The organism is Ferrovibrio terrae (assembly GCF_943372915.1).
Classification (GTDB): Bacteria; Pseudomonadota; Alphaproteobacteria; order Ferrovibrionales; family Ferrovibrionaceae; genus Ferrovibrio; species Ferrovibrio terrae_A.
Genome location: NZ_CALSAN010000027.1, coordinates 1 through 57671, shown reverse-complemented (window position 1 = coordinate 57671; position 57671 = coordinate 1). Strand labels below are relative to the sequence as shown.

Genomic DNA, 57671 nt, shown 5'->3' with positions numbered 1-57671 from the left:
GGTTGGCAACGACCTGTGCGCTCGATGGCAGCATGGCGCTGCGCAGATAAATGCCAAGCATCCCAATCGAGATTGCCGTGGCGCCGGCAGCCCAGAGGGAAAGGCCTCGCATGCCGCGGTGAATCAGCCACAACGCGACAAGGATGCCGGTTTCAAGGCACGTTACGAGAACCGTTATGAAGCTGACTGTTGGTGTATCGAGATGCATGAAATCGGCAACGCTTGGACAGCCGATTTTGCACCGGGTGGTTGCGAAAAAGCAACTCCGAGCGACCCATGCAGTGGTATTTGGCGCAACGGCGCTATATCTTCCAAATTTGACCAACCCAGATGCTGCATATGCTGCTGTCCGCCAAAGAATCCCTGCTGCTGGTTATTGATATTCAGGATCGCCTGCTGCCGGTGATGCATGAGGGCGAGCGCGTTGTGCGGCAGACCGGAATTCTGCTGCAGGCTGCAGCAAGATTGCAGATTCCCGTTCTGCTGACAGAGCAGTATCCGAAGGGCCTGGGGGCAACGGTACCGGAGATCCGCGCGGCAGCGGGCGACAGCGCGGCACTGGAAAAACTGCACTTTTCCGCCTGGAGTGAGCCGTCCGTGCGCGAGCACATTGCCCGTGTCGACTGTCCTCAGGTGGTGATTGCCGGTATCGAGGCGCATGTCTGCGTGCTGCAGACAGCGCTTGAGTTGGCCGGTGCTGGCCACAAGGTTATGGTGGTCACCGATGCCATTTCATCGCGGCATCCGGACAGTGCCGCCGTGGCCAAGGATCGCATGATGGCGGCGGGGATCGGGCTGGCCACCACCGAAATGTGCCTGTTCGAATGGCTTGGCAGTGCCGCGCATCCTGAGTTCAAGACCCTGTCACGCTTGATCAAGTGAGTTGAAAGGATTTTCCATGCGCGAGCCGCTGGTGCTCATTCCCGGCCTGCTGCTGACCGACGATTTCTGGCGCGAGCAGATCGCTCGCCTGTCTGACGTGGCGCAATGCATCTCGCCACGCTGCCATTACGACCAGGATAACTTCGGCGATATGGCCCGGTTGATCCTGGCCGAGGTGCCGGATCGGTTCGCGCTCTGTGGCCTGTCCATGGGCGGCTATGTTGCCCAGGAGATCATGCGCCAGGCACCGCAGCGGGTGACCCGCATCGCGCTGATGGATACGTCGTCGCGGGCCGATACGCCGGAACAGACCGAGCGCCGCAGCGCGCTGATCCGCCTCAGTCAGATCGGACGCTTCAAGGGCGTGACACCTCAGTTGCTGCCCTTGCTGCTGCATCCGGACAACCAGACCAACAAGGCATTGGTCGATCGTATCATGGCGATGGCAGAGGCCATCGGCCGCGACGGTTTCATCAAGCAGCAGACCGCAATCATCAACCGGCCCGATGGCCGCCCCGACCTGAAGCACTACAAAGTCCCGGCCCTGGTGATGTGCGGCCGTCAGGACGCGCTCACGCCGCTGGAACTGCATGACGAGATGGCATCCCTGATTCCCAACGCAGTGCAGGTGGTGCTGGAACATTGCGGCCACCTGCCGCCGATGGAACTGCCCAATGAAACCGCCACAGCGCTGCGGCAGTGGCTCGCCGCCTGACGGCGGAAATCAGAGGCTCGCAGCTTAGACCGTTAATTCCGGTGACAGCTCGCTGTAGGCCGCAATCTCGATGCGGTTGCGGCCATCGGCCTTGGCGCGATAGAGCGCCACCTGTGCCTGCTGTGTGATCTCGTTCCAGTCGTCGCTATGCAGGCCCAATGCGGCCAGGCCAAAGCTGGCGGTCAGCGAGACAACGCCCTTGCCGACATCAATGGCAGCCGCGGCAATTTCAAGCCGCAACCGCTCCGCCAGCTGTTGTGCGCCACCCAGTCGTGTGCTCGGCAGCAGCAGACAGAAGGTGGTGCCATCGAGGCGGGCGAGATAATCCTCGCGCCGCATGTTGCGCGTCACGATCTCGGCGATACGGCGCAGCACGATATCGCCGGCACTGAAACCATATTCGCTGTTCACCGTGTCGAAATGGTCGAGATCGAACACCACCACGGACAGGCCATAACCGTGCCGCTTGGCGCGTGAGATTTCCTTGGCGCCGAGATCGTCGATCAGGCCGCGGTTGATCAGGCCGGTGAGGGGGTCGGTCTGGGCGCTGACCTGCAGGCGCTGCTGCAGGCGCTGGTTCAGCATCAGGATGCAGGCAGCGGTGACCAGGAGCGATGCGATGGAGGGGAGCAGGAAAATACCCGCCCCCAGCGGGCCGCCGCCGAAATCGCTCTGTTGCAATGCTCCAGTCAGCGCGGCAATCGCACGTAGCAGATAGAGCACGCCCAGCGCACCGGCCAGCATGCCGATGAAGGCCTGGGTCTGCACCAGGGCCGCCTCGATACGGAACAGCATGGTCCAGGCAATCAGGCTGCAGGCGATACATGCCATGGCGGCAATGAGGGCAGCGCGCATGACCAGATTGGGATCAACCAGCAGGAACCAGGAGAAGGCTGCGAGATAGACGACAAACAGGATGGCGGTGCTGCGATAGGGCGCCGGGCGGTATTTGAACCGCATGAAACCGATCCACTGCAGCAGATAGCCAAGCGCGAACATGGCATTGCCGAACAAGGCCACATAGGGCTCATTCTGCGGCGTGCGCAGCATCAGCACCGCGACGCCGACGGCAAACAGCACATTGCTGAGTGCCCAGTGGGCCGGGCCTTCCTCGCGCGGATGCACCACGCTGACGCCGACCATGACGAGGACATTGACGCCCATAAGCGCCAACGTCACCAGGGCGATAATCGGCAGGTTGGTAACCCCGATTACGCCCTGCATGGCATTACACGTCGATATCGGTGGCGAAGGCGGCGCGCTCCTGGATGAACTGGAAGCGCATTTCCGGTTTGCGGCCCATCAGGCGCTCGACCAGATCTTCCGACTCTTTCACCTCTTCCACAGGCACCTGAACCCGCAGCAGCACGCGGTTGGCGCGCGTCATCGTGGTTTCCTTCAGCTGGCTGGGCGGCATTTCGCCCAGGCCCTTGAAGCGGCTGATTTCGACCTTCCGGGTACCGAAATGCTCCTTGATCAGCCTGTCCTTGTCGGCATCGTCCATGGCGTAGAAGGTCTTGCCGCCGGCACTCAGGCGATAGAGCGGCGGCTGCGCCAGATACAGATGGCCGTGTTCGATCAGCTTCGGCATCTCGCGGAAGAAGAAGGTCATCAGCAGTGATGCGATATGCGCGCCGTCGACATCGGCATCGGTCATGATGATGACCTTGTCGTAGCGCAGATCCTCGTCGCGATACTTGCTGCCGATCCCGCAGCCGAGCGCCTGGATCAAATCGGCCAGCTCCTGGTTGGCGGCCAGCTTGCCCGAACCGGCAGAGGCCACGTTCAGGATCTTGCCGCGCAGCGGCAGCACGGCCTGGGTGCGGCGATCGCGTGCCTGCTTGGCCGAGCCACCTGCCGAGTCACCCTCGACGATAAAGATTTCCGAGCCGTTCGCGGCTTCATCGGCGCAGTCGGCCAGTTTGCCGGGCAGGCGCAGCTTGCGCGTCGCCGACTTGCGGCTGACATCTTTTTCCGCACGACGGCGCAGGCGGTCTTCGGCGCGCTCGATCAGGCGGGCCAGCAGCGCATTGGCATGCTGCGGCGCGCCGGAGAGCCAGTGGTCGAAGTGATCCTTGATCGCGGTCTCGACCAGCTTCTGCGCTTCCACGGTGACCAGCTTGTCCTTGGTCTGGCCCTGGAATTGCGGATCCTTGATGAACAGCGACAGCATCGCCGCGCCGGCACCCAAGATGTCGTCGGCGGTGATCTGCGCCGCCTTCTTGTTGTTGGTCAGCTCGGCGTAATCTTTCAGGCCGCGCAGCAGGGCCGAGCGGAAGCCGGCTTCATGGGTGCCGCCTTCCGGTGTCGTCACCGTGTTGCAGTAGGACTGCAGCCAGCCTTCGTCGATATCCTGCGGCCAGTGGATCGCCCATTCCACCTTGCCACGCTCGCCCGCCAGCTCGGCGCGGCCGGCGAATGGCGTCGGCGTCACGGTCTGCTGGCCTTCCAGCTGCTCGCTCAGATAATCCTGCAGGCCGCCGGGGAAATGCAGCACCGCTTCGGCCGGCGTCACTTCCTCGCTGCCCTTCAGCAGCTCGGGCGCGCAGGCCCAGATGATCTTTACGCCCGGATAGAGATAGGCCTTGGACCGCGCCATCTTGAAGATGCGTGATGGGCGGAAATGCGCGCCCTTGCCGAAAATCTGCTCATCGGGATGGAAAATGACGGCGGTGCCACGACGGTTCGGCGCCGCACCAACTTTCACCAGCTTGCCCTGCGGCGCGCCGCGCGAATATTCCTGCCGCCACAGTTCCTTGTCGCGCGCCACCTCGACCGTCAGGCGGTCCGACAACGCATTCACAACGGAAATGCCGACGCCATGCAGGCCGCCGGCGGTGGAATAGACCTTGGACGAGAACTTGCCGCCCGAATGCAGCGTGGTGAGGATCACCTCCAGCGCCGACTTGTCCTTGAACTTGGGGTGCCGGTCGATCGGGATGCCGCGGCCGTTATCGGTCACCTTCAGGCTGCCATCGGCCTGCAGGGTCACCTCGATGCGATCGGCATGACCGGCGACGGCCTCGTCCATCGAGTTGTCGAGCACCTCGGCGAACAGGTGGTGCAGCGCCCGCTCGTCGGTGCCGCCGATATACATGCCGGGACGACGGCGCACCGGCTCCAGGCCTTCGAGAACCTCGATGTCCTTGGCGGTGTAATCGCTGCCGCCCTTGCTTCCCTGCTGGAACAAGTCGTTCATTCTATTCACAGATTCGGATTAAGGGGTGACTCGTATTTGCGCCGCAGTATAGTAGGCCGCTGCTGGGAAACAACCAACATCTGGTAGGAATATAGAGGCTCGAATGGCAGGCGACTCGACAGAGACCACGGTAGACCGCGGAGAACCGGTGATTCGCTCGGCGCCGATGCCGGCCGATATGAACGGCAACGGCGATATCTTTGGCGGCTGGGTGCTCAGCCAGATGGACATCGCCGGCGGGATTATCGCGGCCCGCCGCGCGCAAGGCCGTGTCGTCACCGTGGCGGTGGATGCGATGACCTTCCACCAGCCGATCAAGGTGGGCGACATCGTCTCGATCTATGGCCGCGTCATCCGGGTCGGCCGCAGCTCGATGGCGGTGAAGATGGAAACCATCGTCGCCCGCCGGCTCGATCCCACCGAGATCAAGGTGACCGAAGGGGTCTACACCTATGTCGCCATCGACGAGCATGGTCGGCCGCGCCCGGTGCCCGTCCCGTGACCCCGTTTGCATCATGACCAAAGGTGACAAAAGGCATTATGCCGCCGACGAGATCGTCGCCCCGGCTCTGATCGCGCTGAAAGCCTGGTATGACGACGCCAGAGGTCGGCGCCCGATGGCGGGCTTTGCCGATCTGCCGCAAGGGCCAGCGCTGGGCGCAGCCCTGCCGGGACCGACGGACCTCGCCATCGTCGAGGTGTCTGGCGATGGCCGCTATCCCTATCTGGCGATGGGCGAGAATTACCGCCGCACGGCCGCGCTCACAGCCGGGCCCGATGGCGTGACCATCGAGACACGCCCGGTGGTGCGTCAGCATTTCGATCTCGCGATGGCCCAGCGCGGTGCTTTTCATGTCAGCGTCACGCGCTGGGACGGGCCGAAAATCCTGCAATACGACCGCCTGGTGCTGCCGCTCGATGACGGCGCGGCAAGCCATAGCGATGGTGGCGGTATGGTGACCCATCTCCTGGTCGGCGAGGTATTCCTGCGCATTGCCAAGCCTGGCTGAGTTCACGCCGTCGCGCCTCGCTATCGATTCCAAGATGGCGTTGGCTTGATCCATCGCAAAGTATGGCAGTGCCATAAGCGTAGTCTCCAAGTTGCCCAAACGGGCAAAGGAGACAGCGATGTCGACAGCCACGCAGACCGGCGGCCTGGTCGGATGGTTCAGGCAATACGGGAACCGGGTTGCGGCCGAGCGCGAAAGGCAGGCGCAGGATGGCCCGGAGCGCGGCCGCTTCGCCCAGGAACTGACGATGAGCGGCGGTTGTGCCGAATTCGACTGCCTGTTGGCCCGCGCCAGTCTCGACAGCCTGCTCGCGCGCGCTATCAACCTGAACGGCCCGCCGGGGCGCGATCGATAGCGCGTCTTCGGCCTGAGCAGTCGTCGACATCGCGCCGAATTTCTGCCCTCACTGCCCGCGGATCACCCCGCGTTGTGCGATGGCGGCCGAAACGGTCACCCCCACATGCATGCCGATATAGTCGTTGCTGGCGCCGGTGAAGCTGCCTTCCACCGGCGGCAATTCGGCAATGCCACGCGCCACCGCCACCGGAATCAGATTGGCGCCGCCATAGCTGCGATGGGTGGGATCAAACGCCACCCAGCCGGCGCCGGGCAGATAGATATCCACCCAGGCATGGGTGGCACCGGGCGCCGGGCCGGCGGCTTCCGACTTGGTGGCGTCATGTGGCGACGATGGCAAGCTCAGGCCGGGATCGAGATCGGGCAGGTAGATGTAGCCCGAGACCAGCCGTGCACCGAAGCCGAGCCAGCGGGCGGCTTCCGCCAGCAGCATGGCGAAGTCGCGACACGAGCCCCAGCCGCGCTGCAGGGTTTCCAGCGGCGTCTGCGTGCCGTGATCGGTGCGGCTCTGATAGGACATCGTATTGCCGATGCCGGCATTCAGATCGCGCAGCAGCGCCAGCGTGCCGGTGGGCTTGCTGGCGATGAAGCCCTGTATCCAGGCCTGCAGGCGGCCCTGCGGATCGGCATATTGCGGCAGCGCCAGATGGCCCAGGTTGTTCCACTCGGCATCGTCGTAGCGGAAGGGGTAGTCCATGGCATGGGCGGCAATATTCAGGATCGGTGCGGCAAAGGCCTGGTTGTCGACGCGGATGTCACTGTCGATCACCAGGCTGTCGGCCGGCCACAGCGGCAGGGCGCGGGCGACGCTGTTGCCATAGACATCCTGGCTCCAGCTGAACAGGCTGGGCGGCGTGGTCGACATCGTAAAGGACAGCAATCTCAGGTCCGGGCTTTCGCGCGGACGCAGCATCAGGCGATGCGGCCCGAGATCGACCGGCCGGTTGTAGAGATAGATGGTGCGGTGGCGGATCTGCAGCAGCATGTCATGCCTTGCTGCCGGCCGGCCTGACACCGGGGCGCTCGACACCCGGCCGCTCGATGTCAGGCAGTGCAGCGCCTGAACGGTCGATTGGCATGCGGCCATCGGCGATCAGCGCCAGCGTGAGGTCTTCGGGATCGATGGTGACGGCCTGGCGCGTGGCCGATGCCGTGGCGATGGCGGGCAGATGCAGCTGCGTGCCGGTGCGATGCCAGGCGGGGAAGGAGAGACTGTCCAGCCGCTCTTCCTCGGTCACCACCAGATAGGTGCCCGGCGGCAGCCGCTCGTCCAAGCCTTTGATCTGAAAGGCATGGTTGAAGGTGACGGTGGTTTCCGTGCTGCGGGCAGACATGGGCGTGGCTTTCAAGAGCGCAGAGGCTTTCAAGGGCGCAAACGACACCACAGCATGGCGGCGCTGCGCCATGGCGGGCGTGGTCTGGTTGTCAGGAGTCGTCGAACTCCAGTGTCTGCCTTGCACCGGGGCACCGCAAGACTATTCGGCAGGCCGGATTATTGCCGGTATTTGGGCATCCTTTGATCCAGAACAAAGCATCAGCCGGCCGCTGGCCTAGGCTGGAATCGACATTCAGCCGGCAAAGGAGGCTGCGCCATGACCGCCCAGAGCCAGATTTCCGACCATAATCTGCATGACCGCGACCTGATCGGCCGTATGGCCGCGTGGTTCCGCGACTGTTTCCACCGCCTGGCGGAGGAGCGTGAATGGCAGGGCCTGGACCGCCCGGAGCGCGGCCGCATCGCGCAGGATCTTGGCATGGGCAGCGCCGATCTGGGCGCCGTGATTGCCAGCAGCGGCGGCAGCGCCGAACTGGACGAACTGCTGGCACGGACCGGCCTGCGCAACACCGCGGCGATGCGCGGCGGGCTGCATGACATGCAGCGGCTTTGCGGCCAGTGCCACGCGCGCAGCGACTGCCGCGACTGGCTCAGCGTTCCGGCCGAGGCACGCGACGATGCGGTGCTGCCGTATTTCTGCCCCAACCGCGACGAGCTGAACATGCTGCGCGAAATGCAAACGGGCTGCTGCGCGCAGAAATAATGTTTAAGGCATGTGCGCCGCTGCTGGCGGTGTGCGTCAGGACAAGTAGCCGCCCTGATTAAGCGGTCGGCCCGTTCTGCGCACTGCTGCCCGGCGGGAGTCCGCCGACTGGCAACAGCACGGTTACTGTGGTGCCCACGCCGGGTTGGCTTTCCAGGGTCAGGCTGCCGCCCTGCAGTTCGGCGAATTTGCGCGAAATCGGCAAGCCGAGACCAGTACCTTCGAAACGCCGTGCTAGGGTATTGCTGATCTGTCGGAAGGGCTCAAAGGCAATGGCGATCTCGGCGGGGGTCATGCCGATGCCGGTATCGCTCACGCGGATTTTCAGCAAGTCAGGTTCGGTGCGGGCGACGTGCAGCGTCACGCTGCCGCCACGCGGGGTGAACTTGACGGCATTGGATAGCAGGTTGAGTGCGATCTGCTTCGTGCGGGTAGGGTCGACTGTGCCCATCTCCTCGCCTGGCGGCAGGTCGAGATTGGCGACAAGAGCAACCCCCTGCTTCTGCGCGCGCAGTTCGGTCAGGCGCAGGCAGGTTTCAAAAATCTCGGTGAGGTCGCAGTATTCGCCGGCCACCGTGGCTTGACCAGCCTCGACCTTCGCAAGATCGAGGATGTCGTTGATGACACTGAGCAGGTGCCGGCCGCTGGTGTTGATATCGGCGGCATAGGAAGCGTAGACCTCGGATAGCGGCCCCATCAGCTGCTGCTGCATCAGATCAGAAAATCCGATCACAGCATTGAGCGGCGTACGCAGTTCGTGGCTCATATTGGCGAGGAATTCGGATTTGCTGCGATTAGCGCTCTCGGCGCTGCGGCGCTGAAATTCCGCCGCCTGACGTGCCGCATCGGTTTCGGCATACTGTCGGTTCAGTTCATCGGCCGCACGGCGCAACGCCGTTGTGGCGAGGTGAATGCTACCGAAGGCCGACAGGCCAAGCACTAACCCCAGCAGTCCAAGCATAAGGGTGCGCTGCAGCAGCGGGTGCATGCTGCTTTCGACCGCCACGCTGCCCACTATTTCTGCGCCGGCGATCGCCGGTACCACAGTCCGTATAAGAGGTCTGGACTGTTCAGGCCCGATCGTAACGACCGGCATGCCGCTATTATCATAAACATAGCGGCGTGCCGCTGCTTCATCGTCGGCGAACACTTCGACGATCTCGCCGACGCGATGGTTGCTGTAGCGCCAAGTCTCGCCTTGAACATAGGCGTAGCGCGCAATCTGCCTCGCGGTGAACTCTGCGGCGAGGCTCTGCAGCTTGACCTGATCGAAATAGGCGATGGTGCCGTAACCGGCGGGAATAGCCACAGCGACGAGAATTCCGATCCAAACAGCGATGCGCCGCAGGATGTGTTCGATTCTGTCATCGGCCATTGGCATGACAGTTCAGGGCGCGACTTCGGCACCAAAGGCGCGGACCAATCTACGTCCGGCAGGCGTGGCTATATAGGTGGCTGTGCGACGCACAGCCGGTGTGGCATCGCGCGCGACCAGCAGGCAGACCTTGAGGGGCATTGGATAGCTGCCATCAGCAATTGTTTGGGGCGCCGGCATCACGCCATCGAGCGAGAGTGGTGTCAGGTTGAGCTTTTCGGCGCGCACCTGCAGCAAGGTGGTGATCGCGAATGAGTCGGCGGTACGCTGGGCCAGAACGGCATTCTCCTGGTCGGTCGAGCCGACTGGTATGCCGGTGCGGCGATAGGCGGCGACAAAGGCCTCCTCCAGCGCAGGGAAGCGTTTTATCAGGTAGGGTACTTCGGAACCGGTGCGCGACCGCAGGATCACCTTCAGCGGGCGGCCATCGGGAAATTTCGGATTCGCCTCGCGGTAAAGTGCTGGCAGGTCTATCGTTTTGATGTCGAAGCTTTCGCTGCGCGAGGTAGCGAAGATCAGCGCGGTGTTGAGGCAGGCAGCGGTTTCGATACCGCCACTGGTCTCGTCCGGGCTGGCCGGACGGGTGGCGATTGCGACATCGATTGCTTTCGCTGCCAGCGCATTGATGCCGCCGGCGGTGCCAAGGCTTGGCAAGATCTGCACCTGAATTTCCGGCGCGGTTCTCTCAATCTGGTCACCGACCGCGCGCATCAGGGCCAGACCCATACCGGTGCCCCCGACGCGCACCGGCATTGTCTGTGCTGCCTCGGCGCGACGTGCATCAGCCGCATGCGACGGCATAGCGGCGGCCAGAAGCAATATCGCGGTGAGGGTAATCTGAAGACGGTTAAAGTTCAGAATGAACATGGCCGTAGTCGCCTGCATCTATCTGGCTGTTTGCTTAGCAGTGCAGATGTAGTGTTGCTGCTTATTTTTCGATTATCCGCCCTGATTGTTGCGAGCTTCAGGACGGCAACCGGCACAACCCTGCCAGCCCACGCCCTGTCAGCGTATATCCTGGCGTGTGCCACACCGTCGGGCGATGCGGACGGGCAATTGCGGGGGGTTGGCCCGTAGCCCTTAGCCCGTGGCCCGGCAGGCGCAAGGCCGTCCGGCGGCCCGCCTGGCGTCTGAGACGATGTAAGTCGCGGAACCGGCTGCCTTTGCCGGCTCGCAGTTGACGGATGCGGCATTGCGGCCTATACCCCGCCCCAGCAGGGCCGGCGCAGGATGATCGCCATTCCCTGATCGGCCCTGTGTCTGCCCCGCCATGGTTTGCGTGGGCGACTGCTGGGTGGGCCGCTGCGATCCTCGCCGTTCCCTATCTCCTGGAAAGTTCCAGTTCCCATGTCTGATTCTGTTGGCGTCCCCTTCGCGGGCGCTGTCGCACCGTTGGCGGATGCGCTCACCGCGCGCGGCTATACCACGCTCACCCCCGTGCAGAGCGCCGTTCTGGCGCCTGAGCTCACCGAGGCAGACCTGCTGGTCTCGGCGCAGACCGGTTCGGGTAAGACGGTCGCTTTCGGCCTCTCGATCGCCCCCACGCTGCTGCAGGGCTCCGAAGGCTTCGAGCCGTTCCGGGCCGGCGGCTGGGCGCCGCCATTGGCGCTGGTCGTGGCCCCGACGCGTGAACTGGCATTGCAGGTCTGCCGCGAGCTGGACTGGCTGTATGAAAAGACCAATGCCCGCGTAGTTTCCTGTGTCGGCGGCATGGACATGCGGTCCGAGCGTCAGGCGCTGAATGCCGGTGCCCATATCGTGGTCGGAACGCCGGGCCGGTTGCGCGATCATATCGAGCGCGGTGCATTGGATATCGGTGCGCTGCGCGCCGTGGTGCTGGACGAGGCGGACGAGATGCTCGATCTCGGTTTCCGCGAAGACCTTGAATTCATCCTCGATGCTGCCCCGGCCGAACGCCGCACGCTGCTGTTCTCTGCCACCGTGGCCAAGCCGATTGCCCAACTGGCCAAGCGTTTCCAGCGCGATGCGGTGCGCATCTCGACTGCGGCCGAAAAGTCGCAGCATGTCGATATCGAATATCGCGCGCTGATGGTTGCGCCGAACGAGCGCGAGAATGCCATCATCAACGTGCTGCGTTTTCACGATGCGAAAAGTGCGATCGTGTTCTGCGGTACCCGCATGGCGGTGACGCATCTGACCGCACGCCTGTCCAATCGCGGTTTTACTGTTGTGGCCCTGTCGGGCGAGCTGAGCCAGAACGAACGCACCCATGCGCTGCAGGCGATGCGCGACGGCCGCGCCCAAATTTGTGTCGCCACCGACGTGGCGGCGCGCGGCATCGATCTGCCGGGCCTGGAACTGGTGGTGCATGCCGACCTGCCGACCAACGGCGAAGCGCTGTTGCACCGTTCGGGCCGTACCGGCCGTGCCGGTAACAAGGGCATCTGCGTGCTGTTGGTGCCGCATAACCGCCGCCGCGGCATCCAGCGCCTGCTGGGCGATGCGAATATCGATGCCAAATGGGGCCAGCCGCCCTCGGCCGCCGAGATCATCGCCGCCGACCGCAAACGCATCCTCAATGACGAAAGCCTGCAGGGCGTGCTGACCGCCGAGGAGAAGGCCTTCGCTGCCAAGCTGCTGGAAACCCACAGTGCCGAACAGGTGGCTGCAGCCTTCCTGCGCCTGCAGCAGAAAAACCGCCCGGCGCCGGAAGAGATGCTGGATGTGGCGGCTGAACACGAAGCCCCGGCCTATGGCAAGCGGGCGCCACGCGAGGGCTTCGCCGGCGACGGTCCGGCCCGGGGCAGCCTGGGCGGCAGCTGGTTCAAGATTTCGGCCGGTCACAAGCAGAATGCCGAGCCGCGCTGGCTGCTGCCGCTGATCTGCCGCGTCGGCCATGTCACCCGCAAGGATGTCGGCGCCATCAAGATCTTCCACACCGAAAGCCAGTTCGAGATCGCTGCCGGTGTGGCCGAGCGCTTCATGCAGACCATTGAACGCGAAGGTACCGGCGAGAAGCAGATCACCATCACGCGTGTCGACGGCCCGCCGCCGGAAACCGCCGCGCCACCGCGCGAGAAGAAGGCCTGGATTCCCGAGGCCGAATTCCGCAAGGGCGACTTCAAGAAGCGCGATTTCGGCAAGCCGGGCGAGCATAAGGCCGGCGGCTTCAAAGCCGGCGGCGGCAAGCCGCCGTGGAAGAAGAAAGAGCGCGCCGAAGGCCAGGGCGGCGAGGCAGGAGCGTTCCAGCCGGATCGTGCACCTGCTACAACCAAGGCCGGCTGGTCGAAGCCGAAAAAGAAGTTCTCCTGACCGGAGCGGACTGCACCGGTTGTCCTGATCCGCGGATGCCATGCTGCTGACGCTGTTCGATTTTGCCGGCACCTTTGTTTTCGCGCTGTCGGGCGCCACTGCCGGCGTGCGGCGGCGGCTCGACCTGTTTGGCGTGCTGGTACTCAGCTTTGCCGCGGCGGCCGCGGGCGGCATCCTGCGCGACGTGCTGATTGGTGCGCTGCCGCCGGTGGCGATCCGCGACTGGGCCTATCCCGTGATTGCCGGCTTAGCCGCGCTGATCGTGTTTTTCCAGTCTGCGCTGATCGAGCGGCTGAAACAGCCGGTGCAGCTGTTCGATGCTGCCGGGCTGGCGCTGTTTGCCGTGCTGGGCACGCAGAAGGCGCTGATGTATGGCCTCAACCCGCTGGCAGCCGCCATGCTGGGGGTGCTCAGCGGCATCGGCGGCGGCATGGCGCGTGACATCATGCTGGCCGAAATCCCCACAGTGCTGCGCGCCGAGGTTTATGCCGTGGCCGCACTCGCCGGGGCCGCCGTGGTGGTGGCGGGCGAGGCGTTAGGCCTGCCGCCACATTTGGGCATGATTGCCGGCGGGCTGCTGTGTTTCATCGTGCGGGTGCTGGCGATGCGCCGCAATTGGCAGATCGCCGTCGCCCGTCCGCCGGAAGGGTCGGCGCCGAAGGACGGCGCTTAGAACTCCTCCCACTCGCTGCCGTGGGCTGGCGCGGCTCGTGTTTCGACGACCTTCAGAGCAGGACGCTGCGCCGGATGCTGGTGCTGGCGCGGGGCGGGGCGTGCTTCAGGGCTGCCGCTGCGGTGCGAAACGACGATCTGTGACGCGCCAAGGGCCGGCTTCTGCACGCTGGCCTGCTGGCCGTCGATGCGATAGCGCTGCACCAGCTTAGCCAGGTCCTGTGCCTGGCTCGACAGCGACTGGGCCGAGGCGGAGGTTTCCTCCACCAACGCGCCATTGCGCTGGGTCATCTCGTCCATACTCGCAATCGCGGTATTGATCTGCTCCAGTCCGGTCGACTGCTCGCGCGAGGCGGCGGCGATCTCGGCGACGATATCCGACACCTTCTTGATGGCGCCGACGATCTCGGTCAGTGAACCGCCGGCCTGGTTGACCAGCGCGGCACCGGTCTTGACCTGGGTATTCGAGGACTGAATCAGCGCCTTGATGTCTTTCGAGGCATTGGCAGACCTTTGCGCCAGGGCGCGGACTTCCTGGGCGACGACGGCAAATCCTTTGCCGGCCTCGCCGGCGCGGGCGGCTTCCACCGAGGCGTTGAGGGCGAGCAGGTTGGTCTGGAAGGCGATCTCGTCGATCAGGCCGATGATATCGGAAATCTTCTGGGCGCTTTCCTCGATCTGGGTTACGGCCGTCACGGCATCGCGCACCACGCTGCCGCCCTTTTCGGCGGTGTCGCGCGCGGCTGTGGCCAACTGGCTGGCGGCCTGGGCGTTGTCGGCATTCTGCTTCACCGTGGCGGTCACCTCATGCATCGAGGCAGCGGTTTCCTCGATGGAGGCAGCCTGCGATTCCGTGCGGCTGGCGAGGTCCTGGCTGCCGGTCGAGATTTCGCTCGACGCCGCCGCGATGGTGCCGGAGGCCTCGCGGATATTGCCGATGATGGCGGTCATGGTGTCGACCAGGGCATTGACACCGGCACACAGGGCTTCGATTTCTCCGCTTTTGCCGCCGAGATCGATGCGCTGGGTCAGATCATTGGCCTTGGTCGCTTCCACCACGGTCTGCACCTGCTGCACGGCCTGCTGCATGGCCTGCGCTGCCCTGGTCTGCGCCGTGATGTCAGTGGCGTATTTCACCACCTTGTTAGGTCGCCCGGCGGCATCCATGATCGGGTTGTAACTGGCCTGGATCCAGACCTCCTTGCCGCCCTTGCCAATGCGCCTGTACTGGCCGGCGTCATATTCGCCGCGGCCCAGCTTGTCCCAGAAAGCCTTGTATGTGGCGCTCTCGCGCTCGGCCGGATCGACGAACAGACGGTGATGCTTGCCCTTCACTTCTTCCAGCGTGTAGCCCAGCGTGGTGAGGAAGTTGGGATTGGCGGTGAGGATGGTGCCGTCCAGGGTGAATTCGATCACTGCCTGCGACTTGCCGATGGCGGCAAGCTGGCCTTCGTAATTGGCCATCGTCAGCTTCTGCTCGGTGATATCTGTGGCGAACTTGACGACCTTGTAAGGTCGCCCGCGCTTGTCGAAGATCGGGTTGTAGCTGGCCTGGATCCAGATTTCCCGGCCGCCCTTGGCCAGGCGCATATACTGTCCGGCGTCGTATTCGCCGCGACCCAACTTGGTCCAGAAGGCCTTGTATTCGGCGCTGGCGCGATAATCTGCCGGCACAAACATGCCGTGATGCTGGCCCTTGATCTCCGCCAGCGTGTAGCCGATGGCATTGAGGAAGTTTTCATTGGCATCCAGGATTTTGCCATCGAGGGTGAACTCGATAATCGCCTGGGTGCGGTTGATCGCGGTGTACTGCGCCTGCTGGTCGCGGGCGGAGCGGGATAAAGTCAGCATTGACGTGAGAACCTTTGGTCGCGCCCGGTAACGTCCGGCTGCAGAAGTTGGAGTGCATTTTTGTCTGGGGGTAACGTCGGTGTACGTGCTTTCCTGGCCCCCTGGATCAGGTTTATACAAAATTTATATCCGGGTGCGGTTTAAAAATTGCTGGAAATCCAAGCTAAACCAGCCTGAAATGTCGTGCATTGACCGCAGGTGGAGGCGCTGTGCAGACGCGCACTCAAAGAGACGTGTAGCTGCGGTCGGGAGACCCGCGGAGCGACAGATCAATCCGGGTCAAGACAACCGCATGCGGATTATGGCTTGCGAGAACTAGGTGCTGGCGCGCTCGACCAGCGTGAAGCCGACATCGACCACTTTGTGTTTCGGCGGGCGGCCGGTGGCGCGGGCTATCAGCATCTCGGCAGCGATACGCCCGATGGCGGCACCATCGATCCGCACGCTGGTCAGCGGCGGATCGGCATCCTTGCCATAGCTCTGGTCGCCATAGCCGATGATCCTGAGCTGCCGCGGCACCATGATGCCACGCGCTTTCGCCTCGATCAGCGCGCCGAGCGCCAGGTTGTCGGAGCCGCAGAAGACGCCGTCGATATCGGGGTGAGTCTTGAGCAAAGCCGTCAGGCCACTGCGGCCATCGCCCATTGGTGTCGGCGCCGGCGCCTCGACAACAGGCACGGCATATTTCTTTGCAGCGAACACCGCGCTGAAGGCTTCCGCACGCAGACGGGCGCGGCGGTCATCGGGCGAGATGATCGCCGGACGCCGGCAGCCGCGTTTCCACAGATACTCCGCCGCCGCCTTGCCGATGGCGGGATGCGAAAACCCAACCAGCATGTCGATCGGCTTGGGTGTCAGATCCCAGGTCTCGACCACCGGAATGCGCGCGGCGCGCAGCTTCTGGCGTGCCTGGGCCGAATGCACGATGCCGGTGAGGATGATGCCGTCGGGCCGCCGGCCGATCACCGCTTCCAGCAGTGCATCCTCGCGCGCATCGTCATAACCGGCCTGGCCAATGAGAAGCTGGTAGCCATGCTCCTGCAGATGTTCCGCGACCTTTTGCATGGTGGCGGTGAACATCGCACCGGCAATGCTGGGCACCAGGGCGACGATCAGCCTGGAGCGATTGGACGACAGCGAACCGGCCAGCAGATTGGGGGTGTAGCCACTGCGCTTGATCGCCGCGCGCACCTTTTCCAGGGTGGCGGGCGAGAGCTGTTCCGGCGCATTCAAAGCCCGGGAAACCGTGATTTTGGTGACGCCGACCTCGGCCGCGATATCGGCAAGCGTGGGCGTCTTCGCAACTGCGGAACGGCGCTCGGCCGGTTTCTTGCTGGGCTTCTTCACCATTCCACTATAGCCAGCGCGGCAATTCCGGGGTAGGCTCGGCTTCGAAATGTTACCGGTAACATTTCCCGGCCAGCAGCCGGCGCCGTTCTCTCCAGTCGAGTTTTGCCCCGATGTCCATGATCGACCTGCATGCCAAACGCCTGATCGGCCCCGTGATCCGCCTGCATCCCGATGACAACACCGTGGTTGCCCGCATCGATGTGGTGCCGGGCATGCCGGTGGAGGGCGACAACCGCAATCCGGGCTTCCTGATCCGCGACAAGGTGCTGGCGGGCTACAAGATCGCCGCCCGCGACCTGAAGAAGGGCGAGGCGATCCTGAAATACAACGTCACGGTCGGCTTTGCGGCCGATGACATCCGCGCCGGGACCATGCTGCATGGCCACAACACGGAATTCCGTGAATTCGATCGCGACTATGCCTATGGCCAGGGCTACAAGCCGGTCGACATGATCCCTGAAGCCGAGCGCGCCACCTTCCAGGGCATCGTGCGCCCCGATGGCCGTGTCGGCACGCGCAATTTCATTGGTATCGTTTCGACCGTGAACTGCTCGGCCACCGTGGTGCATGCGGTGGCGCGGCATTTCACCGAGGAACGCCTGGCCGATTTCCCGAATGTCGACGGCGTCGTGGCTTTCAGCCATGCGCTGGGCTGCGGTATGGAAATGACTGGCGAGGCGATGGCCCTGCTGCGTCGCACGCTGGGCGGTTATATCCGCCATGCCAACCTTGCCGCCGTTGTTGTTATCGGCCTGGGCTGCGAACGTAACCAGTTGGGCGGCATGATGGAGGAGCAGGGGCTGGAGCGCAGCGCCAACCTCGTCACCTTCGTAATGCAGGAAACCGGCGGCACGCGTAAGACCATTGAGGCCGGCATCGAGGCGGTGAAGAAGATTCTGCCATCGGCCAATGATGTGAAGCGGACGACCGTGCCGGCGAGCCATATCACCGTCGGCCTGCAATGCGGCGGCTCAGACGGCTTTTCCTCCATCACCGCCAATCCAGCACTCGGTGCCGCGATGGATATTCTGGTGCGCCATGGCGGCACGGCGATCCTGAGCGAGACACCGGAGCTGTATGGCGTAGAACACACGCTGACGCGGCGCGCGGTGACGCAAGCGGTTGGCGAGAAGCTGATCGAACGGATCCGCTGGTGGAAGGATGTCTATGCCGTTGGCCGCGATGTGCAGATCAACGGCGTGGTCAGCCCGGGCAATCAGGCCGGCGGCCTGGCGAATATCTTCGAGAAGTCGCTGGGCTCGTCGATGAAGGGCGGCACCGGACCTCTCATGGATGTCTATAAATATGCCGAGCCGGTGAAGACCAAGGGCCTAGTGATTATGGACACACCCGGCTACGACCCGTGCTCGGCCACCGGGCAGATCGCCGGCGGCGCTAATATCATTGCCTTCACCACCGGTCGCGGATCGGCCTTCGGCGCCAAGCCGGTGCCGTCGCTGAAGCTGGCCACCAATTCGCCAATGTATCGTCGGCTGGAAGAGGACATGGACATCAACTGTGGCCAGATTCTGGACGGCACCAAGTCGATGCAGGAAATGGGGCAGGAGATTTTCGAGCATATCCTGCGCACGGCATCGGGCGAGAAGAGCAAGAGTGAATTGCTCGGCGTCGGTGACCACGAATTCGTCCCCTGGCAGATCGGTATTGTTGGATAGGTGACGAAGACGAGTCTCTGAAAAATCAAAAAACCGGAGGAAACGTAATGAAAAAAATGCTGCAGGGACCTGACCGTCGTCAGGTCCTGACGGGAACGCTTGCGTCCATCGCAACCCTGAGCTTTGCCAAACCGTCGCTCGCGCAAGCCTATCCGTCGCGACCGATCCGCTTCATCTGCCCCTGGCCGGCCGGCGGCACGGCCGATACCACCATGCGGGCGCTGTGCCGTGTGGCGGCAACCGAGCTTGGGCAGCCGATTGCGGTTGAGAACCGTGCCGGCGCGGCTGGCATGATCGGGGCCGCCGCCATCGCCACGGCACAGCCCGATGGCTATACCATCGGCCAGATTCCGCTCAGCGTGACGCGCTTCTCGCAGCTCGGCAGCTTTGCCCATGATCCGCGCAGCGATTTCACCTTCATCGCACGGACAGCGGGCCAGACCTTCGGCATCGCCGTGCGCGCGGACTCGCCGTTCCAGTCCATTCAGGATCTGGTGATGGCGGCGAAAGCCAAACCCGATACCATCACCTATGCCACCTCCGGCATTGCCGGGCAGACGCATATCGGCATGGAGGAATTCTCCTATGCCGCAAAGATCCAGCTGAGCCATGTGCCCTTCAAGGGCGGCGCCGATGCGCTGCAGGCGGTGCTGGGCGGCCATGTGCAGGTGCTGGCCGATTCCAGCTCCTGGGCACCGCTGGTGCGCGACGGGCGCTTCCGTCTGCTGGCGACCTGGAGCGAGCAGCGGCTGGCTGGCTTCCCCGCTGTGCCGACGCTGAAGGAGAGCGGCTACCATGTGGTGATGCAGGCGCCCAACGGCGTCGGCGCGCCCAAGGGCCTCGATCCGGTGATCACATCGCGGCTGCGCGAGGTATTTCGCAATGCGGCGCTGAGTGCAGAACACACAGACACCTGTAACCGCCTCGACATGGTCGTGATGTATCTGGACGGTGTCGATTACCAGAAATTCGTCGCGCAGAATTACGAGGAAGAGAGGGTCATCATCGAGCGGCTCAAGCTGAAGGAACTGATCGGCAAGAGCTGAGCATTCAGGGGCCGGCGCGGCTGGTTCTGGCTGTGCCGGATCCTCAGAAAGCAGAGGAAACCCTGCGGATTTCTACCTTCGGCTGAAGGTCTGCCGGGATCCTGCCCTGTTATGTGCAGGTTGCTGTTTTTCAACTGCAATTACCGGCGGGACAACTTCTAATATTGGCTATGCCCGGTCCTGCCAATGTGCAACCCCGCCTGCTGCGACAGCTGAATGCCGCCAATCACTGGCTCGGGCGTCGCCACCCGGCATTTGCAACCGCCCTTCTGGTGACGGCCTGCACGGCCGTCACACAGGTTCTGCTGGTGATCTGTGGCGCGCTCTTCGATCAGCCGCTGACCGGCAAGATGTTCACGATCTGCGGTGTCATCACGATTCTGGTCGCCACGCCGGTGATCCTGCATGCCCAGTTGCTGCTGCGTGCCCAGCGTGCCGCCGGCCAGCGCCTGAAGCTGATGACGCGCGAACTGGCCATCGCGCTGCATAATGCCAAGGACGTCAACACGTCGCGCACCAAGCAGTTTGCCAATATGAGCCATGAATTGCGCACCCCGATGAATGCCATTGTCGGCTTCTCGGATATCCTGCGCCACCAACGTTTCGGCCCGATGCAGAATGCGCGCTATCTGGAATTCGCCGCCGATATCAACGACAGCGCCCAGCATCTGCTCGATCTGATCAACAACCTGCTCGATCTGGCCAAGCTGGAGGCGGGCGGGTTCGATACGCGTGAGGCCGAGCCGGTCGAAGTCGAAGACGCCGTCGATATGGCAGTGCGCCTGTTGCAGCCGCTGGCGACGCAACAGCAGGTGGCGGTCTCGGTCGATATAACCATGTCCGGACTGCATGTCCTGGTGGTGCAGCGAATGTTGCGGCAAGCGCTGATCAACCTGCTGTCGAATGCCATCAAGTTTACACCGCCGCAGGGCAGGGTACAGGTTGGGGTCGACCGTGATGCTGATGGTTCCGTTGCCATCCGTGTCAGCGACAGCGGCATCGGCATGACGCCGGCGGATATCCGCACGGCCTTTGTGCCATTCGGCCAGGTCGACAGCATGCTGAGCCGCAAGCATGCCGGCACCGGCCTTGGCCTGCCACTGGCCAAGGCGATGGTTGAGCTGAACCATGGCCTGCTCGATCTCAGCAGCATGCCTGGCAAGGGCACCGTCGTGACGCTGCGTTTCCCGGCCTTCAATCCGGATCAGCCGGTGTCTCTGATGACGCAGGCGCAGCTCGAGGATATTGCGGCCAAGGTGGATGAGACGCTTTAATCAGCGGCGATAATCCGGCTCTTCGCGATCCAGAAGTCGCTTCATGCTCTCCAGATGCAGGCGGGCGGATTCGCCATCGCCCTCGCGCATCTGCTTGTATGTTGTCTCAGCGATAGACTTCGGCACCGGCATCAGTTTGCGCCCGGTGCTCTCGGCGATCACCTGCACCTGGCAGGCGCGTTCGAGATAGTAGAGATCATCCCAGGCTTCGGCGATGGTTCTGCCCAGCACCATCACGCCATGATGTTGCATGAAGATGATATCGGCATCGCCCACGGATGCGGCGATGCGGTCGCCTTCGCTGGTATCCAGCGCCAGGCCGTTATAATCGCGGTCGACCTTGGTGCGGCCATAGAATTTCAGTGACGACTGGCCGGCGAAGACCAGCGGATCGCCCTCGACCATGCACAGTGCAGTGGCATGAGGCATATGTGTGTGCAGGGCGACACGGGCGCGCGGCACGTTCTTGTGCATGCGGCCGTGAATGAAGAAGGCGGTGGCTTCCGGCACGCCGTCACCGGTCACCACATGGCCGTGGAAATCGCAGACCACCAGATTCGAGGCGGTCACTTCACTGAAGGCATAGCCATAGGGATTGACCAGGAAGAGGTCATCATAGCCCGGCAGCATGGCGGAGAAATGGTTGCATATCCCCTCATGCAGGCCGAGCCGGGCCGCCATGCGGAAACAGGCGGCCAGATCGATGCGGGCCTGGCGGATCTCATCGGTGTCGAGATCGGGGCGGTTATGGCCGCTGATGACGGCGGGTGCAGAGGGTGTGAGGGCATGGGCCATGGCGGACTCCGACGGGGGTCTGTCCATACTGCGCAATCATGGCGTGCCTGTCTATTCCGGGATATGCGGTCCCGGCACATCGATACGCAACAGCAGGCGTCGCTCGCCGTTCTGCCGGATCGGTGGCGAGCGATGGACAATGGCTCGATCGGGGGCGGCCGCTTCGCCACGGAAGAGGCCGGCCCAGCCGGTTTCCAGCCGATGCACACGGCGCGGATCACGGATGACCGCGGCATTGTTGCCGGTGCCCAGGGCGGTGCGGTTGACATTATCCTCGCTCAGCCATTCGGTTCCTGGGCCGACATAGCTGCAGAGCAGACGCAAACCGACGTGATCGACATGGAAGTAACGGCAGGCATCGTGGTGCAGGACTTCCAGCTCGACATGGGCGCGCGGGCTGCCGCTGATCCGCAGGAACTGCTCGGCCAGATATGCGATATCCGCCGCAAGCGCCGCCGATGGCAACAGATCGGGCAGGCGGCCTGCCGCTTCCCCGGGTTCGACATACAGGCAGAGCGGGGTGGCGCCACCGTGAATCCGCTGGGTCGCCGCAAGCTGCAGGCAGGGTGAGAGGCTGCGCGTCCAGACCGCGAGGTTGACACCAGGATGATGAATGCCCTCCAGGACCGCAGGAGCCGGACCGAGCAGGGCCTGTAGAGTGGCCTGATGCTGTGTCATGCCGCCTCCGGCTGCGACGGCCGTTCCCAGCGCGGGAAGGGGTCGCTGAGCGTTTGCCAGGCTTCGACCCCGCCGGCCATTTCCTTGTCCGTCAGCAGACAGGCATCAAAGCCGCGGCGCAGGCTTGCCTCATCCATATTTGCGCCGATCAGGACGATTTCCTGGCGGCGATCACCGTAGTCTGGATGCCAGATGCCATCCAGGCTGCTCTGCCACTCGTCGTCGTCAGGCCAATGTTCTTGCGGAATGGCGGCCCACCAGGCACCGGCGCGTTCATGGCGTGTCACCGCGCCAGCCTGCGACCAGGATCCAACATGCTGCATGCGTGTGGCAAGCCAGAAGAATCCTTTCGACCGCCATACGTTATTCCATTCGCTGTTGAACCAGCGATACAGGCGCCAGGGATGGAACGGTCGCCGTGACCGGTAGACGAAGCTGCGAATGCCGTATTCCTCGGTTTCCGGCAGATGATGCCCGAGCAACGCCTGCTGCCACCCAGGCAGGCTTTGTGTGTGCAGGGGGTCGTAGCGTCCGGTATCGAGAATCTGATCGAGTGCGACTTTGCCGAAGCTGGCAGGTACGATATGGGCACGCGGGTTGAAGCTGCGGATCAGCCCCTCCAGGAAACCCAGTTGATCCGATGTGACCAGATCGGACTTGTTGAGGAGGATCGTGTCGGCGCATTCGATCTGCTCCATCAGCAGGTCGACGACGGTACGCTCGTCTTCCGGCCCCATGCTTTCGCCGCGCTGGCGCAGGAAATCGGTCGAAGCGTAATCGCGGATGAAGTTATAGGCATCGACCACGGTGACGAGTGTGTCGAGGCGAGCCACGTCGGCGAGACTGAAACCGGCTTCATCGCGGAAGTCGAAAGTGGCCGCGACCGGCATCGGTTCGGCGATGCCGGTGGATTCGATCAGGAGATAGTCAAAGCGCCCGTCCTGCGCCAGCCGCGTCACTTCCTGCAACAGATCGTCGCGCAGGGTGCAGCAGATGCAGCCATTCGACATTTCAACCAGCTTCTCGTCCGTGCGGCTGAGTTTTGCACCGCCTTCGCGCACCAGCGCGGCGTCGATGTTCACTTCACTCATGTCGTTGACGATGACAGCGACACGGCGTCCCTCGCGGTTGGTGAGCACATGGTTGAGCAATGTGGTTTTACCGGCGCCGAGAAAACCGGACAGGACGGTGACGGGCAGGCGGGGGCTGGGGGCGGCCTCGGTCATGCTGATGCCTTAAATGTTATATTATAACATACGGTATCGTGAGCGAGACCGCTTGTCCAGCCCGTGCAAGCCTTTGCCATAGAATGGATTTTCCGACTTGCTGTGGCCCGGACGGGTCGCCAAACTGCGGCTGTTGTTTCACCATCATCCCGGATGCCCTATGGCCCTGCAGATCGGTTTCCTGCTGTTTCCCAACCTGACCCAGCTCGACCTCACCGGGCCCTGGGAGGTGTTTTCAAAACTGCCGAATACCACCTGCCACCTGCTGGCGCATGACCTGCAGCCGGTCCGCAGTTCCAGTGCCGGCCTGGCCATCCTGCCGACCACCACCTATGCCGACTGCCCGCAGCTGGATGTGGTCTGCGTGCCCGGTGGACCGGGGCATCTGCAGGCGATGGAAGATGCGGTGGTTTTGGAGTTCCTGAAACGCCAGGCGCCGGGCTGCCGGTATGTGACGGCGGTCTGCACAGGAGCGCTGGTGCTGGCGGCCGCCGGATTGCTGCGGGGCTATCGGGCCACCACGCACTGGATGTCACTGGAGCGGCTGAGCGCTTTCGGTGTTACACCGGTGGCCGAGCGCGTGGTGACCGACCGCAACCGAGTCACCGGCGGCGGCGTCACGGCCGGCATCGATTTCGGCCTGGCGCTGGTGACGGCAATTGCTGGCGAGCCGGTGGCACGCGAAATTCAGCTGCAAATCGAATACGAGCCGCAGCCGCCTTACGGAGGGTCCCCCGCCACCGCCGATCCGGCCACCGTCGCCAGCCTGCGCGGCCGGCTCGGCGCCTATGCGACAGCGATGGCAGAGACCGATACGCGGGCGCTGGCGCGGTTGAAGGAGTGAGAGAAGACATGGAAACCATAGTCCGCAATCCGACCCAGGGCGTTTATGCCGCCACGCCCGATTACATCCACGCTCTGGAAGTTCGCAACCCGACGCGATTTCTCTATGTGGCCGGCACTATGGGCCTGGATCAGGCCGGCGTGGCGGGCAAGACGCTGGACGAGCAATTGGCGCTGATCTGGTCGAACCTACGCACCATCCTGGCCAGTGCCGACATGACCGTGGACAATATCGTGCGCATCACCAGCTACCTGCGCGACACAGATTACGTCGAGGCGAACCAGAATGCGCGGGTCGCCGCGTTGAATGGGCGGGCGGTGCCGACGACGGCAATCGTGGTGCAGACCCTGCTGCCGGATTGGCTGGTGGAGCTGGAGGTTATCGCCGCGGCCTGACGTCAGGTCTTCCCGGTCGCTGCCGCTTCCTGGGCGGCGATATCCTTGTCGGTGAACAGGTATTCCTTCAGCTGCGCGGCGAAGGTATCGTCGTTGCGGCGCAACCATTCCAGCACCATGGCGGCATGCTCGATTTCCTCGCGCATGTTGTGCAGCAGGATCTTCTTGAGTGCTGCATCCTCGCAATCGTCGGCACGCTGGCGATACCAGTCGGCCGCTTCCAGCTCTTCCATCAGCGAGACGATGGCGTGGTGCATCGACAGGGTTTTCGCGGACAGGCGTTCGCGCGGGGCATGCAGGGCTTCGCTGGACATCGGGGCTCCTCGGGACTGGTCGAAGATAAATGGTGCAGCCCCGCCAAAGTTCCCGGCTAGAAGGCGCGGGTCTCGCCAATCGGCATGACATCGGCCTCGCCGGGCGCATAGCCCACGGCGGCGGCACCGGCGCGCAGGCGTTCGGGTGCCTCAAACGGTGGCTCGTTGCTCAGCACCACGGTGCCCCAGTGCATGCCGATCATTCGCTGCGCGCCGACATCCTTGGCGAGTTGGGCCGCCTGTTCCGGTGTGGTGTGGGAACTGCTCATGATGATGCGGGGCTCGTAGGCCCCTATGCCCACGAAAGCCATATCGAAGGGGCCGAGTTTTGCACCGATCTCACGGAAGACCGGGCCATAGGTGGTGTCGCCCGAGAAGAACAGGTTGCGCGATGCCGATTTGAAAGCGAAGCCGCCCCAGAGACTGCGATTGGCATCGAAGGCGGTGCGGCGCGAGAAATGCACAGCCGGTGTGTAGGTGATCGTAACGCCCTTGCGTTCGACGCTCTGATACCAGTCGAGCTCGGTGACGTCGGTATAGCCACGGTCGCGGAAGTAGCCGGCCAGACCCAGCGGCACGACGACGGCAATACGTTCCTTGTTCGGCAGGGCGCCGATCGCACCAAGATCGAGATGGTCGTAGTGGTTGTGGCTGACCGCGAGGATGTCGATAGGGGGCAGCGTGGTCGGCGTCAGTGCTGCCGGCACATAGCGTTTCGGACCGAGCAGGTTGAACGGGCCGGCGCGCTCGGACAGATACGGGTCGGTCAGGATCGCGGTGCCGCCGAGCCGGATCAGGAAAGCGGCATGCCCGATCCAGGTGTAGCTGTCGCTGTTGTGGTGGCGTTGCAGCGCGGTCGTCACCTCGGATTGCGCAAGGACATGACCGGGTGGAATATCGATCCGGCGGAACCCGCTCCAGGCCATGCTCCAGAAAAACGGCAGGCGATCGAGCAGCAGGCTGTCTTCAGGCACCGGACTGCCGGCCGGGTTGCGGAAGCGGCCGCCGTTTTGCGCATCGTACCGCTCAAGATGATGGGCAGGCAGATCGGGCATGTTTGGTGTATCCGTGGCGGCGCAGGCCATGAGAGGGAGCAGCAGCGCGAGACATGGGAAACGGGTGAGCATGTCCGAAGACGATAGACGGCCGCCGTCGCGCAGCAAGGGAGTGGGGTGGCGCCGGCGTGACGGCGATCACGCCCGAGCGCGTCAGTTGCGCCAGAAAGACCGGCTGAACGGGATCAGCAGGATGAGGATTTCCAGTCGCCCGGCCAGCATGCCGAACGACATCAGCCATTTCACCCCGGCCGGAACCTCCTTGAAGGTGCAACAGGGGCCGCTGTCAGGGCCGAGTCCGGGGCCGACATTGCCCAACGCGGTGGCGGCGGAGCCGAGGCTCTCGCGGAAATCGAGGCCGAAGGCGGCAATCGCCAGGGTCAGCCCGGTCAGCAGCAGCAGATAGGCGAAAATATAGGTAGCGACTCCGCGCAGCACGGCATCGGGCACGGTTTCGCCATTGAAGGTGACGCGGAAGGCACCATGCGGGAAAATCTGCCGCCGCACCTGGGTGCGCAGGCTTTTGAGCATCAGCAGGATGCGGAACACCTTGATGCCGCCGACGGTGGATCCGGTGCAGCCGCCAATCAGCATCAGCAGCAACGCGATATTCTCGGCGAAGCCACCCCATTGCGCATAATCATGGCTGGTATAGCCGGTGGTGGTTATGGTGGCGACGACGACGAAGGCGGCTTCACGCACGGCATCAATCAGGGCGACATCATGATTGAGCATGCGCCACAGTGCGAGCAGCGCGGTGGCACCGGCAATGATACCCAGAAACAGCCGCACCTGTTCGTCGCGCCACAACATCCCGGGCCGGCCATAGGTGGCGACGATGTAGAGACCGAAGGGCATGGCGCCCAGTGTCATGAACAGGATGGCTATCCATTCAATCGACGCACTCTGGAAAAAGCCGATGCTGGCATCGTGGGTGGAATAGCCCCCGGTGGCCAGGGCGGTCATTGCATGATTAAGGGCGTCGAACAGCGTCATGCCGGCGAGCCAGAAACAGATCATGCAGATGAAGGTCAGCACGGCATAGATGATGCCGATCTGCGACACCACCTCGGTGATACGCGGCAGGAACTTGGCCGAATTGGGCGACAGGTCGAGGCTGAACAGCTGCAGGCCGCCGATGCGCAGGAAGGGCAGCGCCAGCACGGCAATGGTCACCACGCCGAAGCCGCCGATCCACATCAGCAGCGAGCGCCAGAGCAGCAGGCCGCTGGGCAGTCCATCCAGGCCGACAATGACGGTGGAACCGGTATTGGTCAGGCCGGATACCGCTTCGAATACCGCATCGGCCAGCGGCAGTTTCAGGTCTGACAGCATGAAAGGTGCGGCCGAGACCAGGCTGATGGTGAGCCAGGTGGCTGGCAGCAGCAGCAGGGTTTCGTTCAGGTTGATCTGCTGGGTACGGTCGTAGGTGGCAAAGGCCAGCCCGGCGCCAAGAAACAGGGTGCCCGCCGAGCAGATCAGGAAAACCGTATAGTCCTCATGGCCGTCGACGATATCGGCCAGCATCGGCAGCAGCATGGCAATGCCAAAACAGCAGCTGACCACGCCGACGAAAAAGAGGATTGGCCCGGGACGAACGGTGATGTCTTTGCGGGGGCTGACGACGGCGGTGCTCATTGGCGCGGAGTGTGGTCGGGCGGCCGCGGGGAATCAAGGGCTGGCACTGCCGGGGGATGTCGGAGGATCAGGCGCGGCCGACCTGTACCAGGGTCGTGCTGCGGCAGATCGCGGTGTAGCGGACGATCAGGTATTGCGGCCGGGCGTCGGAATGCTGGATGCGCCGGCTGCTGGCCTCGGCGGCAAGGGGTTCGGCGGTTTGCAGGTCGCCGGTCTGGCGCAGGCTGGTGACGTATTCCTGCAAGGCATCGGTGAAGGCGAGCGGGTCTTCGTTTTCCAGCTTCAGCCGCCGCACCATCGGAATGGCCTGGGCATAATAGGGCAGGGCTTCGGCATACTGCTTGCGGTCATAGAACAGGCGCGCCAGCTCGAACAGGCGGCGCGAGATCTGCGAGCTGGCCGGGCCGGAGGTGGCTTCCTCCAGGGCCAGCGAGGTGAGCAGCAGTTCGCGCGCCTCCTCGAATTTGCAGCCATGGCCCTTCATACGGCCGAGGTTGTAGAGGGTGAGCGACAGCATGGCCGGCGGCACCTTCTCGGTGCCGGCCCAGACCAGGGCACGCTCGTAATTCTCCTCGGCACTCTGATAGTCGCGGCTGCTTTCGGCGCGCGTGCCGGCATCGTAATAGCGCGCCATGTTGGTGGTGTTGAAATCCCTCGAGCAACCGCCCAGCAGGGCAGCCGGCAGCAGTACCAGTATCAGGACTGCGATTCCCGCCCGCATCATCACTCCCCCGTCGCCCGGTCTGACTTGCGGGGCGATGTACCGATTTTACGGATCGGGCCGTGCCGGGGGAAGCCTAAAAAAGAAAGCCCCGCCGGCAGGAACCGGCGGGGCTTGTTGGACACCCGGCTGTTAAGCCGCGGCCCAGGGAAGGTCGTTTAGACCGAGTAGTACATCGAGAACTCGATCGGATGCGGGGTGTGCTCGAAGGCGTACACTTCTTCCCACTTCAGATCCATGTAGCTGTCGATGAAGTCGTCGGAGAAGACGCCACCGGCCTTCAGGAAGGCGCGGTCCTTGTCGAGGCTCTCCAGGGCTTCACGCAGCGAGCCGCAAACCTGCGGAACCTTCTTCAGTTCCTCGGCCGGCAGGTCGTACAGGTTCTTGTCCATGGCCGGGCCGGGATGGATCTTGTTCTTGATGCCATCGAGGCCGGCCATCAGCATGGCGGCATAAGCGAGGTAGGGGTTCGCGCCCGGATCGGGGAAGCGGACCTCAACGCGCTTGGCCTTCTCGCCGGCGCCGAACGGGATGCGGCAGGAGGCCGAACGGTTGCGCGCCGAGTAGGCGAGCAGCACCGGAGCTTCGAAGCCGGGGATCAGGCGCTTGTAGCTGTTGGTCAGCGGGTTGGTGAAGGCGTTCAGCGCCTTGGCATGCTTGATGATGCCGCCGATGTAGAACAGCGCCATCTCGCTGAGGCCGGCATACTTGTTGCCGGCGAACAGCGGCTTGCCGCCCTTCCAGATCGACTGGTGAACGTGCATGCCCGAGCCGTTGTCGCCCTTGATCGGCTTCGGCATGAAGGTCGCGGTCTTGCCCCAGGCATGGGCAACGTTGTGCACGCAGTACTTGTAGATCTGCATGCCGTCGGCGCACTTCAGCAGGGTGCCGAACTTGATGCCCAGCTCATGCTGGCTGTTCGCCACTTCGTGGTGATGCTTCTCGACCGTCACGCCCATGGCGGCGATGGTGGAGAGCATTTCCGAACGCAGATCGCCGCCCTGATCGAGCGGAGCCACCGGGAAGTAGCCGCCCTTGATCGGGGCGCGGTGGCCCATGTTGCCGCCTTCGTAGACCTTACCGGAATTGTAGTCGCCTTCGATGTCGTCCATGTAGACGAAGGTTTCGTTCATCGAGGTCTTGAAGCGCACGTCATCGAAGACGAAGAATTCGGCTTCCGGACCGAAATAGGCGACATCGCCGACCTTGCTCGACTTCACGAAGGCTTCGGCAGCCTTGGCGATGGAGCGCGGGCAACGGTTGTACGGGGTGCCTTCATGCGGCTCCAGCACGTCGCAGAACAGAATCGCGGTGGTCTGGGCCGAGAAGGGGTCGTAGGTGAGGCTGTCGAGGTCCGGCTTCAGCAGCATGTCGGACTCGTTGATCGCCTTCCAGCCGGCAATCGACGAACCGTCGAACATGATGCCTTCCTTCAGGGTCGGCTCGTCGATCATCGTGATGTCGAAGGCAACGTGCTGCCACTTGCCGCGCGGATCGGTGAACCGGAAGTCAACGTATTTGACTTCCTTTTCCTTGAGCTGCTTCACAATGGATTTGGCATCAGCCATGGCTGTTTTCCTGCTTGTTCTTCCCTGGTTGGTAACGACTCACTGAGATAGCCCGGAGAGGAGGGCCGTACCCGATGAGAGTGATGAAGGCGGAGTGTTCCTGCTCCGCCGTCAGACCGCTTCCGCGCCCTTTTCACCGGTGCGGATGCGAATGACGTCTTCGACGGTGGAGATGAAAATCTTGCCGTCGCCGATGCGGCCGGTGCGGGCCGCCTGAGTGATCGCCTCGACAGCCTTTTCGACCATGGCGTCATCGAGCACGACCTCGATTTTCACCTTGGGCAGGAAGTCGACGACATACTCGGCGCCACGATACAGCTCGGTGTGACCCTTCTGGCGACCGAAGCCCTTGGCCTCGGTGACTGTGAGGCCCTGCAGGCCAATCTCGTGGAGCGCTTCCTTAACTTCGTCGAGCTTGAAGGGCTTGATGATGGCTTCGATCTTTTTCATGGGTGCTACAACACTTTGGCCGGAATGGAGTGACGGGTTCAATTATGCACGCTCTATGCCAGTGTTAACCCGGCTTTAACGCGCTGGATTCCCGCTAGAGACGGGGATGTGGATAAGTCGGATGGGGCGTTTTGCTCATTTTATGTCCTATTTGTATAAAAAATAGGCTGTTTAACGCCTAATGTTTCGGCCGCGCCTGGCTGAGGAAGCTGGAGATACGGCCGAGCGCCTCGGTGATGGCCTGATCCGAGGCAGCAAACGAGAGCCGGATATAGCCTTCGCCATGGCTGCCAAAGCTGGTGCCGGCAATCGTGGCAACCCCGGCCTGCTCCAGCAGCCCATCCTGCATCTGGCGGGCGTTGAGCCCGGTCTCGGTGATGTTGGGGAAGGCGTAGAAGGCGCCCTCGGGCTTGATGCAGCTGAGGCCCGGAATCTTGTTCAGGCCGGCGACGCAGAGGTCGCGGCGCCGGCGGAAAGCCAGCCGCATTTCCTCGACGGCGTCCTGCGGGCCGGTGAGGGCGGCGATGCCGGCAAACTGCGTCGGTGCGTTGACGCAGGAATGGGTGTTGATGGCCAGCTTGGTGGCCAACTCCGCCAGCCGCTGCGGCCACAGGCCCCAGCCGAGCCGCCAACCGGTCATGGCATAGGTCTTCGACCAGCCCTCCAGGATGATCAGGCGGTCCTGCAACTGGTCGAGATAGGGGATGAAGCTGGCATAGGTGCCGTCGCCATCCAGCACCAGGCGTGAATAGATCTCGTCGGCCATGATGGTGACATGCGGGAAGCGCTGCAGGCCCTCGACCAGCTTCTTCACTTCACTGGCCGGCGCAACGCCGCCGGTGGGATTGGCCGGCGAATTGACGATCAGTAGCCGTGTGTTTGGCGTGATACGCGCGAGCAGGTCTTCGGCGCGGAAGGCAAAGCCGTTCTTTTCCAGCAGCGGATAACCGGCCAGCGTGGCGCCGGTGTAATTCACCAGCGATTCATAGATCGGGAAACCGGGATCGGGATACATGATCTCGGCGCCGGGTTCGCCGAACATCTCGATGGCGGTGGCCATCGTCACCTTGCCGCCGGGCACGATGACGATGCGGTCGGGCGAGACATTGACCTTGTAGCGGGTCGCGATTTCGGCGCAGACCGCTTCGCGCAGGGGCAGGATGCCGTTGGCCGGCGTGTAGCCGTGATGGCCGTCGCGCAGCGCCTTGATCGCGGCCTCCACCACATGTGGCGGCGTGGGGAAATCGGGCTGCCCGATGCCGAGATTGATGACGCTCTTGCCCTGGGCTTCCAGAGCTTTCGCACGTGCGAGAACCTCGAAGGCGCTCTCCGAGCCCAGACGCGACATCCGCGCGGCAATCTGCATGCTTTTCCTCCCGCTTATAGCCCGTCTGCTTATGCCGGGATTCCGTCACGTGAACAAGGCTCTAACCCCCGTGCTTCGCGGCCAGTTTGATCGTTCTGGGCGGCTTGCGCGGGGGCCGGCTGCTGCCTAGTGTCCTTGGCCGAAACCCGGAGGATTCTTGTCCATGCTGCTCGACGTCCGCACCTATACCTGCCGCCCCGGCACCATCAAGCTGCAGCTTGAAATGTACGAGAAGCTCGGCTTCAAGGCGCAGACCCGCCATCTCGGCCAGCCGTTTGCCTTCCTGGTCACCGAGACCGGCCCGATCAACACCTACATCCACATCTGGGCCTATGAGAGCGCCGGCGACCGCGAGACCAAGCGCGCCGGCATGCAGGCCGATCCGGAATGGCAGGCCTACCTGAAAGCAAGCGGCGAGGCCGGCTATCTGATCAGCCAGCAGAACCAGCTGATGACCCCGGCGGCCTTCGCCCCGATCAAGCGCTAAACATTTCAGTCAGAGAGTACCGATCATGAAACGCAGTGGTGGTCAGATCCTGGTCGAGCAGTTGCGCCTGCATGGCGTCGACATGGCCTTCGGTGTACCGGGCGAAAGCTTCCTCGCCGTGCTGGATGCGATGCACGACCATACCAACCACATGAAGTTCGTGATCTGCCGCCAGGAAGGCGGCGCGGCGATGATGGCCGATGCCTATGGCAAGACCACCGGCAAGCCGGGCATCTGCATGGTGACGCGCGGCCCGGGTGCCACCAATGCTTCGGCCGGCGTGCATGTGGCGTTTCAGGATTCGACACCGATGATCCTGTTCATCGGCCAGGTCGGCCGCGATATGATCGAGCGCGAGGCTTTCCAGGAGGTCGACTACCGCCGCATGTTCGGCCAGATGGCCAAATGGGTAGCTCAAATTGATGATGCCGCGCGTATCCCTGAATATATCAGCCGCGCCTTCAGCGTGGCGATGTCGGGCCGGCGCGGACCGGTGGTGCTGGCACTGCCGGAAGACATGCTGACTGACGTGGTGGAGTGCGCCGATGGCCGCCCGGTGATTCCGGCTGAGGCCCATCCGTCCATGGAGCAGATGGCGCAACTGAAAGCCATGCTGCAGGACGCGAAAAAACCTTTCATGATTGTCGGCGGTTCGGGCTGGAGCGAGCGCGTGCGCGAACAGGTGCAGGCCTGGGCCGCGGCGTCTGACATGCCGGTGGGCGCTGTGTTCCGTCGCCAGGATTATCTGGATAACGACTGGCCGAATTATGTCGGCGATGTCGGCATCGGCATCAATCCCAAGCTGCAGGCCCGCATCAAGGAAGCCGACCTGCTGCTGGTGATGGGGTCGAAGCTGGGCGAGATGGCGACCGGCGGCTACACCATGTTCGGCATTCCGGTGATGAACCAGAAGATCGTGCATGTGCATGCTGGCGCCGAGGAACTGAACCGCGTCTATTCAGCCGACCTGCCGATCCATGCCAGCAATGCCGGCTTCGCTGCCGCGCTCACGAAGATGGGCCCGGTGGATGGCAAGACCTGGGCGGCGACCACCAAGCAGTCGCGCGCCGATTACGAGGCCTGGCAGGCGCCGGTGACCTCGCCAGGCAACGTGCAGATGTCGCAGATCATCAAATGGCTCGACGAGACATTGCCGGCCGATGCGGTGTTCTGCAACGGGGCCGGCAATTACGCCACCTGGGTCCACCGCTTCCACCGTTATCGCCGCCACAGCAACCAGCTGGCGCCCACCTCGGGCTCGATGGGCTATGGCCTGCCGGCCTCGGTGGCGGCCAAGCTGATCAACCCGCAGCGCACGGTGGTGGCTTTCGCCGGCGATGGCTGTTTCCTGATGCATGGCCAGGAATTCGCCACCGCTCTGCAGTATGGCGCCAACATCATCGCCGTCGTCGTCAACAATGGCATGTATGGCACCATCCGCATGCATCAGGAGCGCGAGTATCCCGCCCGTATCAGCGGCACTGAGCTGAAGAACCCGGACTTTGCCGCTTACGCCCGGGCCTTCGGGGGCCATGGCGAGACGGTGGAGCGCACCGAGGATTTCGCCGCCGCTTTCCTGCGTGCGCAGAAGAGTGGCAAGCCGGCGATCATCGAGATCAAGCTCGATCCTGAAGCGCTGACGCCGCGGCAGACGCTGAGCCAGATCCGCGAGGCCGGCGTGCAGGCCAAGGCGCATCACGCGGATCGGTAAGCCTCACTTCTTCACATTCACCAGCACGACGCCACCGAGCGCCAGCGCGCCGCCGATCAGGCCGAGCGTCGTCGGCGCTTCGCTGAGCCAGAGCCAGCCGATCAGGGTGGCGACCGGCGGCACGGCGTAGAGCATGTTGGTGGCGCGCGCCGCTGGCAGGCGGGCCAGCACCATCGCCCAGGTGCCGTAGACCACGAAGCTGGGGATGACGGCGAGATAGATCGCGGCGAACAGCGCATCGGCGGGGGCGACTTGCGCCTGCGCGATGCCGCTGGACAGCATCGGGGCCAGCAGCAGCGCGCCGATCACGATATTCCAGGCCGCCACGGTGAGTGGCTTGTGGCGGGCGAACAGCGGCTTTTGCACGATATTGTTGATTGATGTCGCGAAGGTGGCGCCGAGCACCAGCAGCACGCCGCTGTCGAGATCGAAGCCATCGACCTTGCCGACGGCGATGAAGCCGACGCCGAGGAAAGACAAGGCCGTGCCGAGCCAGGCGTAAAGCCCGAAGCGCTCGTTCAGGAAGGCCATGGCGAGCAGCGCGGTGAGGATCGGGTTGATGTTGATGATGAAGCTGGCGGCTGCCGCCGGCACGGTCTGCTGGCCCAGATTGAGCAGCACGGTGTAGAGCGCCACGAACACCACACCGCCGAAGGCAAAGCGCCAGGCGTCGCGCAGGCCCGGCAGGGCCGGCCGGGTGATGAGGAGGAAGATTGCAGCGGGGATGGCGGCGAGGCCAAAACGCAGTACCCCCAGCTCCAGCGGGCCGAAGCCGGTCAGGCCGAGGCGGATGGCCGGGAAGGCGGATGCCCAGCCCAGCACGGTGATCGCCGCCAGGGCCAGGGTGGTGGCGTCGATGCGGGCGGCGGCGGGAACTGCGGGGCAAGCGGCGGACATGACAAAGCTCCTTGAAAATCAATGAGCTAGAGCATGGGGTGGCAATAGCTGATTGACAATCGAACAGATAATGGATCAGCTGTGAATATGGATCACAGCTTGCCGACCCAGCTTCCGCCGCTCGATACCCTGCGCGCCTTCGAGGCCGCAGCCCGGCTGGGCAGCTTTTCCGCCGCTGCCGAGACGCTGAACCTCACCCATGGTGCGATCAGCCGGCAGGTGGCGAAGCTGGAGCGCTGGCTCGGCCTCAAGCTGTTCCAGCGCGAGGCGCGCGGCGTGAAACTGACGCCCGATGGCGACCGGCTCTATGTCTCGACCCGCGAGGCCTTTGCGCTGATCGGCGCCTATTCCGACCGCTGGACCGAACCGCGCGGCACGGCGGTGGTGCGGCTCAGCGCGTTGCCCTCGGTGAGCAGCCGTTGGCTGATGCCGCGGCTGACTGCGCTGGAAGATGGCGGCGAGCCACGCCTGCGCATCCTGTTCAGCGTCGATCACCGCCAGGTCGACATGGAAGAGGAGGGCATCGACCTCGCGCTGCGCTGCGGTCGCGGCGAAGTACCGGGCCGCCTGTCGCTGCAACTGTTCGAGGAATGGTGCTATCCGGTGGCGTCGCCGGAACTTGCCAAGATCATCGGCAGCGGCGATGCCAAGCGCCTGCTGAATTATCCGTTGATCCATGACTCCAGCGCCACCGGTTGGCGCGCCTGGTTTGCCGAACAGGGGCTGGACTACCGCCCCGCTGTGCATGACCGCCGCTTTGAGGATTACGGCCTGGTGCTGGACGCCGCTGCTTGTGGGCTGGGTATCGCGCTGGCCCGTCCGCCGCTGGCGCAGCGCGACATCGATGCCGGCCGCGTGGTAGCGGTGGATCATCGCATTGCGTTGAATTCGGTGTCCTACTGGCTTGATCGCCCGCCAGGCAAGCTGCGCCCCGCTGCAATCCAGCTTGCCGGCCGCATTGCTGCCCAGGCCGGTGTGGCGCCGGCTGCGCTGGAGGCCTTTCTCAACCGCGACTGAACCGAAGTCTCTTCTGCAGGATCATTGCGGGGATGCGTCAGCAGGGGCGTGCTGCACCCGTTGTGCAGGGCAGCGATTTACTGCCAGCCAAACGCCCGCTTGAACACGCCGGTGAAAGCGGTGCCGATATCGGCGCGTTGCGCAACACTTTCATAATTGCCGGTATAGAGCTTGGTGATGATCGCCTCGCGCGGCGAACCGGCGCCGAAGCGCAGATGCACCAGGCCGCTGCCGGCCGAGGTGACCTGTGCTGTCACCGGGCCGATCTCGGCGATCTCGATGATGATATCGGCATCGCGCAGCTGCATGGCCAGGGCCGGCGGCAGGTCGAGGCGCGCACCCGAGACCGACATGTCGAGTAGTCGCACCGGCTGGCGCAGTCCCTGCCACAGCAGCGTGGCGGGTTCATTGAGATCGAAGCGTTCCTCGCGGCGTTGGCGCGGACGCTCCACCGACAGCAGCATGACCAGCGCCAGGATCAGCAGGTTCCAGCAGCTCCAGAAGGTATAGAGCGCAGGATCGCCACCATCGGGCTGGCGGCCTTCGACCAGGCTGGTGCGATAGGCAATGATGGCGATCGCGGTGAGCACGAACAATGCGCCGGCTTCCAGCATGACGGTCCAGTTGATCTGCACGCGGTCGGTCATCACGCCCTTGCTGGTAACCCGGAAGGTCTGCGCCTTGCGGAAGATCAGCGCCGTCCACACCGATGGCGCGACGCGCGAGGCGCAGACGAATTCGGTCAGGTCGGTCAGGATCGGCATGATGCGGCCGCTGGAGACCCAGACGAACAGTGCGGTAGACGAGAAGAAGGCCGGCATGAAATGATAGGCGTAATCGCCGGCATCGGCCCGCAGGATCGAGATGCCGCCATACCAGTACAGCAGCGGCGCAATCAAGCCGAACAGGCAGAAGGTGGGCAGGCTGAGCCAGTAGTTGGCGGTTTCCAGGAACAGGAAACGGTGCATCAGGTCGAGGTTGTTGCGACCGAAGGGGCCGACCTTGACGAACAGCGACTGGATCGCACCGATGCCCCAGCGGCTGCGCTGTTTGATATACTCGGCGATGGTTTCCGGTGCCAGGCCGTTGGACAGTTTTTCATTCAGGTAGCGCGTGACATAGCCGGCATCGATCAGCTTGAAGCTGAGCAGGATATCCTCGGTGATGGTTTCCATCGGATAGCCGCCGATATCCTCGATGGCGGCACGACGGGCGACAAAGGATGTGCCGCAGCAATAGGAAACGTCCCAGGCGTCCTTTGCCGGCTGCAGCGTGTCGAAAAAGAAGCGCTGCTCGTCGACCCAGGATTCCGACAGCATGAAGTTATGCTGCAGCATGTTCGGATTGAAGAAGAATTGCGGCGTCTGCACCAGCGCCACCTTCGGATCATCAAAGAAGCCGACGATGCGGCGCAGGAATTTCCGCTTCGGCACGAAATCGGCGTCGAGCACCATGATGAAGGGCGCGTTGGTCTCTGTTTTCGAGATCGCCAGCGCATGATTCATGTTGCCGGCCTTGGCGCCTTCATTGCTGTCGCGGCGCAGATAACGCACGCCCAATGCGGCGCATTTGTCGCGCAGCCAGTCGCGCCGCGTATCGTCCAGCACCCAGAGCGTGAAATTCGGATAGTCCAGCGCCCGGGCACCGAGGATGCTGCGCTCCAGCACCTCCCAGGATTCATTATAGGTCGGAATGAAGACATCGACCGCCGGCATCGTGGTGCTGTGATGGCTCTTGCGCTCGTTCTCTTCGGCAAGCGGCGTGTTGTCGCGATGGCGCCAGAAGGTGACCAGGCAGACATAGGTGCTGAAGGCCAGCATCAGTTCGAGGATGAGAAACAGCAGGCCGAAGCCGAAATCCGCCGGCTGCGACAGCGGTGGCACGGTTTCGGTGATGCGCCACCAGAAATATCGCAGGCTGAGCAGCAGGACGATCACGATCAGGCTGCGCCGCACCAGCAGGTTGGTGGGTTTGACCAGCGGCAGAAGCAGCAGGGCCCCGGCCAGCAGGGCGACACCGGGAATCGTGGCCAGCAGATTGTTCACGTCGGTCAGCTGCCGCTGAACAGGTCGTTGAGGCGGCGCGTGGTGCGGTCGATCATGGTGTCGCTGGCATGCAGGCGGCCGACGCGGCCGATCGGGCAGGCTTCCGCCTGGCCGTTCTGCACCTGCACCTGTGACGTGGCGGCGCCGTTACCACCGTTGCCCGATGCGAAATCGACCGAGAAGATCAGGCGCAGTTGATCTGCACTGGCTGCCGTGGCAATGGCGAATTCCCGGCCAACATCCTGATCACCGCGAAGGCCGACCAGCTGCGCCTTGTGATTGACCATGCGGCCATTGCGCTCGAATTCGACCATGACGCTGTCGCCGATCGAGAGGGTTTCGCTGGAGCGGCGGTCGCGCAGAACCTCGAAGAAGATGCGCGAGCAGTCTGCCACCTGCAGCATCGGCAGGCTGATGCCAAGCGTGGCGCCGTCGCTTTCGAGCTGGCGCCATAGCACGCCATCGACCGGGGAGGCGATCACGGCTTCACCCATCTGCAGGCGGCGGCGCTGCTCGGCCTCAATCTGGCGGTCAACCTGGGCACGCTCGGCTTCCAGTTCGGCCTTGCGGCTGGTCAGGGCCAGGCGCTGCAACTCGATCTCGTCGCGGCGCTGCTGTGAGTAGGGTGCATTGTTGTAGGAATCGCTCAGGAAAATCCCCTGATCGGCGGCCTGGCGCTCCTGGCGCAGGCGTTCCAGGCTGCGGCGCTGGGCTGCCAGCTCGGCCTGGGCGACATCCACTTCGGAACGGCGGCGGTCAAAATCGGCGCGGCTGGCATAGCCCTTGGCGGCCAGGGGCTCGATACGCTTGAACTGCGCGTCCACCAAGCGGGCGTTGGCCTCGGCCTGACGCACGCGCGCCTCGGCCTCGGCAATCTGTGCCATCAGGTTGGAGATCACGGCCTCGCGGAAATTGCGGCTGTCGCCGCCCAGCCGCTGCAGCAGGGGCTCCATGGCGGCGGCCTGCTGGTCAAGGCCGGCGATGCGTTCAGCCAAACTTGTGCTCTGCGCCTGCAGGTTGGCGAGGCGCACATCGCGATCCGGCAGATCACGCAGCACGGCCAGGGTCTGGCCGCGCTTCACCCGTTCACCGATGCGCGGTTCGGCATAGCTGATCTGGCCATCGATGGGAGCGCGGACCGTCACCAGTTCGGCATTCACGCGGCCGGTGGGCAATTGCGAGAAGAACACCCCTGGCACCAATGCATAGCCGAACAGGCCCAGCAGAAAGATGCCGAGACCGATACGCAGCATGCGGCCGGTCATCGCGGGTTTGGTCTTCAGGTTCTGCATGTACATGAGGGTTTGTCGAGGTTGAGATCGGCTTGGCGCAGTCATATCTCGGGCCTTCTGGATGACCCTCATTAAAATACCGTAAGTAGTTATCGGAGCTGGAAGGCTGGTATGGTTAGTGACTGGTTTTCATGCAGATTATAAACTCTTGGCCCTGCAATCGCAGGGCGGTATCGACTCAACGGTTATCTGGTATATCAACCCATGCGAGAATTTTGCGGATCCACCGAGCCTATGCCGTATGCCCGTCTGGCTCTGACCCGAGCAGACCGAAATATTGTAATGCTGTGTGACGCTGCGGCTCCGGGCAGACCGAAGCAGAAAATTCCAGGCTGGGACACGCCATGATCGCCACGCTCGCCCCGGTCGGCGCCTTATTGCTCAGCGTTGCATTGCTGCTCACCGGGAATGGCCTGCAGGGCACCCTGCTGCCGGTCCGCGCCAATCTGGAAAGCTTTGGCGCGCTGTCTATCGGCGTGATGGGGTCGGCCTATTACATCGGCTTTGTCGCCGGCTGCATCCTGACCCCGAAACTGATCCGTCGCGCCGGTCATATCCGGCTGTTCGCCGCCATGGTTTCGATCGCCTCGGTGGTTCCGCTCGCGCATGCCATGCTGGTCGGGCCGCTGCCCTGGTGGCTGCTGCGCGCGATGACCGGCCTGTGCCTGGCCGGCCTGTATCTGATCATCGAAAGCTGGCTGAATGAACGCGCCACGCCGGAAAACCGGGGTGTTGTTTTTACCACCTATACGACGGTGAATTTTTCCGTCATCACGCTGGGCCAGATGCTGATGCTGGTCGACGATCCGGTGCGCTTCCATCTGTTCAGCCTGGCATCGATCCTGGTCTCGCTCGCTGCCGTGCCGGTGGCACTGACCCGCTCGCCAGCACCGGCGCCGATTTCCTCGGCCCGCCTGTCGCTCCGCAAGCTGTATCGCGTCTCGCCGGTCGGCGTCGCGGGCGTGCTCACCGTCGGCCTGGCCAATGGCGCCTTCTGGGGTATGGCCCCGGCTTTCGCTTCGCAGGCCGGTTTGACGGTGCCGCAGATCGCCTGGTTCATGAGCGCCACTGTGGTGGGCGGCGCGCTGGCGCAATGGCCGTTCGGCCGGCTGTCTGATCGTATGGACCGCCGCCGCACCATCATGATCGCCTGCACCCTGGCCTGTGTGTCTGCGCTTTTGCTGATCTTCATCTATCTGAGCATGCCGGCGGTGATGATCGTTGCCGCCTTCCTGTTCGGGATCTTCTCGTTTCCGCTTTATGCCCTTAGCGTCGCCCACACCAACGACATGGCCAAGGATGTCGATTTCGTCGCCGTGGCCGGTGGCCTGCTGCTGACCAATGGCGTCGGCTCGGTGATCGGCCCGATGATCGCCGGCGTGGCGATGGACCGGTTCGGCCCGCTTGGCCTGTTCGGGTTCACCGCGGTCATGCATGCCACCATGGCGGGCTTTGCTCTCTATCGCATGCGTCAGCGTGCCGCCCCGCCGCAGGAGCAGAAGGCCGATTTCGTGCCGATGCCGAGCACAGCGCCGGTGCGGGCCGATCTGGACCCCCGTGCCGACGAAACCGGCGGCCCGCCCAGCCGGCCGGTCGACCGATCCAGCGGCAACGCGGCTGCGTAAAACAGACAAAACCGACAGCCATCACAGGAAATCGGCGGCGCGGTCGTATAGGCTGGGGGTATGATGATTCCCAATAGCGAACATATGCCGGCGAGTGACATCCCGGTGGCAATGTGGCTGGTCAAGGCCGGTCTGGACGATGTCGCCCCGGAAACCCTGATCACCGATTTCTGCGGTCAGGTCGTCACGGCCGGCATCCCGCTGCAGCGGGTTTTCGTCGGCATGGCAACACTGCATCCTTTATTGCGCGCGCGCGGGTATACCTGGACGCAGACCGGCGGCCTGATCGGCAATGACGCCATGCCACATCGCAATCCGGATGAGGAGCCTGCCGCCTGGGTTGCCAGTCCGCTGCGCCATATGCTGGCCAGTGAAGTCGGGGAGCTGCACCGTCCACTGGTCGGCGCACATGCAAAATACGATTTCCCGGTGCTGAAGGAATTTGCCGAGCAGGGACTGACCGACTGGTTTGCCATGGCGCACAGTTTCGGCTGGACCTTCAAGAATTCCCACCACATCACCGACCGCTATGCCGGCATCGGCATGATCAGCAGTTTCACCACCATGCGGGCGGGTGGCTTCAGCGAGGACCACCTGACGCGGCTGCGCCGGCTCGTGCCGCTGCTGGCACTGGCGGTGAAGGCGGCCACACTGACCCAGATGAGTCGCGACCTGACTGCTGCCTATATTGGCGGCGACGCGGCCCATCGCGTGCTGAACGGTGTGATCCAGCGTGGTCAGGCCGAGCGGATCGAAGCCGTGATCCTCTATGCCGATCTGCGTGGTTTCACCGCCCTGGCTGATCGCCTGGAGATCGAGCCGCTGGTCGAAACGCTAAACGCCTATTTCGACTGTCTGGGTCCGGCCATAGAGGCCGGCGGCGGCCAGGTGCTGAAGTTCCTCGGTGATGGTCTGCTGGCCAGTTTCCAGCTCGATGGCCAGCGTTCGGCCCAGGATGTCGGCATCGCCGCGCTGCGGGCGGCACAGGCCGCGCTTGCCGCGGTGGATGCACTCAATGCCAGCCGCGCAGCCGCCGGGTTGCCGGTGCTGGCGCTCGACATTGCCCTGCATGAAGGCCTGGTGATGTATGGCAATGTCGGCACCGGTGCGCGGCTCGACTTCACTCTGATCGGGCCGACCGTGAACGAGGCATCACGGCTGGAAAACCTGTGCACCGAACTGGATCGCAGTCTGCTGGCCTCGGAAAGTTTTGTGCGGACCGCCGGCCCGGATACCGGCCTGGTCTCCCTGGGTCGTCACAGCCTGCGCGGTGTGGCCGAGCAGCGCGAGGTTTTCGGCCTGCCGCAGGCCTGACCATCGGGTGGAAGCGCGGGCGCAAAAAAACGGCGCCCGTGAGGGCGCCGTTTCATGCGATGTGATGATCGCAGGCGCTCAAAGAACCTTGAGGTCCACCGCCGAGGTCTTGCCTTTCTGGGTCGCCAGCTCGTAGCTGACTTTCTGGCCGTCGTTCAGGCCATTCAGGCCGGCGCGCTCGACGGCGCTGATATGCACGAAGACATCGCTGCCGCCAGCTTCCGGCTGGATAAAGCCGAAGCCCTTGGTGCTGTTGAACCACTTCACGGTACCGTTCGCCATAGGAAACTCCTGATAGGCATAGTCAAGACCAGACCTGCACATGCAGGCCGGACAATCCTGGATTTTGGAGGCGTCTGAACACTATCAGCCGGAACACCGGGACCGATGGCCCACAGCAGCAGGCCAAAACATCGGATTGCGCCGACCATAGAACGGCAGGGGGTGGAGTTTGTCAATCGACCCCCCATATCTGGGGCTGCCGCGGCCAATTGCGGCAAGATTGTGAAATCTTGCACCTTTTCAATTGGTAACCTTGAATTAAGGGATAGAGTGATTATCTTCACTCATGGTCGTTGAGACCAATGATGATCGCCGTCCGCAAAGCGGGATGCAGTGACCCGCCGGCGCATCATCAGCCTTTATTCCCCCAAATCACAAACTTCATGACGCTCTGCCAGTGGTCCTTCCAGGATTTTCACTGGCCGGAGTTGTTTATTTTGCCTGCCAATTCCGCTTCACGCTATGGCATGCTGATCCAGCGCATGAACGAAAGGTATTGCAGCAATGAGCAGCGGGGCAGAGCCACGCAGAGCACGCAAGGACCAGCCATTTGCTGCAGACCCAGATCTGAATTTCTGGAGCCCGCGGCCGGCTTCCTTTGTCGCCTTCTGGCGCGAGCGCATCCCGGCCGGCCTGCAGATACCATCGCGCAGCCTGTTCAAGCCTGAAGACCTGAAGGATTTCCTCGCCTACATCCTCGTCATCGATATGGACGAGAGCCGGCAGCGCTATCGCAATCGGCTGGTGGGCACCGAGATCACGGCCCGTGCCGGGCGGGATGCCACCGGCAAATGGCTCGACGAGATTTATTCACCGGAAACATTGCACGGCCATCATTTGGCGCATCAATGGGTACTGGAACACCGCCGTCCGCTGCGCGTGCATGGCACGATGGATTTTGTTGATCGTGGTTATATTGCGGTCGAGGCTGCGGTGGTGCCTCTATCTGTCGACCAGCCGGACTATATCGAGCAGTTCATGATCTGCGTCGCCTATGGCGACGTTCAGCAGGACTGAGCGCGCTCAGGCCAGCGCTGCGGCGACCTCGTCGGTGGTGGCGGTCCAGCCGACAATGGCGCCCTGGGCGCGGATCATCTCGATGGCAGCTGCCTTGAACTCTGGGAAATAGCTTTCAGTGGCATCTTCCACCAGCAGGCATTCATAGCCGCGGTCATTAGCCTCGCGCATCGATGTCTGCACGCAGACTTCGGTGGTGACACCGCCAAACAGAAGATGCGTGATGCCGCGCGCTTTCAGCTCGTCCTGCAGGCTGGTGGCATAGAAGGCCCCCTTGCCGGGCTTGTCGATCACCAGCTCATCGGGCAGGGCAACCAGATCGGGCACGAAATCGTTGCCCGGCTCACCCTGCACCAGGATGCGGCCCATCGGGCCGGGATCGCCGATGCGAAGCGACGCATTCCCGCGCGTCAGCTTGGCCGGCGGGCAATCCGAAAGATCGGGCTTGTGGCTTTCCCGGGTGTGGATCAGCGGCAGGCCGGCCTTGCGCCAGAGACCGAGCAGCCGCGCTACCGTTGGCACGATCACGCCCAGCCGGCTGACATCGTTGCCCAGTGCCGCACCAAAGCCGCCGGGTTCGATGAAGTCGCGCTGCATGTCGATCATCACCAGGGCGGTGTGCCGCAGCGGGAAGTCGTAAGGGTAGGGTTTGGCGGCGGCAATGGTCGGCATGTCAGTGTCCTGCCATGTGGCGGCCGATCACGGTGAGATCGGCGGCGGCGATGGCATCCTCATAGACGATACGGCCGGAAAACATCACGGCGATGCGGTCCGACAGTTCAAACAGCTCGTCGAGATCCTCGCTGACCAGCAGCACGGCGGCGCCGCGGTTGCGCGCCGCCATGATCTGGCCGTGGATATCCGCCACGGCGGCGAAATCGAGGCCGAAGCAGGGATTGGCGGCGACCAGCACATTCACCTCGCCGCCGATTTCGCGGCCCAGCACGGCACGCTGCACATTGCCGCCGGACAACTGGCCGATGGCGGCATCCGGCCCCGGCGTCTTGACACGATAGCGTGCGATCACCTGTTTTGCAGCTTCTCGAAAGGCGCCGGGTTTCAGCCACCAGCCACCGGCGGCGAAGGGCGGCTCGTCGAAACGACGGAAGGCGAGATTCTCGGCCACGCTCATGGTGGCAACGCAGGCATTGCGCAACGGCTCTTCCGGCAGGCAGGACAGCTTGTGGCGCTTCATTGCTGCCCGGCTGCAATCGAACGCTTCGCCATGCAGCGCGATGCCGCCATCGGTGATCTTGCGCTGGCCGGCAATCGCCTCAACCAGCTCGCGCTGGCCGTTGCCCGAGACGCCGGCGATGCCAAGAATCTCGCCGGCGCGGACGCGAAGCGAGATACCCCTTACGGCGGGCTGGCCAGCATCGTCAGCGACATTGAGCGTGTTGATCGCCAGCCGCGTCTCGGCCGGTTCGCCGCTGCGCGGGGCAGGTTCAGGCAGCTTCTGCTCGCCCATCATCATCTTCGCCATGTCATCAGCGGTGAGGTCAGACACCTTGCCGCTGCCGGCTAACTTGCCACGCCGCAGCACCGTCACGCTGTCGGCAAAGGCAAAGACCTCGCGGAATTTATGGGTGATGGTCAGAACCGTGAGCTGCTTTGACCTGGTCATGTCGCGCAGCAGGCCCAGCACTTCATCGGCTTCGCCCGGTGTCAGCACCGAGGTCGGTTCATCCAGGATCAGGAAGCGGCGCTTGAGATACAGCTGCTTGAGGATTTCGGTCTTCTGCTTCTCGCCGGCCGACAGCGCCGCGACCTTGCGGTCGAGCGGCACGCGAAACGGCATGGTGGCGAAGAAGGATTCCAGCTCGAAATGTTCGGCCTTCCAGTCGATCACGGTCGGCAGATCGGTGCGGGCCAGGGTCAGATTTTCGGCCACCGTCATGTCGGGGACCAGGGTGAACTGCTGATAGACCATGCCCAGGCCCAGGGTATGGGCCATGCGCGGACTGTCGATCGGCTGTTCATGGTTGCCGATCATCACTTGGCCGGTATCGGGCGTGTAATAGCCCATGATGCATTTGACCAGCGTGCTCTTGCCGGCACCGTTCTCGCCCAGCAGGGCATGGAAGCTGCCAGCCTCCACCTTCAGCGTCACATCGTCCAATGCCTTGAGCGCGCCGAACTGCTTGCTCATGCCCAGCGCTTCCAGCGACACCGCGCCGGTGCCGGGCGGGGCGGCAGGATCGGGGACGAACATCACCATTTGGCCCACCTTGTCATGCAATGCCTTCCAGGAAGGCGGTGGACGTGGCAACCGCACCGAACACGCCGCCCTGCATCTTGATCATCTTCAGCGCGGCATCGTGGTTGCCCCTGTCGGTGGCGCCGCAGCAGTCTTCCAGCAGGATGCATTCAAAGCCGCGGTCGTTCCCTTCGCGCATCGTGGTGTGGACACAGACATCGGTGGTGATACCGGTCAGCACGATATTGCGGATGCCGCGCAGATTGAGGATCAGCTCCAGGTCGGTGGCGCAGAAAGAGCCCTTGCCGGGCTTGTCGATGATGACTTCGCCATCCAGGGGGGCCAGTTCGGGGATGATGTCCCAGCCCGGTTCGCCGCGCACCAGGATGCGGCCACAGGGGCCGGGATCGCCGATGCCGGCGCCGATGCGTTGCGAGCGCCAGCGCTTGTTGGCCGGCAGGTCGGCCAGGTCAGGGCGGTGGCCCTCGCGGGTATGGATGATGTGATAGCCCTTGGCGCGCATGGCGGCGAGCAGATTCCGGATCGGCTCGATCGGCGCGCGAGTCAGAGAGAGATCATAACCCATCGTATCGACATAGCCGCCCTTGCCGCAGAAGTCGGTCTGCATATCGATGATCACCAGCGCGGTATTCTCAGGCCGCAGGTCGCCATTCCACGGCCAGGGATAGGGATCGGCGGCGACATGACGGCCGGTTGTGGCGGTGTTCTGATAGGTCATCGTGTCACTCCCAGTTCACCTGGCGCGCCGGCCAGCGTGCGGTCGCGCGAGCAGGTCAGGATCATGATGAGCAGGGTCAGCACATAGGGCGCGGCGTTGAACAGATAGTAGCCCTGGGTGATGCCGACGGATTGTAATGCAGGACCCAACGCTGCAGCTCCACCGAACAGCAGCGAGGCCCAGAAGCACAGCATGGGATTCCAGCGCGCGAAGATTACTAGCGCGACGGCTGTGATGCCCTGGCCCGATGACAAGCCCTCACTCCAGCTGCCGGGGTAGGACAGCGACAGGAAGGAACCGCCGATGCCGGCGAGGAAGCCGCCGCCGGCAGTGGCGAACGTCCTCACGCGGTTGATGGCATAGCCCAGCGCCCGTGCCGCATCGGCACTGTCGCCCACCGTGCGCAGGATCAGGCCCCAGCGCGTGTTGCGGAAAGCCCAGAGCAGAACCGGCGCCAGCACCACGCCGATCAGGAAGAGCGCGTTGATGCGCAGTGAATCCCTGACTTGCGCATTGTCGCTCCAGTTGCCGAAGGGAATGGAGGGCAGGTTCGGGGCCTGCGGCTGGATGAAGGGCTTGCCGAGGAAGAAAGCGAGGCCGATGCCGAACAGCATCAGTGCGATACCCACTGCGATATCGTTGACTCGCGGCAGGCTGCAGATCAGGGCATGCAAAATACCGAAGACGGCGCCGGCGCAACCTGCCGCCAGCACGCCGAGCCACGGTGAACCAGTGAGGTAAGACACCGCGTAGCCGCTCATGGCGCCCATCACCAGTGTGCCTTCAAGGCCGAGGTTGATGCGACCGCTTTTCTCGGTGATGCATTCGCCGAGGCTGACGAACAGGAAGGGCGTGCTGACACGGATGGCGCCGGCCAGCACCGCCAGCGGCACGCCCCACCAGCCGAGCAGATCGGCGCTCATGCTTTCACCTTCTTCAGCCATGGCAGGCGGCCGTAGAGTACTTCGCTGGTCAGGATAGCTATGAAGATCAGGCCCTGCAGCACCAGCACGGTGGCATCGGGCAGGCCCAGTCGGCGCTGCAGCAAGCCGCCGCTGGCGCCGATGCCGCCCAGCAGAATGGCAACGGGAATGATGGCGAGCGGATTATGCCGCGCCAGGAAGGCGACAAGAATGCCGGTATAGCCGTAGCCGACGATCAGCGATGCATTCGCCTTGCCATGCACGGCCGCCACTTCGACCATGCCGGCGAGACCAGCTGCGGCGCCGGCGAGGCCGCAGGCGACCAGCACCAGCTTGCCGACGGGAAGACCGACCATGCGTGCGGCCTTCACATTGCCGCCTGCCACCCGCATGCCAAAACCGAAGGTGGTGCGGTAAATCAGGATATAGGCCAGGACACAGGCGATGATGCCGTAGGCGAGGCCCCAGTGGATGTCGGTCCCCGGAATGGTGCTGAGCATATTGGCATCGCCGATATGCGGGGTGGAGGGTTTGTTCAGGCTGGCCGGATCGCGCAGCAGGCCCTCGACCAGATGGTTGAATACGGCAATGGCGATATAGACCAGCAGCAGGCTGGCAATCGTTTCATTGACGCCGCGCCAGTGCCGCAACCCGCCGGCCAGTGCGATCCAGGCCGCACCGGCTGCCATCGCCGCCATCGCCATGGCCAGTTGCACCACCAGCGGCGCCGCATCGGGCAGGGTCTGACTGATCGCAGCCGCGGCAAGGCCGCCGATCACCAGCGCCCCTTCGCCGCCGATCACCACCATGCCAAGCTGGGCGGGCAGGGCACAGCAGAGCGCAGTGAGGATCAGCGGCGCGGCACGCGTCAGCGTGTTCTGCCATGAGAACCACGAGCCGAAGGCGCCGGCATACATCAGGTTATAGGTCTCGAATGGATTGACGCCGGCGAGACTGACAAAAATGCCGAACACCACAAGGGCGCCGAGCACCGCGAGCAGTGGCACGGCGACGGCCTCGGCGCCGCTGCGCAGGATGTCCTGCCAGCGGGCCGTGCCGTTGTCGAGTTTGACCGGGCTCGCCTCCACGTGGATGGGGGCTTAGGCGAGGGCGCCGAGCACGCCTTCAACCAGGTAGTTCATCTTCTCCAGTTCAATATCGGTCTGGCCGCGTTCGGTGCCGGCACCAATCACCGTATTGCCCTTGTTGTCCTTGATCGGCCCCTTGAAGATCACGTAACTGCCAGCAGTCAGCTTGGCCTTGATGTCATCGGCATGTTTGCGCGCCTTGTCCTGCACCAGCGCGCCATAGGCGGAGGTTTTGACCACGCCTTCCTTGAGGCCGCCGCGCACCAGGTTCGGCAGCTTCTCACCGCCCTGCACCGATTTGGCCAGCTTGGGATACAGCGCTTCCCAGTTCCATTCCGCGCCGGTGAGATAGCCCTTCGGCGCCAGCTTGGATTGATCGACGTGATAGCCGCAGACCATGATGCCACGCTTCTCGGCGGTCTCTGCGATCACCTTCGGGCTGTCGACATGGCAGGTGACGACATCGACTCCCTGGTTGATCAGGCCGTTGGTAGCTTCGGCTTCCTTCACCGGCATCGACCAGTCACCGGTGAAGATCACCTGCGTGGTGACATTCGGATTGGCCAGCTTGGCGCCGAGTGTGAAGGCGTTGATGTTGCGCAGCACTTGCGGGATCGGTTTGGCGGCGATGAAGCCGAGCTTACCGGTCTTGCTGGTGTAGCCGGCGACGATGCCGCTGAGATATTGGGCCTCGTCGATGTAACCGAAATAGCTGCCGGCATTGGCCGGATCCTTGTCGGACCATAGACCGCCGCAATGCAGGAAGCGGACCTTCTCGTACTTCTTGGCCAGCTTGATCATGTGTGGGTTGTAGTAACCGAACGAGGTAGGGAAGACCAAGGCGGCACCATCGAGGTTGATCATCGACTCCATGGTCTTCTCGACCGCGACGGTCTCGGGCACGTTCTCTTCTTCCAGCACCTTGAAGCCGCCGAGCTTCTTCAGTGCAGCGGCACCCTGGGCATGGGCCTGGTTGTAGCCGAAGTCATCGCGCGGCCCGACATAGATGAAGCCGATGGCGACATCCTTGGCGTGGGCGGGGCTGAACGGCAGACCCGAAGCCAGGCTGGCGGCACCGAGGGCGGCGCTTCCCTGCAGCAAGCTGCGGCGGCTGAGTTTGAATCCTGACGTCATGACATTCCCCCTGTCCCATTGGCTGAAGTGGTCTTCGCCTTATACGGGCAGCAAGAGTCGTGCCGCAACTTAGGCGGACTTGAAATAATCATTGATAACAATGAATTATGCAGGGTGGCGGAAGGACTGAAGGGGCAAGGCGTGGTAAAATATGAGTAAAAATTAATCAATATTCCGTGATTGTATGCACCTTTTATACCCGCATTCGGACCGGTTCGTTGCCGCAGATGCATCATTGGCCGACAATCTTTGTACCGACTCTATACCGCCTGCCCAGCCTGACGTATGAGCAGCACCGGGCTTCATCGTTTCATCCCCCCTGTCCGAGACTGACATCATGATCCTTGGCATTCCCTATACCGAGCTGGCCTGGCTGGCGGTGGCATTGCTCGCCGCTGGCGCCGTGACTGGCATTCTGGCCGGTGTGTTCGGCGTCGGCGGTGGTGCCGTGATCGTGCCGGTGCTCTATGAACTGTTCACCCTGCTTGCGGTGCCGGAAGAGGTGCGCATGCCCCTGTGTGTCGGGACGTCGCTGGCGGTGATCATTCCCACCTCGATCCGGTCGTTCAACGCCCATCGCCGCAAGGGGATGGTCGACATGTCGATCGTGAAAATCTGGGCGGTTCCGGTGGTGATCGGCGTGCTGGTCGGGGGGGTGGTTGCCCGCTATGCGCCGGCCGATGTGTTCAAGGCCGTATTTGTGGTGGTGGCCGGCCTGTCGGCTTTCCGCCTGCTGCTGGGCAAGGACAGCTGGAAATTGGCCGAAGATATCCCTGGGCCGCTTGGCATGCGGGCTTTCGGCCTGGTGATCGGCGTGCTGTCTGCCCTGATGGGCATTGGTGGTGGCCAGTTGTCCAGCCTGTTCATGACTTTCTATGGCCGCCCGATCCATCAGGCGGTGGCGACATCTTCGGGGCTGGGCGTGATCATCTCGGTGCCTGGTGCGATCAGCTTCATTTATGCCGGCTGGCCGCGCGCCGCTGAATTCCCCGATGTGGCGGCACTGCAGCCTCCGCTGGCGCTGGGCTATGTCTCGCTGATCGGCTTCATCCTATTCGTGCCGACCAGCATCTGGACGGCGCCGATCGGGGCCAGGCTGGCGCATACATTGCCGAAGCGGAAACTGGAAGTGCTGTTCGGCCTGTTCCTGACTTTGGTCTGCGTGCGGTTTGTTCTGAGTTTCTTCTGAGCCTTCGACGAGCCATTGGCACGCTGACGCAAGGGCAGGGCGGGGCAAAATATCCCCGCTGCCTCTGTACGAACTGCCCGTAATGCGCGTATCTCTGTGAATGAAATTCAGTCGGGGGCTGGTGCGGGCATGCGGCTCGTCCTGAGTGACAAGCGTCTGCTGGTGGCGACGGTGACGGCGCTGCTGGTGATCGGTTTTCTGGCCACATCGCTGGCGAGCTATTTCGTCTCGCGCCAGTCCTTGCGCGATGCCGTCGTGCAGACGGAACTGCCACTCACCTCCGACAACATTTATTCCGAAATCCAGAAAGATCTGGTGCAGCCGATCGTCATTTCCTCGGTGATGGCGACCGATACATTTCTGCGCGACTGGGTGTTGAATGGAGAAAATGAATCCGATCGCATAACGCAGTATCTGCGCGAGATCAAAGAGCGCTATGGTGCCGTCACCAGCTTCTTCGTTTCCGAAACATCGCGGGTTTATTATCATGCCGATGGAATCCTGAAACGCGTCGATGAAAAAGAACCGCGCGACGAATGGTATTTTCGTGTGCGCGCGATGACGCTGCCTTACGAGATCAATGTCGATCCTGATCTTGCCAATCAGGACACGATGACGATCTTCATCAATTATCGTGTGATGGATTACAGTGGCAATCTGATTGGTGTCGCCGGCATCGGCCTCACCGTCAATGCAGTGCGCACGCTGATTGACGACTACCAGAGCCGCTTCGGCCGCACGGTGTATTTTGCTGATTCTGAAGGCCGCATCGTTCTGGTTGGCGCAGATAATTCTGTTCCCGAGAATGAAATCGCGCAGCGCGGCACGCTTGCGAAGCTGAAGCAGGAGTGGTCGCGCGGGCAGACGCGGAACTTCGAGTATGACTATCGTGGCAGCACGCGCTTTCTCAATGTCCGTTTCATATCCGAGCTTGGCTGGTATCTGCTGGTTGAGAAAGAAGCAGACAGCGATCTCGCGCAGATCAGGCGTGCGCTCTTTGTCAACCTGGTCATCTGCTTCGTCATCACGGCCCTGGTGTTACTGGCGACATGGCTTACCATCAACCGTTTCCAGCGCAGGTTGGAGGCGATGGCGACGACCGACAAGCTGACCGGACTGGCGAGCCGCCATGCCTACGATATCCTGGTCGATCAGGCGATGCGTGATGCGCGCCGACTGAATCAGCCGCTGTCAGTGGTGATGGTGGATGTCGACCGTTTCAAGGCGATCAATGACAACATGGGCCATCTGGCCGGCGATCGCGTACTGGTCGGCATCGCCAATGCGATCCGCGCCAGTTTGCGATCATCCGATCTGATCTGCCGCTGGGGCGGGGATGAGTTTCTCGTAGCGCTGCGCAACTGCGATCTGTTCAATGCGGAACGTTTGGCCGAAACCATCAGGCAGACGGTCGAAAGCGCAGCCTTCAATTTCAATGGCCGTACCATTCCTGCCACCGTCAGCGTGGGCGTAGCCATTCTGCGTATCGATGATGATGCGGCGGGCTTCATTGGCCGCGCCGATGCCGCGCTGTATCGTGCCAAGCAGGATGGCCGCAACATCGTGCGCTCCGATACGTTGATGCAGGCGGCCGACTGAGCCGCGGATTGCCATCCGAGTCGGCGCGATTGCCCGCGGCGGCATCTGGGCGCTTGTGCCGGGGAAGGGGCCTCGGTAGGTTTGTAAATCGTCGGCGAGAATCCGATGTGAATCGCTTGGGGGGATCGAATGCGGGAGTCAGGTCGAGTTCTCATCACCGGTGGCGCAGGTTTTCTGGGCTCGCACCTGTGTGAACGGCTGATCAAAGACGGCATGGACGTGCTGTGCGTCGATAATTACTTCACCGGCCGTCGTACCAACGTTGAAGCGCTGCTCAAGCATCCGAGCTTTGAGATCATGCGGCACGACGTGACATTCCCGCTCTACGTCGAAGTCGACCAGATCTACAATCTTGCCTGTCCGGCCTCGCCGATCCATTACCAGCATGATCCGGTGCAGACGACCAAAACCAGCGTGCATGGCGCGATCAACATGCTGGGCCTGGCCAAGCGCGTGCGCGCAACGATTTTCCAGGCGTCAACGTCGGAAGTGTATGGCGACCCGCAGGTTCACCCGCAGACCGAAGATTATTGGGGCCATGTCAATCCGATCGGCCTGCGCTCCTGCTACGATGAAGGCAAGCGCTGCGCCGAAACGCTGTTCTTCGATTATCACCGCCAGCACAAGCTGAAGATCAAGGTTGGCCGTATCTTCAACACCTACGGCCCGCGCATGCATCCCAACGATGGCCGCGTGGTGTCGAACTTCATTGTTCAGGCTCTGCAGGGCAAAGACATCACCATTTACGGCAAAGGCACGCAGACGCGCTCGTTCTGCTATGTCAGCGATCTGATCGAGGCTTTCGTGCGGCTGATGGCGAGCGGGCCCGAGGTGACCGGCCCGATCAATCTGGGCAATCCGGTGGAATTCACGATGATCGAGCTGGCGGAGGCGGTTTTGCGGCTGACGGGCTCATCATCAAAGCTGATTTTCCAGCCTTTGCCCTCTGACGACCCCAAACAGCGCCAGCCGGACATCAGCAAGGCCAAGCAGGCCCTTGGTTGGGAGCCAAAAGTTAAGCTGGAAGACGGTCTCAAGGAGACCATCGCCTATTTCCGCTCGATTATTTGACCCGTCCCCATAGAATTCTCACGAATTCTTACGCTGATTGTTAGGTTTTTTTTCCTAAACAGTGCATACAATGGGCAGCTTTTGGTTGTGCGTATGTCTCACGCACCGATTCGCTAAAAGCCAAGACTCGTTTGAATAACTTCATGAAATATAACAATAAATACGGCACCATTCAAAAGGGGTATTCTTTCTATCTGTCTTTTCCTGTCGTAATCCGCCGTTTTCGTCCTGTCTCTCGCTACGTTTGCGTGACAGGTTTTTAAAACTAACGCGTGCAAATTCCTGCTTGCGTTAACCATCAAAATCAAATAGCTCTATTCATCGCGTACAGAAAGTTATTGCGAAACGCTACAGAAAGTGAGCGCTAGCCATGGGTACTCTTAGCGAAGCGGCGATGAGTCGCAAATTCGCCCCTCGATGGCCAATCGTTGGATCGCGTCGACTATCGTTCCTGGATTATGTCCGGGCGGTTTTGGCGTTTTTCTGTAGTTTTCCAATATCTCATCAAGTTTTTTCATCGTTCAGGCCCTGGGCTGGTCTGAGCGATTTCGCCGTGTACGCGAGCCTGCACCGTTGCATTGGGCGTGAGGCACGCCTGACGCAACGCATCGCTTACACGACATTGGGCAGCGCTTAAGGCGCTCTGGGGGAGGATTTATCATGGCTGGCATTAGTTTCCTTTCGGCGACACAGATCTCAAATCTGTCTGCAACGACCATTCAGGGTCTGACGACGACCGACATTCAGTCGCTCAAGTCGACGCAGATCGCCGCACTTTCCCAGACCGGCATCGAAGCCCTCAGCACAACGCAGGTCGATGCGCTGCTGACCACGCAGGTCAAGGCGCTCACCGCCACACAGTTTGGCTACTTCACCACCTCACAGCTGGTCTTCGATGCTGCACAGTTGCAGGTTCTGTCCGCCGCGCAGTTGCAGGCGCTGAGCACGACGAACCTCTCCGCGCTCGACCAGACTCAGATCCAGGCCCTCAACAGCACCCAGATCCGCGCGCTCACCACCACCCAGTTGGGCGCTCTCGAAACCACCGACATTGCTGAACTGGCTTCGACCCAGCTCGGCGCGCTGAACGCGACGCAGATTCGCGCGATCAGCAGCACCAACCTTGAGCAGCTCAGCACCACCCAGATCAGCGGCCTGACCTCCACCCTGATTCAGGCGCTCGACACCGCGCAGACCCAGTCGCTGTCGACCACCTTCATCAATGCCCTGCGCTCCACGCAGGTTGTCGGCCTCACCACCACCCAGGTTGGCCAGCTGAATGAGACCCAGACCGCGGCGCTGTCCACCACCGCGGTGTCGGCACTGCTGTCCACGCAGGTTGCGGCCCTGACCACCACGGCGCTGAACGCGCTGGATGCGACCCAGGCGCAGTCGCTGACGGCCAACCAGGTCAAGGCGCTGACGACGACGCAGATTGCCTCGCTTGAGACCACCGATGTTGCCGATCTGACGACAACGCAGCTGAAGGCGCTGAGCACAGTCCAGCTGAAGTCGCTGACCACCACCAACCTGAACCAGCTCAACACCACCCAGACCCAGTCGCTGACCGCGACTCAGCTGCAGGGCCTCAGCACCACGCAGATCGGTTCGCTCGATACGACCGACGTTGGCGAGCTGACCACGACCCAGCTCAAGGGCCTGACCACCACGCAGGTCCGTGCACTTACCAATACCAATCTGGCTGCTCTGGACACCACGCAGACTCAGGCGCTGACTGCTACGCAGCTGCAGAGCCTGACCACCACGCAGATCGGTTCGCTCGAAAGCACAGATGTGCTTGAGCTGACTTCGACGCAGCTGGGCGCGCTGACCACCACGCAGGTCAAGTCGATCAGCACCACGGCGCTGGCCGAGCTGACCGCTGGCCTGGCCGGCGGTTTGACCTCGTCGCAGCTGGGTGCTCTCAGCACCACACAGCTGGACTCCGTCACCACGACAGTGCTGGGTGCGCTGAATTCGACGCAGGTGAAGGGCCTGAGCACCACGCAGATCGGCTCGCTGGATGAGACGCAGATCACGTCGCTGACCAGCACGGCGATCACCGGCCTGGCCGGCACGCAGGTTGCCGCCATCACCACCACGGCGCTGAACGCGCTCGATACCACGCAGTCGAAGGCACTGAGCGCGACGCAGGTGAGCGCGCTGACGACCACGCAGATCGCGTCGCTTGAGACCACGGATGTCGCCGACCTGACGACGACCCAGCTCAAGGCGCTGACCACCGCGCAGATCAAGGCGCTGACCACCACCAACCTGAACCAGCTGGATACGACCCAGACCCAGGCCCTGAGCGCCGGGCAGATCGCGGCGCTGACGACCACCCAGGTTTCCAGCCTCGAAACCACCGATATCGGCGAGCTGAGCAGCACGCAGGTGGCGGCTCTGAGCACGGTCCAGGTGGCGGCGCTGGAGACGACGGACCTGAACGCCCTGGATGCGACGCAGTCTAAGGCATTGACGGCGACGCAGCTGAAGGCGCTGACCACGACGCAGATCGGCGCGCTGGATACCACCGATGTGCTCGAGCTGACGACGACGCAGCTGGGCGCGCTGACCACCGCGCAAGTCGCCTCGATCAGCACCACGGCGATTGCCGAACTGACCACGACGGCGATCGGCGGCCTGACCTCGACGCAGCTTGGCGCCTTGACCACCACACAGCTGGACTCCGTCACCACGACGGCGCTGGGTGGCCTGAACTCGACGCAGGTGAAGGGCCTGAGCACGACGCAGATCGGCTCGCTGGAAGACACGCAGGTGACTGCGCTGACCAGCACGGCGATCACCGGCCTGGCCGGCACGCAGGTGGCGGCTCTGACCACCACGGCGCTGAATGCGCTTGACGCCACGCAGTCGAAGGCGCTGAGCGCCACGCAGATCGCGGCGCTGACCACGACGCAGATCGCCAATCTTGAGACCACGGATGTCGCCGACCTGACGACAACCCAGCTCAAGGCTTTGACCACGACCCAGCTGAAGTCGCTGACCACCACCAACCTGAACCAGCTGGATACGACCCAGGCGCAGTCGCTGTCTGCCGCACAGATCGGCGGCCTGACGACCACGCAGATCGCCAGCCTCGAGACCACCGACATCGCGGATCTGACCACCACCCAGATCAAGGGCCTGACCACGGCCCAGGTGGCGGCGCTTGAAACCACTGACCTGAATCAGCTGGATACAACCCAGACCCAGGCGCTCAGCGCCACGCAGGTCAAGGCGCTGACGACGACGCAGATCGGTGAACTGCAGAGCACCGATCTGATCGAGCTGACTTCGACTCAGTTGGGTGCGCTCAGCACCGCGCAGGTCGCGGCGATCAGCACCACGGCGATTGCCGAGCTGACCGGTGTCCAGGCCCAGGCTCTGACCTCGAGCCTGCTGGGCGCCCTGACCACCACACAGCTGGACTCCATCACCACGACGGTGCTGGGTGCGCTGAATTCGACGCAGGTAAAGGGTCTGACCACCACACAGGTCAGCTCGCTGGATGAGACGCAGGTGACTGCGCTGAGCAGCACGGCGATCACCGGCCTGTCCGGCACGCAGGTGGCGGCCATCACCACCACGGCGCTGAATGCTCTCGACACCACGCAGTCGAAGGCGCTGAACGCTACGCAGATCGCGGCGCTGACCACGACGCAGATCGCGTCGCTTGAGACCACGGATGTCGCCGACCTGACGACAACCCAGCTCAAGGCGCTGACCACCGCGCAGATCAAGGCGCTGAGCACCACCAACCTGAACCAGCTGGATACGACCCAGACCCAGGCCCTGAGCACCGGGCAGATCGCGGCGCTGTCGACCACGCAGGTTGCCAGCCTCGAGACCACCGATATCGGTGAGCTGAGCACGACGCAGCTGAAGGCCCTGACCACCGCGCAGGTGGCAGCGCTGGAGACGACAGACCTGAACGCCCTGGATACGACCCAGGCGCAGGCCCTGACGGCGACGCAGCTGCAGGCGCTGACCACGACGCAGATCGGCTCGCTGGACAGCACCGACGTGCTCGAGCTGACGACGACGCAGCTGGGCTCGCTGAGCACCACGCAGATCAAGTCGATCAGCACCACGGCGCTGGCCGAACTGACCACGACGGCGATCGGCGGCCTGACCTCGACGCAGCTTGGCGCCTTGACCACCACACAGCTGGACTCCGTCACCACGACGGCGCTGGGTGGCCTGAACTCGACGCAGGTGAAGGGCCTGAGCACCACGCAGATCGTTTCGCTGGAAGACACGCAGGTGACTGCG

The 57671-nt window shown here is 62.9% G+C and carries 52 protein-coding genes (1 of these 52 running past the window's edge); 23 read left to right on the top strand and 29 right to left on the bottom strand.

Annotated features, from left to right (window positions below; genetic code table 11):
- On the bottom strand, positions 1–208 hold part of the coding region annotated (locus tag AAG821_RS17050) for a hypothetical protein (RefSeq protein WP_341916355.1) (this coding region is incomplete at its 3' end). 349 nt of the annotated region lie to the left of the window's left edge; 208 of 557 annotated nt are visible.
- A gap of 131 nt (positions 209–339) precedes the next feature.
- Between AAG821_RS17050 and AAG821_RS17045 the strand changes: the two genes are divergently transcribed.
- Both AAG821_RS17045 and AAG821_RS17040 read left to right on the top strand, forming a co-directional pair.
- A complete protein-coding gene (locus AAG821_RS17045) occupies positions 340–882 on the top strand; it encodes a hydrolase (protein ID WP_341911732.1) in 543 nt (180 codons plus the stop codon).
- 16 nt (positions 883–898) lie between these two features.
- Positions 899–1597: an alpha/beta hydrolase gene (locus tag AAG821_RS17040; protein ID WP_341911730.1), complete on the top strand. Its 699-nt coding sequence runs from the start codon at positions 899–901 to the stop codon at positions 1595–1597.
- Positions 1598–1621: 24 nt separating this feature from the next.
- Here AAG821_RS17040 and AAG821_RS17035 read toward each other — a convergent pair whose 3' ends face one another.
- On the bottom strand, positions 1622–2821 hold the full coding sequence (locus AAG821_RS17035; protein ID WP_341911728.1) for a GGDEF domain-containing protein: 1200 nt from the start codon (positions 2819–2821) through the stop codon (positions 1622–1624).
- A gap of 4 nt (positions 2822–2825) precedes the next feature.
- A complete protein-coding gene (gene parE, locus AAG821_RS17030) occupies positions 2826–4796 on the bottom strand; it encodes a DNA topoisomerase IV subunit B (protein ID WP_341911726.1) in 1971 nt (656 codons plus the stop codon).
- A 103-nt stretch (positions 4797–4899) separates the two neighbouring features.
- Here parE and AAG821_RS17025 point away from each other — a divergent pair, with 103 nt between their 5' ends.
- The 3 genes from AAG821_RS17025 to AAG821_RS17015 all read left to right on the top strand — a co-directional run bounded on the left by AAG821_RS17025 (position 4900) and on the right by AAG821_RS17015 (position 6161).
- Positions 4900–5298 (top strand): acyl-CoA thioesterase, encoded by a 399-nt coding sequence (locus AAG821_RS17025; RefSeq protein ID WP_341911725.1) that lies wholly within the window; start codon positions 4900–4902, stop codon positions 5296–5298.
- A gap of 13 nt (positions 5299–5311) precedes the next feature.
- Positions 5312–5806 carry a hypothetical protein gene (locus AAG821_RS17020; protein ID WP_341911722.1) on the top strand — a complete coding sequence of 165 codons (495 nt, stop codon included), beginning with the start codon at positions 5312–5314 and terminating at the stop codon, positions 5804–5806.
- 118 nt (positions 5807–5924) lie between these two features.
- Positions 5925–6161 (top strand): hypothetical protein, encoded by a 237-nt coding sequence (locus AAG821_RS17015; RefSeq protein WP_341911720.1) that lies wholly within the window; start codon positions 5925–5927, stop codon positions 6159–6161.
- A 48-nt stretch (positions 6162–6209) separates the two neighbouring features.
- Here the strand turns inward: AAG821_RS17015 and AAG821_RS17010 are convergent, their stop codons facing one another.
- Positions 6210–7148, bottom strand: a complete 939-nt coding sequence (locus tag AAG821_RS17010; RefSeq protein WP_341911719.1) for a transglutaminase family protein — start codon at positions 7146–7148, stop codon at positions 6210–6212.
- Between the two features lies 1 nt (position 7149).
- Positions 7150–7497 (bottom strand): hypothetical protein, encoded by a 348-nt coding sequence (locus AAG821_RS17005; RefSeq protein WP_341911716.1) that lies wholly within the window; start codon positions 7495–7497, stop codon positions 7150–7152.
- Between the two features lie 258 nt (positions 7498–7755).
- On the opposite strand from AAG821_RS17005, the gene AAG821_RS17000 reads away from it, so the two are divergent.
- Positions 7756–8202 carry a DUF6455 family protein gene (locus AAG821_RS17000; RefSeq protein ID WP_341911714.1) on the top strand — a complete coding sequence of 149 codons (447 nt, stop codon included), beginning with the start codon at positions 7756–7758 and terminating at the stop codon, positions 8200–8202.
- A gap of 58 nt (positions 8203–8260) precedes the next feature.
- Here AAG821_RS17000 and AAG821_RS16995 read toward each other — a convergent pair whose 3' ends face one another.
- Both AAG821_RS16995 and AAG821_RS16990 read right to left on the bottom strand, forming a co-directional pair.
- The gene (locus AAG821_RS16995) at positions 8261–9583 is read right to left on the bottom strand and encodes an ATP-binding protein (RefSeq protein WP_341911712.1); all 1323 of its coding nucleotides are present in this window, start codon (positions 9581–9583) and stop codon (positions 8261–8263) included.
- Positions 9584–9589: 6 nt separating this feature from the next.
- Positions 9590–10444 carry a substrate-binding domain-containing protein gene (locus AAG821_RS16990; protein ID WP_341911710.1) on the bottom strand — a complete coding sequence of 285 codons (855 nt, stop codon included), beginning with the start codon at positions 10442–10444 and terminating at the stop codon, positions 9590–9592.
- Positions 10445–10924: 480 nt separating this feature from the next.
- On the opposite strand from AAG821_RS16990, the gene AAG821_RS16985 reads away from it, so the two are divergent.
- A complete protein-coding gene (locus AAG821_RS16985; protein WP_341911707.1) occupies positions 10925–12850 on the top strand; it encodes a DEAD/DEAH box helicase in 1926 nt (641 codons plus the stop codon).
- 40 nt (positions 12851–12890) lie between these two features.
- Positions 12891–13523 (top strand): trimeric intracellular cation channel family protein, encoded by a 633-nt coding sequence (locus AAG821_RS16980; protein ID WP_341911704.1) that lies wholly within the window; start codon positions 12891–12893, stop codon positions 13521–13523.
- Here AAG821_RS16980 and AAG821_RS16975 read toward each other — a convergent pair.
- Positions 13520–15373 carry a methyl-accepting chemotaxis protein gene (locus AAG821_RS16975; protein ID WP_341911702.1) on the bottom strand — a complete coding sequence of 618 codons (1854 nt, stop codon included), beginning with the start codon at positions 15371–15373 and terminating at the stop codon, positions 13520–13522. The genes AAG821_RS16980 and AAG821_RS16975 overlap by 4 nt on opposite strands.
- 315 nt (positions 15374–15688) lie before the next feature.
- Positions 15689–16723, bottom strand: coding sequence for a LacI family DNA-binding transcriptional regulator (locus AAG821_RS16970; protein WP_341911700.1), 1035 nt, complete (start codon positions 16721–16723; stop codon positions 15689–15691).
- Positions 16724–16833: 110 nt separating this feature from the next.
- On the opposite strand from AAG821_RS16970, the gene AAG821_RS16965 reads away from it, so the two are divergent.
- The 3 genes from AAG821_RS16965 (at position 16834) to AAG821_RS16955 (ending at position 20719) form a co-directional block, all read left to right on the top strand.
- Positions 16834–18399 (top strand): UxaA family hydrolase, encoded by a 1566-nt coding sequence (locus tag AAG821_RS16965; RefSeq protein ID WP_341911699.1) that lies wholly within the window; start codon positions 16834–16836, stop codon positions 18397–18399.
- Positions 18400–18446: 47 nt separating this feature from the next.
- On the top strand, positions 18447–19445 hold the full coding sequence (locus AAG821_RS16960) for a tripartite tricarboxylate transporter substrate binding protein (RefSeq protein ID WP_341911697.1): 999 nt from the start codon (positions 18447–18449) through the stop codon (positions 19443–19445).
- 170 nt (positions 19446–19615) lie between these two features.
- Positions 19616–20719: a HAMP domain-containing sensor histidine kinase gene (locus AAG821_RS16955; RefSeq protein WP_341911695.1), complete on the top strand. Its 1104-nt coding sequence runs from the start codon at positions 19616–19618 to the stop codon at positions 20717–20719.
- Here the strand turns inward: AAG821_RS16955 and AAG821_RS16950 are convergent, their stop codons facing one another.
- The 3 genes from AAG821_RS16950 to zigA are packed head-to-tail and all read right to left on the bottom strand — an operon-like array spanning position 20720 to position 23418.
- On the bottom strand, positions 20720–21514 hold the full coding sequence (locus tag AAG821_RS16950; protein WP_341911692.1) for an aldolase: 795 nt from the start codon (positions 21512–21514) through the stop codon (positions 20720–20722).
- A 51-nt stretch (positions 21515–21565) separates the two neighbouring features.
- Positions 21566–22192, bottom strand: a complete 627-nt coding sequence (locus AAG821_RS16945; RefSeq protein WP_341911689.1) for a DUF1826 domain-containing protein — start codon at positions 22190–22192, stop codon at positions 21566–21568.
- The gene (gene zigA / locus AAG821_RS16940; RefSeq protein ID WP_341911687.1) at positions 22189–23418 is read right to left on the bottom strand and encodes a zinc metallochaperone GTPase ZigA; all 1230 of its coding nucleotides are present in this window, start codon (positions 23416–23418) and stop codon (positions 22189–22191) included. The genes AAG821_RS16945 and zigA overlap by 4 nt, the downstream gene beginning before the upstream one ends.
- Before the next feature lie 160 nt (positions 23419–23578).
- On the opposite strand from zigA, the gene AAG821_RS16935 reads away from it, so the two are divergent.
- A complete protein-coding gene (locus AAG821_RS16935) occupies positions 23579–24262 on the top strand; it encodes a DJ-1/PfpI family protein (protein WP_341911684.1) in 684 nt (227 codons plus the stop codon).
- A gap of 8 nt (positions 24263–24270) precedes the next feature.
- Entirely contained in the window at positions 24271–24657 is a 387-nt protein-coding gene (locus tag AAG821_RS16930) for a RidA family protein (RefSeq protein WP_341911682.1), read from the top strand.
- Between the two features lie 2 nt (positions 24658–24659).
- Here the strand turns inward: AAG821_RS16930 and AAG821_RS16925 are convergent, their stop codons facing one another.
- From AAG821_RS16925 to AAG821_RS16895, 7 genes are all read right to left on the bottom strand, one after another.
- Complete coding sequence (locus AAG821_RS16925; RefSeq protein WP_341911680.1) at positions 24660–24971, bottom strand: ferritin; 312 nt, start codon at positions 24969–24971, stop codon at positions 24660–24662.
- 56 nt (positions 24972–25027) lie between these two features.
- Positions 25028–26026: an MBL fold metallo-hydrolase gene (locus AAG821_RS16920; RefSeq protein ID WP_341911679.1), complete on the bottom strand. Its 999-nt coding sequence runs from the start codon at positions 26024–26026 to the stop codon at positions 25028–25030.
- Positions 26027–26179: 153 nt separating this feature from the next.
- On the bottom strand, positions 26180–27664 hold the full coding sequence (locus tag AAG821_RS16915; protein WP_341911676.1) for a TrkH family potassium uptake protein: 1485 nt from the start codon (positions 27662–27664) through the stop codon (positions 26180–26182).
- A gap of 67 nt (positions 27665–27731) precedes the next feature.
- Positions 27732–28388, bottom strand: coding sequence for a tetratricopeptide repeat protein (locus tag AAG821_RS16910; protein ID WP_341911675.1), 657 nt, complete (start codon positions 28386–28388; stop codon positions 27732–27734).
- Positions 28389–28543: 155 nt separating this feature from the next.
- Positions 28544–29953 (bottom strand): type I glutamate--ammonia ligase, encoded by a 1410-nt coding sequence (gene glnA, locus AAG821_RS16905; protein WP_341911673.1) that lies wholly within the window; start codon positions 29951–29953, stop codon positions 28544–28546.
- Positions 29954–30064: 111 nt separating this feature from the next.
- Positions 30065–30403 (bottom strand): P-II family nitrogen regulator, encoded by a 339-nt coding sequence (locus AAG821_RS16900; protein WP_297684422.1) that lies wholly within the window; start codon positions 30401–30403, stop codon positions 30065–30067.
- Positions 30404–30581: 178 nt separating this feature from the next.
- Positions 30582–31769: a pyridoxal phosphate-dependent aminotransferase gene (locus AAG821_RS16895; RefSeq protein WP_341911671.1), complete on the bottom strand. Its 1188-nt coding sequence runs from the start codon at positions 31767–31769 to the stop codon at positions 30582–30584.
- 163 nt (positions 31770–31932) lie between these two features.
- Between AAG821_RS16895 and AAG821_RS16890 the strand changes: the two genes are divergently transcribed.
- Together AAG821_RS16890 and AAG821_RS16885 are read left to right on the top strand one after the other, a co-directional pair.
- Positions 31933–32256 (top strand): NIPSNAP family protein, encoded by a 324-nt coding sequence (locus tag AAG821_RS16890; protein WP_341911669.1) that lies wholly within the window; start codon positions 31933–31935, stop codon positions 32254–32256.
- Positions 32257–32281: 25 nt separating this feature from the next.
- Complete coding sequence (locus AAG821_RS16885; protein ID WP_341911666.1) at positions 32282–33967, top strand: thiamine pyrophosphate-binding protein; 1686 nt, start codon at positions 32282–32284, stop codon at positions 33965–33967.
- Positions 33968–33970: 3 nt separating this feature from the next.
- Here the strand turns inward: AAG821_RS16885 and AAG821_RS16880 are convergent, their stop codons facing one another.
- Complete coding sequence (locus AAG821_RS16880; RefSeq protein ID WP_341911664.1) at positions 33971–34864, bottom strand: DMT family transporter; 894 nt, start codon at positions 34862–34864, stop codon at positions 33971–33973.
- A gap of 99 nt (positions 34865–34963) precedes the next feature.
- On the opposite strand from AAG821_RS16880, the gene AAG821_RS16875 reads away from it, so the two are divergent.
- Positions 34964–35881 carry a LysR family transcriptional regulator gene (locus tag AAG821_RS16875; protein ID WP_341911662.1) on the top strand — a complete coding sequence of 306 codons (918 nt, stop codon included), beginning with the start codon at positions 34964–34966 and terminating at the stop codon, positions 35879–35881.
- Between the two features lie 77 nt (positions 35882–35958).
- Here the strand turns inward: AAG821_RS16875 and AAG821_RS16870 are convergent, their stop codons facing one another.
- Positions 35959–37926, bottom strand: coding sequence for a cellulose synthase catalytic subunit (locus AAG821_RS16870; RefSeq protein WP_341911660.1), 1968 nt, complete (start codon positions 37924–37926; stop codon positions 35959–35961).
- A gap of 5 nt (positions 37927–37931) precedes the next feature.
- A complete protein-coding gene (locus AAG821_RS16865; RefSeq protein WP_341911658.1) occupies positions 37932–39224 on the bottom strand; it encodes a hypothetical protein in 1293 nt (430 codons plus the stop codon).
- A gap of 338 nt (positions 39225–39562) precedes the next feature.
- Between AAG821_RS16865 and AAG821_RS16860 the strand changes: the two genes are divergently transcribed.
- Complete coding sequence (locus AAG821_RS16860; RefSeq protein ID WP_341911657.1) at positions 39563–40843, top strand: MFS transporter; 1281 nt, start codon at positions 39563–39565, stop codon at positions 40841–40843.
- 60 nt (positions 40844–40903) lie between these two features.
- Positions 40904–42157, top strand: coding sequence for an adenylate/guanylate cyclase domain-containing protein (locus tag AAG821_RS16855; RefSeq protein WP_341911655.1), 1254 nt, complete (start codon positions 40904–40906; stop codon positions 42155–42157).
- A 78-nt stretch (positions 42158–42235) separates the two neighbouring features.
- On the opposite strand, the gene AAG821_RS16850 is transcribed toward AAG821_RS16855, so the two are convergent.
- Positions 42236–42439 carry a cold-shock protein gene (locus tag AAG821_RS16850; protein WP_341894552.1) on the bottom strand — a complete coding sequence of 68 codons (204 nt, stop codon included), beginning with the start codon at positions 42437–42439 and terminating at the stop codon, positions 42236–42238.
- 504 nt (positions 42440–42943) lie between these two features.
- Between AAG821_RS16850 and AAG821_RS16845 the strand changes: the two genes are divergently transcribed.
- Complete coding sequence (locus AAG821_RS16845) at positions 42944–43456, top strand: PAS domain-containing protein (RefSeq protein ID WP_341911653.1); 513 nt, start codon at positions 42944–42946, stop codon at positions 43454–43456.
- 6 nt (positions 43457–43462) lie between these two features.
- Here the strand turns inward: AAG821_RS16845 and AAG821_RS16840 are convergent, their stop codons facing one another.
- From AAG821_RS16840 to AAG821_RS16815, 6 genes are read right to left on the bottom strand one after another with little or no spacing between them, the layout of a single operon-like run.
- Positions 43463–44128 carry a cysteine hydrolase gene (locus tag AAG821_RS16840; protein ID WP_341911651.1) on the bottom strand — a complete coding sequence of 222 codons (666 nt, stop codon included), beginning with the start codon at positions 44126–44128 and terminating at the stop codon, positions 43463–43465.
- A gap of 1 nt (position 44129) precedes the next feature.
- Positions 44130–45674, bottom strand: coding sequence for an ABC transporter ATP-binding protein (locus AAG821_RS16835; protein ID WP_341911649.1), 1545 nt, complete (start codon positions 45672–45674; stop codon positions 44130–44132).
- Positions 45675–45687: 13 nt separating this feature from the next.
- Positions 45688–46392 (bottom strand): isochorismatase family cysteine hydrolase, encoded by a 705-nt coding sequence (locus AAG821_RS16830; protein WP_341911647.1) that lies wholly within the window; start codon positions 46390–46392, stop codon positions 45688–45690.
- The gene (locus AAG821_RS16825; RefSeq protein WP_341911646.1) at positions 46389–47315 is read right to left on the bottom strand and encodes an ABC transporter permease; all 927 of its coding nucleotides are present in this window, start codon (positions 47313–47315) and stop codon (positions 46389–46391) included. Before AAG821_RS16825 ends, AAG821_RS16830 begins: the two co-directional genes overlap by 4 nt.
- Positions 47312–48403, bottom strand: a complete 1092-nt coding sequence (locus AAG821_RS16820; protein ID WP_341911644.1) for an ABC transporter permease — start codon at positions 48401–48403, stop codon at positions 47312–47314. The genes AAG821_RS16825 and AAG821_RS16820 overlap by 4 nt, the downstream gene beginning before the upstream one ends.
- 12 nt (positions 48404–48415) lie before the next feature.
- Complete coding sequence (locus tag AAG821_RS16815) at positions 48416–49537, bottom strand: BMP family ABC transporter substrate-binding protein (protein ID WP_341911641.1); 1122 nt, start codon at positions 49535–49537, stop codon at positions 48416–48418.
- A 337-nt stretch (positions 49538–49874) separates the two neighbouring features.
- On the opposite strand from AAG821_RS16815, the gene AAG821_RS16810 reads away from it, so the two are divergent.
- From AAG821_RS16810 to AAG821_RS16795, 4 genes are all read left to right on the top strand, one after another.
- Entirely contained in the window at positions 49875–50726 is an 852-nt protein-coding gene (locus tag AAG821_RS16810; RefSeq protein WP_341911639.1) for a sulfite exporter TauE/SafE family protein, read from the top strand.
- Positions 50727–50855: 129 nt separating this feature from the next.
- Complete coding sequence (locus AAG821_RS16805; RefSeq protein WP_341911637.1) at positions 50856–52325, top strand: sensor domain-containing diguanylate cyclase; 1470 nt, start codon at positions 50856–50858, stop codon at positions 52323–52325.
- A 129-nt stretch (positions 52326–52454) separates the two neighbouring features.
- Positions 52455–53396 carry a UDP-glucuronic acid decarboxylase family protein gene (locus AAG821_RS16800; RefSeq protein ID WP_341911634.1) on the top strand — a complete coding sequence of 314 codons (942 nt, stop codon included), beginning with the start codon at positions 52455–52457 and terminating at the stop codon, positions 53394–53396.
- 660 nt (positions 53397–54056) lie between these two features.
- A partial coding sequence (locus AAG821_RS16795; protein ID WP_341916353.1) for a heme utilization protein occupies positions 54057–57671 on the top strand: 3615 nt, incomplete at its 3' end.

Bases quoted from the DNA above. Each gene is read 5' to 3' on its own strand.
- AAG821_RS16840 (WP_341911651.1), bottom strand. From the start codon at position 44,128: ATGCCGACCATTGCCGCCGCCAAACCCTACCCTTACGACTTCCCGCTG.
- AAG821_RS16825 (WP_341911646.1), bottom strand. From the start codon at position 47,315: ATGAGCGCCGATCTGCTCGGCTGGTGGGGCGTGCCGCTGGCGGTGCTG.
- AAG821_RS17045 (WP_341911732.1), top strand. From the start codon at position 340: ATGCTGCTGTCCGCCAAAGAATCCCTGCTGCTGGTTATTGATATTCAG.
- AAG821_RS16835 (WP_341911649.1), bottom strand. From the start codon at position 45,674: ATGGTGATGTTCGTCCCCGATCCTGCCGCCCCGCCCGGCACCGGCGCG.
- AAG821_RS17005 (WP_341911716.1), bottom strand. From the start codon at position 7,497: ATGTCTGCCCGCAGCACGGAAACCACCGTCACCTTCAACCATGCCTTT.
- AAG821_RS16950 (WP_341911692.1), bottom strand. From the start codon at position 21,514: ATGGCCCATGCCCTCACACCCTCTGCACCCGCCGTCATCAGCGGCCAT.
- AAG821_RS16925 (WP_341911680.1), bottom strand. From the start codon at position 24,971: ATGTCCAGCGAAGCCCTGCATGCCCCGCGCGAACGCCTGTCCGCGAAA.
- AAG821_RS16920 (WP_341911679.1), bottom strand. From the start codon at position 26,026: ATGCCCGATCTGCCTGCCCATCATCTTGAGCGGTACGATGCGCAAAAC.
- AAG821_RS16880 (WP_341911664.1), bottom strand. From the start codon at position 34,864: ATGTCCGCCGCTTGCCCCGCAGTTCCCGCCGCCGCCCGCATCGACGCC.
- AAG821_RS16895 (WP_341911671.1), bottom strand. From the start codon at position 31,769: ATGCAGATTGCCGCGCGGATGTCGCGTCTGGGCTCGGAGAGCGCCTTC.
- AAG821_RS16830 (WP_341911647.1), bottom strand. From the start codon at position 46,392: ATGACCTATCAGAACACCGCCACAACCGGCCGTCATGTCGCCGCCGAT.
- AAG821_RS16965 (WP_341911699.1), top strand. From the start codon at position 16,834: ATGTCCATGATCGACCTGCATGCCAAACGCCTGATCGGCCCCGTGATC.
- AAG821_RS16900 (WP_297684422.1), bottom strand. From the start codon at position 30,403: ATGAAAAAGATCGAAGCCATCATCAAGCCCTTCAAGCTCGACGAAGTT.
- AAG821_RS16890 (WP_341911669.1), top strand. From the start codon at position 31,933: ATGCTGCTCGACGTCCGCACCTATACCTGCCGCCCCGGCACCATCAAG.
- AAG821_RS16860 (WP_341911657.1), top strand. From the start codon at position 39,563: ATGATCGCCACGCTCGCCCCGGTCGGCGCCTTATTGCTCAGCGTTGCA.
- AAG821_RS16975 (WP_341911702.1), bottom strand. From the start codon at position 15,373: ATGCTGACTTTATCCCGCTCCGCCCGCGACCAGCAGGCGCAGTACACC.
- zigA (WP_341911687.1), bottom strand. From the start codon at position 23,418: ATGACCGAGGCCGCCCCCAGCCCCCGCCTGCCCGTCACCGTCCTGTCC.
- parE (WP_341911726.1), bottom strand. From the start codon at position 4,796: ATGAACGACTTGTTCCAGCAGGGAAGCAAGGGCGGCAGCGATTACACC.
- AAG821_RS16850 (WP_341894552.1), bottom strand. From the start codon at position 42,439: ATGGCGAACGGTACCGTGAAGTGGTTCAACAGCACCAAGGGCTTCGGC.
- AAG821_RS16980 (WP_341911704.1), top strand. From the start codon at position 12,891: ATGCTGCTGACGCTGTTCGATTTTGCCGGCACCTTTGTTTTCGCGCTG.
- AAG821_RS16970 (WP_341911700.1), bottom strand. From the start codon at position 16,723: ATGGTGAAGAAGCCCAGCAAGAAACCGGCCGAGCGCCGTTCCGCAGTT.
- AAG821_RS17015 (WP_341911720.1), top strand. From the start codon at position 5,925: ATGTCGACAGCCACGCAGACCGGCGGCCTGGTCGGATGGTTCAGGCAA.
- AAG821_RS16800 (WP_341911634.1), top strand. From the start codon at position 52,455: ATGCGGGAGTCAGGTCGAGTTCTCATCACCGGTGGCGCAGGTTTTCTG.
- AAG821_RS17025 (WP_341911725.1), top strand. From the start codon at position 4,900: ATGGCAGGCGACTCGACAGAGACCACGGTAGACCGCGGAGAACCGGTG.
- AAG821_RS16865 (WP_341911658.1), bottom strand. From the start codon at position 39,224: ATGTACATGCAGAACCTGAAGACCAAACCCGCGATGACCGGCCGCATG.
- AAG821_RS16955 (WP_341911695.1), top strand. From the start codon at position 19,616: ATGCCCGGTCCTGCCAATGTGCAACCCCGCCTGCTGCGACAGCTGAAT.
- AAG821_RS16845 (WP_341911653.1), top strand. From the start codon at position 42,944: ATGAGCAGCGGGGCAGAGCCACGCAGAGCACGCAAGGACCAGCCATTT.
- AAG821_RS16805 (WP_341911637.1), top strand. From the start codon at position 50,856: ATGCGGCTCGTCCTGAGTGACAAGCGTCTGCTGGTGGCGACGGTGACG.
- AAG821_RS16910 (WP_341911675.1), bottom strand. From the start codon at position 28,388: ATGATGCGGGCGGGAATCGCAGTCCTGATACTGGTACTGCTGCCGGCT.
- AAG821_RS16995 (WP_341911712.1), bottom strand. From the start codon at position 9,583: ATGCCAATGGCCGATGACAGAATCGAACACATCCTGCGGCGCATCGCT.
- AAG821_RS16990 (WP_341911710.1), bottom strand. From the start codon at position 10,444: ATGTTCATTCTGAACTTTAACCGTCTTCAGATTACCCTCACCGCGATA.
- AAG821_RS16885 (WP_341911666.1), top strand. From the start codon at position 32,282: ATGAAACGCAGTGGTGGTCAGATCCTGGTCGAGCAGTTGCGCCTGCAT.
- AAG821_RS16945 (WP_341911689.1), bottom strand. From the start codon at position 22,192: ATGACACAGCATCAGGCCACTCTACAGGCCCTGCTCGGTCCGGCTCCT.
- AAG821_RS16960 (WP_341911697.1), top strand. From the start codon at position 18,447: ATGAAAAAAATGCTGCAGGGACCTGACCGTCGTCAGGTCCTGACGGGA.
- glnA (WP_341911673.1), bottom strand. From the start codon at position 29,953: ATGGCTGATGCCAAATCCATTGTGAAGCAGCTCAAGGAAAAGGAAGTC.
- AAG821_RS17000 (WP_341911714.1), top strand. From the start codon at position 7,756: ATGACCGCCCAGAGCCAGATTTCCGACCATAATCTGCATGACCGCGAC.
- AAG821_RS16810 (WP_341911639.1), top strand. From the start codon at position 49,875: ATGATCCTTGGCATTCCCTATACCGAGCTGGCCTGGCTGGCGGTGGCA.
- AAG821_RS16915 (WP_341911676.1), bottom strand. From the start codon at position 27,664: ATGAGCACCGCCGTCGTCAGCCCCCGCAAAGACATCACCGTTCGTCCC.
- AAG821_RS16985 (WP_341911707.1), top strand. From the start codon at position 10,925: ATGTCTGATTCTGTTGGCGTCCCCTTCGCGGGCGCTGTCGCACCGTTG.
- AAG821_RS16815 (WP_341911641.1), bottom strand. From the start codon at position 49,537: ATGACGTCAGGATTCAAACTCAGCCGCCGCAGCTTGCTGCAGGGAAGC.
- AAG821_RS16930 (WP_341911682.1), top strand. From the start codon at position 24,271: ATGGAAACCATAGTCCGCAATCCGACCCAGGGCGTTTATGCCGCCACG.
- AAG821_RS17010 (WP_341911719.1), bottom strand. From the start codon at position 7,148: ATGCTGCTGCAGATCCGCCACCGCACCATCTATCTCTACAACCGGCCG.
- AAG821_RS17035 (WP_341911728.1), bottom strand. From the start codon at position 2,821: ATGCAGGGCGTAATCGGGGTTACCAACCTGCCGATTATCGCCCTGGTG.
- AAG821_RS17040 (WP_341911730.1), top strand. From the start codon at position 899: ATGCGCGAGCCGCTGGTGCTCATTCCCGGCCTGCTGCTGACCGACGAT.
- AAG821_RS16935 (WP_341911684.1), top strand. From the start codon at position 23,579: ATGGCCCTGCAGATCGGTTTCCTGCTGTTTCCCAACCTGACCCAGCTC.
- AAG821_RS16855 (WP_341911655.1), top strand. From the start codon at position 40,904: ATGATGATTCCCAATAGCGAACATATGCCGGCGAGTGACATCCCGGTG.
- AAG821_RS17020 (WP_341911722.1), top strand. From the start codon at position 5,312: ATGACCAAAGGTGACAAAAGGCATTATGCCGCCGACGAGATCGTCGCC.